The sequence below is a fragment of the Paenibacillus marinisediminis genome, assembly GCF_054343325.1.
The window spans coordinates 1-57,052 of record NZ_JBTGUH010000018.1; the positions used below are offsets into that span (position 1 = coordinate 1).

Below are 57,052 nucleotides of genomic sequence, written 5' to 3' on the forward strand. Positions count from 1 at the left end.
CACGACCGTTAAGCCCTTCATCGCCGATGGTACTTGGACCGCAGGGTCCTGGGAGAGTAGGACGTCGCCAAGCTAACTAAAGCCCGCTGTTGATCTCGAATCGACAGCGGGCTTTTTCTATGCGCAATGCCTCCGCCTCGCGGGCTAAATGCATTTCGTACATCTAATTGCAGGGATGATAACCCTAGAACACAAATTAGATGCATTTCGTGCATTTATTTCAGCCGGAATTGGACAATGAACCTAAAAGTAGCTGAAATAGATGTACATTATGCAGTAAGCATTCAGCCGACGTCCAACTGCAACACACTAGCTGCACGATATGCAGTTAGTTGAGGTACACGTACATAGGAACTGTGTCACACGGGCTAGATGCATTTTGTACATCTAATTGCACGGAGGATAGCCCTAAAACACAAATTAACTGCATTTCGGGCATTTATTTCAGCCAGAATTGAGCATTGAACTTTAAAGTAGCTGAAATAAATGTACATTATGCAGTAAGCACTCAGCCAACATACAGACACTACATACTAGCTGCACGAAATGCAGTTGGTTCAGATATACGGCACATGAAACATGCCTGATGATAACGATAGAGGAGTTCCTCAAAAGGACAGCATCGAGCGAACCCGGGCGGATGTTGGACTCGAATCGACAGGGAGTTTCCATAACTATTCACAAGTTGAGGAAGGATTCGCTATTTTTCGTAAACTTTCCACATGTGTATAACATTCTTAACAGCATATTGCCTCTTATTATTCCATGTAACCATTGAAACTTAGCAACATATCCACTCACATGTCCACTTTTTATCCACCATTTGTGGAAAGGTCTTCGATTGTTCACATTTTCCAAGAGGATATTAAGAAATATTAGAGCAATATCTAAGGCATCTGTGCATAAGTGTGTTCATAATTTGACGTGAATGAACATATGAAAGTTGAAATCCCACACTTGCTGTATGCAGCAAATGACGAATATACTCGAAATTTAAGAATACTCCCATGCATCCTTGTGACATTCCATCAGATCTCGATATCCTAGATATCGCATCGTATACCAAGCAATAACCTGTGTACTCCGACAGCATCATCGCACCCATTGACTCCATAGTGATCGCCTTGTTATTCCCTAAGAGGTAATTTCCCCGTTATTTCAGTAAGCCAGTGGCATGCAGCTCGCTCTAACCGGGATAAACCCAGTTATCACACTCGCTGACCCCATTTCCCACTCGAGATTACTCCTATAAGAGGGTTTTACCCTGTTATCTCTGAATCCTGCAATCCCAGACACACTGTAACAGGGAAATACCGTATTACCAGTATTGGTCAAACTGTGTGCACTAGCTGCATCTTAGCCAAGCTATCCATATATCCGTATATGAGTTAACATGCAGTGGAGTCACGCGTACATCCGCACATTTTACCCTTGTGATGCCCGGATCACGCGCTAGCGCAACAGTGTATAAGTTCGCTGATCCAACCAGATACACTGCATAATTAATATTGTCAAATATAATGAAATGGCATATAATATAATCAAGGTCAAAGAAAGTCAAAGTCAACGAATACTGACCTTTATCGAATAACCAGTCGATAAGATGGTTAAACCTTATATAGGTATATCTCTCTTCAGCAGGTAATGATGTGAGTAACATAGACGGGAAGGAGAGTGAACATGCGAAACATCTCCGATCTCATTGAGCAGCATCTTAAGCTGCTGCTTATGGATAGTCAAGAAGGTGCAGTTGAGATTCAACGAAACGATCTGGCGCTGCAATTCTCATGCGTACCTTCACAGATCAACTACGTGATTAATACGCGATTTACCCTTGAAAAGGGCTACTTGGTTGAGAGTAAGCGAGGCGGCGGCGGTTATGTTCGTATTCAGCGAATATCCCTTCCGGCTCAGCAAACGATTCAGACCCATGTGTGCGATACCATTGGAGACTGTATAAGTCAGGGGGCGGCAGATGGACTCATATATCGTTTGGAAGAGGCTGAGGTCATCACCTATCGAGAGGCCAATCTGCTTCGTGCGGCTATGTCTCGCGATACCCTTGCCTTGAAGCTTCCTTATCGAGATGAGATACGCGCCCGATTGCTGAAAGCGATGCTGCTAACCTTACTAGGTCAATCCAAATTATAGCTGTGTACATGGGTGGCGTCAGGTTGAAGAGTTAGTAACGGACACAGGCGTTCACAAAGCTTGAACAACAAAGCGTTCATAACGCTGGATCAGGAGGAGGAACGATTAGATGTTGTGTCAACAATGCGGTCAGAAGCCGGCTACATTGCATTTTACGAAGATTATTAACGGACAGAAGACAGAGATTCACATCTGTGAAAGCTGCGCACGTGAGAAAGGCGAACTTATCCCAGGCGCGCCTAACGGATTCTCCATTCATAATCTGTTGTCTGGCTTGCTCGATTTTGACTTAACAGGTGGAGCTGCACAGTCGAATACAACTGGACAATCGCCTGCTAAATCGCAAACGGCTCGCTGTGATAACTGCGGGATCTCGTATTCACAATTTAGTAAAATGGGACGCTTCGGGTGCGACCACTGCTATGTATCATTTGGTGAACGCTTGGATCCTTTGCTCAAACGAGTTCACGGGAACACCGTTCATGTTGGGAAGATACCAAGACGCAGCGGTGGGTTGATGAAACGTAAGCGTGAGTTGGAAGAGCTTCGACATGAGCTTCATGAAAGTATCCGGCATGAACAGTTTGAGAAGGCAGCGGAATTGAGAGACCGGATTCGCAATTTGGAGCAAGAGATGTGCTCTAAGGATACACAGGCATCCAATGAATGATCTTATGAATAGTCATTAAAGTACAATCTGCACTTGCTATTCTCATCTCTCTATTTCAGTTGATCATACATGGACTTAATCGTACAAGACGGAACTCCGTTTCATTGAAGGAGGAGGTAGCGAATGACCACATATTCTTTTATGGAACAGCCAGTAAGCGATTGGATGCGCGGAACAGGGCCAGACAGCGACATCGTCATCAGCAGCCGTATCCGCATCGCTCGCAACATACATGGGCTGCCATTTCCACTGTTGGCGACTAATCAGCAGTCTCAGGAATCGCTAATGCTATTATCGAAGGTAGGAGAGACTCCTGAGTTCAAAGAGCTGGGACATTTTCAGATGATGAGGTTGTCTGACTTAAATGATATGGAGAAGCAGGTGCTGGTTGAGAAGCATCTGATTAGCCCGAACCTGGCGAATGAGTCGCGCAACGGCGGACTGATCCTGAAGGATGATGAATCTGTCAGCATCATGATCAATGAAGAGGATCATCTGCGCATTCAATGTCTGTACCCAGGACTGCAAATTGTAGAAGCTTGGGAAGCGGCTAATGTGATTGATGATATATTTGAACAGCAGGTGGAATATGCCTTTGATGAGAAGCATGGCTATCTGACCAGTTGTCCGACAAATGTGGGTACCGGTATTCGCGCTTCGGTTATGATGCATCTGCCTGCGCTTGTGCTTACGAAGCAGATTAATCGAATCCTGCAGGCTGTATCTCAAGTCGGACTCACGGTTCGCGGTTTGTATGGAGAAGGCAGCGAAGCGATCGGCAACCTGTTTCAAATATCAAACCAGATCACACTTGGTCAAACGGAGCAGGAAATTATCGATAATTTATATGGAGTCGTGAAGCAAATTATTGAGCATGAGCGCAATGCCAGGGAACAGCTCCGTCAAGATAATATCACACGAATCACGGATAAGGTGTGCCGTTCATACGGTATTTTGAAGCATGCGGCGATTATGGAGTCTAAGGAAGCCGCGCAGCGCTTGTCCGATATTCGTTTGGGGTCAGATCTTCAGATATTGAAGGAAGTATCCCCTACGATGTTGAATGAATTAATGGTAATGAGCCAGTCTGGCTTCCTGCAGCATATTTATAATAGACAGATGAATGCGGATGAACGCGATATTTATCGTGCTCGACTCGTTCGTGAGATGTTGGGCAAGGAACGACAGAATGGTTGAGATATGATTAGTAACCATAACTAAAGCTTGTTCTTATTGAAAGATAAATTATTCATTATAAATGGAGGTGCAAGTGGATGATGTTTGGTAGATTTACAGAACGAGCACAGAAAGTGCTGGCACTGGCCCAGGAAGAAGCAGTCCGCTTGGGACATAACAATATCGGTACGGAGCATATATTGCTCGGTCTGATTCGTGAAGGTGAAGGAATTGCTGCGAAAGCGCTGGTCGCTCTGGGTTTGAGCCTCGATAAAATACAAGACGAAGTGGAATCGCTCATCGGCCGCGGTCAAGAGCAGCCTACGAATATTGCGTATACGCCGCGTGCGAAGAAAGTCATCGAGCTGTCGATGGATGAAGCGCGCAAGCTCGGTCATACTTATGTCGGTACCGAGCACATCCTGCTTGGCCTAATCCGTGAAGGTGAAGGCGTGGCTGCGCGCGTGCTTAACAATTTAGGCATCAGCTTGAACAAAGCGCGCCAGCAAGTGCTCCAGCTGCTTGGCAGCAGCGAAGCGGTGTCCAGCCATCATGGCACGCCGCAGAACGTAAGCACACCAACGTTGGATGGCTTAGCGCGTGACTTGACGGCGATCGCGAAGGAAGGCAACCTTGATCCGGTTATCGGCCGTAGCAAGGAGATCGAACGCGTGATCCAAGTTCTTAGCCGCCGTACGAAGAACAACCCTGTGTTGATCGGCGAGCCTGGGGTTGGTAAGACTGCGATCGCAGAAGGCCTGGCGCAGAAGATCATTCAGAATGAGATTCCCGAAACGTTGCGCGATAAGCGTGTAATGACGCTCGATATGGGTTCTGTCGTAGCCGGAACGAAATATCGCGGCGAATTCGAAGATCGCTTGAAAAAAATTATGGATGAGATTCGTCAAGCGGGAAATATTATATTGTTCATCGATGAGCTGCATACGTTGATCGGTGCGGGCGGCGCAGAAGGCGCGATTGATGCTTCTAACATCTTGAAGCCATCCCTTGCTCGCGGCGAACTGCAATGTATCGGTGCGACGACATTGGATGAATATCGCAAATACATCGAGAAGGATGCTGCCTTGGAGCGCCGTTTCCAGCCGATCACAGTTGATCAGCCTACTCCGGAAGAAGCGATCCAGATTCTAAAGGGATTGCGTGATCGTTACGAAGCGCATCACCGTGTGAAGATCTCGGATGAAGCGATTGAGCATGCGGTTAAGCTGTCTGATCGATATATCACAGACCGCTTTCTGCCAGATAAAGCGATCGATCTGATCGATGAAGCTGGTTCTAAGGTTCGCTTGAATTCGTATACGGTTCCGCCGAATCTGAAGGAGCTTGAGCAGCGTCTTGAAGATATCCGTAAGGAGAAGGATGCTGCCGTACAGAGCCAGGAATTCGAGAAAGCTGCTGCTCTGCGTGATACAGAGCAGAAGATGCGCGAAGAGCTTGAAACTGTGCGCAACCAATGGAAAGAGAAGCAAGGTCGTATGGACTCCGAGGTAACAACTGAGGACATCGCTCAGATCGTAGCGAACTGGACGGGAATCCCGGTTATTAAGCTGAAGGAAGAAGAAACGGAACGCTTGCTGAAGATGGAAGATATTCTGCATAAGCGCGTGATTGGTCAAGACGAGGCTGTTAAAGCAGTCAGCCGTGCAATCCGCCGCGCACGTGCAGGCCTTAAGGATCCGAAGCGTCCGATGGGCTCCTTCATCTTCCTTGGACCTACTGGTGTCGGTAAGACAGAGCTGGCCAGAGCGCTTGCCGAGTCTCTGTTCGGTGATGAGAACGCCGTAATCCGCATCGATATGTCTGAATATATGGAGAAGCATTCCACTTCACGTCTAGTTGGGGCGCCTCCAGGATATGTAGGCTATGAAGAAGGCGGACAACTGACGGAGAAAGTACGTCGCAAGCCTTATTCCGTCGTACTGTTGGATGAGATTGAGAAAGCTCACCCAGAAGTATTCAACATCCTGCTTCAAGTGCTGGAAGACGGACGCCTGACGGATTCCAAGGGACGAATTGTAGACTTCCGCAACACGTTGATCATTCTGACATCGAATGTTGGCGCTGAAGCGATTAAACGCAATACGACACTTGGCTTCACGGCAACGGAAGATTCCGGTCGTGACTATAACAACATGAAGGATAAAGTCATGGGTGAGCTGAAGAAGAGCTTCCGCCCTGAGTTCTTGAACCGGATCGACGAGATTATCGTATTCCACTCTCTTGATGAGAAGCACATCGGTGAGATTGTCAGCTTGATGGCAGACGATCTGAAGAAGCGTCTGAACGAACAGAACATTAACTTTGCGCTCACGGATAAAGCGAAGCTCTTCTTGGCTAAGGAAGGCTATGATCCAGCTTATGGAGCTCGTCCATTACGTCGCGCGATTCAGAAGCACATCGAGGATCGATTGTCCGAAGAACTCCTGAGAGGCACGATAACTAAGGGAGATTCGGTAACGATTGACGAGCAGGAAGGCCAACTGGTCGTCCTAAACAACGAAGTTAAACCTGAAGTTACAACATAATTGCTCAAATATAGCGATAATTCACGAATAACGGTCAATTCCTCATATTTAGCAGCGAAAAACGGGTCCTCTGGACCCGTTTTTTTGTCACACTTCTTTCCACCACTCTTTAAAAGTGGTAAACTTGAAATTATTGAGCTTTTAGACAGGAGTTGTTGGCTGTCATGGCCAAGGTCAAGACCAAGTTTTATTGTACAGAATGTGGATATGAATCCCCTAAATGGATGGGCAAATGCCCAGGATGCAATGAATGGAATTCGATGGTGGAAGAGCGTGAAACCGTCGTTAAGACCACCGGCGTATCCTCGACCCTCACTCAGACGAAAGAAAAGCCACAACCCATCATACATATAGAAAGTGGTCGTGAACCGCGTGTCAGCACAACGATATCCGAATTGGATCGAGTATTAGGCGGCGGAATCGTCCCAGGCTCGCTGATTCTGGTTGGCGGTGACCCTGGAATCGGAAAGTCCACGCTGCTGCTTCAAACATCGAATGCGGTCGCTGGCAGCGGCTTGAAGGTATTGTATGTATCTGGTGAGGAATCCATGCGTCAAACCAAGCTTCGAGCTGATCGGCTGGGGTCCTTGTCGGAACGATTATTCGTATTAAGTGAAACGAATTTGCAATATATTGAAGAAGCAATTGATTTGATGAAGCCGGATTTCCTTATCATTGATTCCATTCAAACGGTTTACCAGCCCTCAGTAGAATCCGCGCCAGGAAGTGTTGCGCAGGTTCGTGAATGTACGAGTGCATTTATGCGGGTTGCCAAGGGCAGAGGCATTGCCACCGTTCTTGTAGGTCATGTAACCAAAGAAGGCGCGATAGCAGGACCGCGCCTGTTGGAGCATATGGTGGATTGCGTGCTTTACTTTGAGGGTGAAAGACATCATTCGTATCGGATTCTGCGTGCAGTGAAGAACCGTTTTGGGTCTACGAACGAGATGGGGATATTCGACATGACCGAAGGCGGGCTCGTTGAGGTTAAGAATCCTTCCGAGCTGTTTCTGCAAGAACGTCCGCTTGGTGTTTCAGGTTCTATCGTTGTTGCAAGTATGGAGGGTACTCGTCCAGTACTCGTTGAGATGCAAGCCTTGGTAGCAGCGACTAACTTTCCATCGCCACGTCGAATGGCGACTGGAATCGACCATCATCGACTGGCACTCATTATCGCCGTGTTGGAGAAACGGATGGGGATGTTCCTTCAGAATCAAGATGCGTACGTGAACGTAGCGGGCGGTATCCGATTGGATGAACCTGCTGTCGATCTAGCAATAGCTGTCGCGATTGCCTCAAGCTTTCGTGATACGCCGACCCAGCCGTTTGATGTCGTCATTGGCGAAGTCGGGTTAACAGGTGAGGTTCGTGCTGTTTCACGAGCGGAACAACGAGTGAAGGAAGCGGAGAAGCTCGGATTTAAGCGAATTATTATGCCTGAGAATAGCTTGCGTGGTTGGACACAGCCTAAGCATATTGAGATCATCGGGGTGAATACCGTTGCAGAAGCATTAACTGCGGCGTTAAGTTAGGGGGCATATATAGAGAATGAAAGAGACGCAAAATAAAATAGATATCATCAACGACTTACTCAAGCTTGTTGCGCCGGGTACACCGATTCGTGAAGGACTGGAGAACGTATTGCGCGCTAAGACGGGAGCGCTGATCGTTCTGGGGTACAGCCCTGAAGTAATGGAAGTTGTAGACGGAGGCTTCTCCATTAACTGTGATTTTTCACCGAGTTACTTATATGAGCTTGCTAAGATGGACGGTGCCATCATATTGAGTGAGGATATGAAACGTATCTTGTATGCGAACACTCAGCTCATTCCTGACTCCTCCATACCGTCGATTGAAACGGGAATTAGACACCGTACAGCGGAGCGTGTGGCGAAGCAGACAGGCAAGCTCGTCGTGTCGATATCCCAGAGACGGAATGTCATCACGCTATACCAAGGAAGCCTGCGCTACTCGCTTAAAGAAATTGGTGTTATACTAACGAAGGCGAACCAAGCGATTCAGACATTGGAAAAATATAAAGTTGTTCTTGTGCAAGGGTTGACCAATTTAACCGCTTCGGAGTTCGAAGAGTTGGTAACACTGTATGATGTTGTCAATGTTATGCAACGGATTGAGATGGTGTTACGTATTAAGATGGAGATCAAGCGTTTCATCAACGAACTTGGAACCGAAGGCAGATTGATCAGCATGCAGCTAGAAGAGCTTGTGAGCAACACAGAGGACGATGCATGGCTGCTATTGAAAGATTATGCTCGTGAGAATAGCGATGAGAAGATTCGAGATATTCTTGCACAGTTGAAGAAATGTACACAAGATGAACTGCTTGACGCCCACCATCTGGTTCGTATGCTTGGATACCCGGCTACACAGGCTACTCAAGATGAACCTATCTTACCGCGAGGATATCGTGTCTTGAGCAAGATCCCGCGTTTGCCGAACGTCGTCATTCAGAACCTGGTTGACAACTTTGGCTCGCTGCCTCAAGTGATGATGGCGACGATCGAAGAGTTGGACGAAGTTGACGGAATTGGTGAAGTGCGTGCCCGCACCATCAAGGAAGGTCTGAAGCGAATCCAAGAACAGGTATTTATTGACAGACAGATTTAATCTTAGATCTTATTTACCAAATATGAAATTACAGACGTTGGGCATAGTAAATCCAGAGGTGAACCTATGATTACAAAGTCCATTCCGAGCTTGTTTACGATCGGTAACTTGTTTCTCGGAATCATTGCCATTATGCTTGCGTTTCATGATGATTATAACTTGGCAGCACTGATGGTCATTATCGCGATGCTGTTAGACGGTCTTGATGGCCGAGTGGCTCGAGCACTTAATGCGCAGAGCGAATTCGGAAAGGAATTGGATTCATTATCCGATGTTATTTCTTTCGGGGTTGCGCCAGCATTTATCATGTATGTGACAGCGCTTAGCGATGTGAACCCGCCGGCATTGGCGTGGATCGTGACTGCCATATTCCCGATATGCGGCGCATTGCGCCTTGCTCGCTTTAATGTTGTTGATGGTATCCCAGGCTATTTCGTGGGCCTTCCCATCCCGGCAGCAGGCGGTGTCGTATGTACACTAGCACTGTTCAGCGATGATATTGCGGCTCCATATCTCATTGTAGCTATGCTGCTCGTATCGTATCTGATGGTCAGCACGGTTCGTTATCCGAACTTCAAGAAGGTCGGTATCCCGAAGAAGGCGATCTGGATAACTCCATTTGTGATCGCGTTCGCCGTTGCCATCGCGCTGTGGAAGCCGGAACAGACACCTAAATTGATATTTGTGCCGCTCGTATTATACGCGCTGCTCGGCTTAAAAAAAAACGTTAGAATGCTCAACCGACGCCGTCGAAAGTCCCGCAAGGACTCTGAAGAGCTAGTATCTAAGCATTCTTCCTAAAAGTATGAAACAGGGCTGTATCCTCGTTCGAGGATACAGCCCTGTTTGTATATAGACAAGCATGCATTAATTATGACAAGTTGAAGATCCCCAGTGTAGAACACTTGCTGGATTCCTGCTCCACGACTTCATCGAGGTTAATATCCAGCAGATTGCAAAGTGCCGACATGTAGAATATATGCTTTCCCAGCTCAGTTCGAATCACATCTTTACAGTTCTCACAGAGATGTCCTTGAACATGACTCTCCAAGCTATGCTTCGCTTCTTGAAGATCCATCTCCTCTTTATATGGTTGTCGCTTCGCATGGACTTCCAAGCATCCGCATTCCGTTATAGCCTTAGTCACCGCGCGATTCACGGAAGCGTCTGACTGCCCATACTTGGACAATACGTCTAATAGACTCCGATGGCGAAGCAGTAAGTCAGCGACTTGCTCTTGAAACATTTGCAAATTTGGAGTACTCATTTCAATTCCACCTCTATTCATGTAATGGTGCGGCTTAAGGAAAGGCGCACTTAAGTGTCAGGGACATCGTGAAATATGTGCTGCTAACTTCATTATAAAACTAATAATTACCATTTATCAACAAGATTGGTTTGGAATTTATCTACAGAAACGGATTAGGACTCCAAACTGTTGGTCATAATTGTAAGGATGTGACTATGAAAATGAAGGAGGTGGAGGTTCATGTTAAAACGTACGGCAATGGCTATGTCTGGGGTCGTTGGCGCTTGGTTTGGCATGGAAATGCATAAGAATATAATCGCGAGTTCACTTACTTGGTCTGGAGCAGTAGATAGTTGGTCGTCCGGACTCGTATGGTGGGCTATAGGTGGAGGCATTCTCGGCATGATTCTATGTCAGACTTTAATGGTGCCGATGCAAAGGTTGTGGGAAGCATTTCGCAATCAAGTAGCTGAGATGTCTATGAACCAGTTAATGATTTATACGTGCGGACTTTTAATTGGACTCTGCTTTGCGGCACTGCTTGTGCCATTATTGGGCCATTTTGGAGTGGTTGGAAATGTAATTGCGGTACTTATCACGATCGGATGCGGGGTTACCGGATTACAGATGTCTCGATGGAAAGTGGATGATGTTGCCCCATGGGTTCAGTCACTGCGCACTCCATTACCTGAAGAAGTATCCGAATACCGGTTTGAGGAACATAAGATATTGGATACAAGCGTCATCATTGATGGTCGGATTGCGGATATCTGCAAAACCGGCTTTATAGAAGGTACGATTGTTATACCGGAATTCGTATTGGAGGAATTGCAGCATATTGCAGATTCGCCGGATCTTCTGAAGCGCAACCGAGGAAGACGCGGGCTCGACATTCTGAACAAGATCCAGAAGGAGCTTGAGGTCAAAGTATTGATCTACGAAGGCGATTTCGAGGAGATATCGGAAGTGGACAGTAAGCTGGTGAAGCTTGCTAAGGTGCTGAAGGGTAAAGTCGTGACGAATGACTTCAACCTGAACAAGGTATGTGAGCTTCAAGGTGTGTCAGTGCTGAACATCAACGACTTGGCTAATGCGGTTAAGCCTGTTGTGCTTCCAGGTGAAGAGATCGTTGTTCAGGTCATTAAGGACGGTAAGGAACATGGACAAGGTGTTGCTTATCTGGATGACGGGACGATGATTGTCGTTGAAGGCGGCCGTGATTATATCGGCACCACGATGGAAGTGCTCGTGACGAGCGTACTGCAGACTTCTGCGGGCCGAATGATATTTGCGAAGCCGAAACTGTTGGAAAAAGCCCAATAAACAGGTATGATGGTGATATGACCAACAGGGAGCGTTATCAGGTTCTTATACCAGTCACCTTAGGTCACATATTACTAACTGGGGAAACTGGGGGAAAGAGCAATGAATCAACGTTTCGGGGTTGTCGTAGTAGCGGCTGGGAAAGGCACGCGCATGGGCACGCCGGAGAGCAAACAGTTTCTGCTGCTGCAGGACAAGCCTGTACTGGTACATACACTGGAACGATTCGAGCGAATGGAGCAATGTGAGACGATTGTACTCGTGACATCGTCGCACGATGTAGCGCGCTGCGAGTCATGGGCAGAGCAATATGGCCTGGCGAAGGTGCGCGATATTGTCGCTGGCGGCAAGGAACGCCAGGATTCAGTATATGAAGGATTAACGGCGGCACAGAAGCGTGGTGTCGAGGTTGTGCTTATACATGACGGTGTCCGTCCGTTCGTGACGGAGACCGACGTGCTCGCCTGCTGCGATGCAGCCGTACAGCATCGGGCAGCCGTGCTTGCTGTGCCGGTTAAGGATACGATCAAGCAAGTGAATGCAGAGGGCGTCATCGTAGCGACGCCGGATCGAAGCAGTCTGTGGGCGATTCAGACCCCACAGGCTTTTCGTCTTGATGACGTCATGAGAGCGCATGATGCGGCTCGTGAAGCGGGATGGCTTGGTACGGATGATGCGATGCTCGTTGAACGAATCGGAATCGAAGTTCATATCGTCGAAGGAAGCTACACGAATATCAAGCTGACCACGCCAGAGGATCTGCTCTGGGCGGAGTGGTGGCTAACACGTCAGAGTGAAGATGAATAATAGGATATCCTAATATGGGGGAGGACTTATAATATGATTCGAGTGGGGACAGGCTTTGATGTGCATCAACTGGTGGAAGGAAGACCATGTATCATCGGCGGCGTTACGATTCCGTATGAGAAAGGCTTGCTTGGTCACTCCGATGCGGACGTTTTGCTGCATACGGTTAGCGACGCCGTATTAGGAGCGCTTGGATTAGGGGATATCGGCAAGCATTTTCCAGATACAGATCCAGCGTTTAAGGATGCCGACAGCGTAAAGCTGATGGAGCATGTATGGGCGCTTGCGAAGGAACGCGGCTATAAGCTCGGCAATGTGGATTGCACGATCATTGCGCAGCAGCCGAAGATGCTGCCATATATTCCGGCGATGATGGAAGTAATCGCTCGTGTGCTGGAGGCAGACGTCTCGCAGGTGAATGTTAAAGCGACGACGACGGAGAAGCTCGGCTTCACAGGAAGAGGCGAAGGTATTGCGGCACAAGCTGTTGTCTGCTTAATTCGCGATATGATATGATTATGGGATTAAGATAGCTGGCCGAAATGGCTGCTGATGCTGGGATTTAGCATAGTACAGAGGGGATGTAACCATGAGTAAAGAAGTCCGAGTACGGTATGCGCCAAGTCCAACAGGACATTTACATATCGGAAACGCGCGTACTGCGCTGTTCAACTATTTGTTTGCAAGACACCACGGTGGAAAGTTCATCGTTCGCATTGAAGATACAGACGTAAAGCGCAATGTGGCAGGCGGAGAAGAGAGCCAGTTCAAGTATATGAAATGGCTTGGCATAGATTGGGATGAAAGCATCGATGTGGGCGGCGAGTATGGCCCATATCGTCAGACGGAGCGTCTGGATATTTACATGCAGCATGCGCAGGATCTGATGGATCGCGGACTGGCTTACCGCTGCTATTGTACGGAAGATGAGCTTGCGAAAGAACGCGAAGCTCAGGTGGAGCGCGGTGAAACACCTAAGTATTCAGGAACTTGCCGTCATCTGACGCCAGAGCAGCAGGCCGCTAAGGAAGCGGAAGGTCGTCAGTCGAGCATTCGTTTTGTTGTGCCGGAAGGACGCTCGTACACGTTCAATGACATGGTCAAAGGTGATATTACCTTTGAATCCGATACAACTGGAGACTGGGTCATCATCAAGAAGGACGGCATCGCAACGTATAACTTTGCGGTTGTTATTGATGACTACCTGATGAAGATGTCACATGTACTGCGCGGTGAGGACCATATCACAAACACGCTGCGTCAGCTGATGATCTATGAAGCATTCGGCTGGGAGCCGCCGATATTCGGTCATATGACGCTTATCGTGAATGAGACTCGCAAGAAGCTGAGCAAGCGCGATGAATCGATCATTCAATTCATCGAGCAGTATGATCAGCTTGGCTATCTGCCGGAAGCAATGTGCAACTTCATCGCCCTGCTTGGCTGGTCGCCGGAAGGTGAGGAAGAGATGTTCTCGCGCGAAGAACTGATCAAGATCTTCGATGCGAATCGTCTTTCGAAGAGTCCTGCAGTGTTTGACACGAATAAGCTGACTCATCTGAATAACTTATACATGAAGAAGAGTGATCCTGATCGCATCGCTGCTATGGCGATTCCGCATCTGCAGAAGGCTGGCCGCTTGCCAGAGACGATGACGCCAGAGCAAGAGGCTTGGGCTAACTCGCTCGTAAAGCTGTATCAGGAGCAGATGAACTGCGCGTCAGATATTGTTGAGCTGTCAGATCTGTTCTTCCGTGACGAGATGGAACTAGATGAGGAAGCTGCGGCTGTGCTGGCTGAGCCGCAAGTGCCGCAGGTGCTAGCTGCCTTGCATGCGAAGCTGGAAGCGGCATCGGCATGGGATGCCGATACGATGAAGGCGGTATTGAAGGAAGTGCAGAAGGAAACAGGAGCGAAGGGCAAAGGCTTGTTCATGCCGGTTCGCGTGGCTGTATCCGGACAGATGCACGGTCGCGACCTGAATGAAACTATCGTGCTTCTTGGCCGCGAGACTGTTCTGAAGCGCTTGAAAGAGCGCGCATAGACGTATAGCATACGAATGATTGGCTATCTTTGCGATGTATGCGAAGCGCCATTGTCAATCATGGGGAATTTAAAGTATACTGGTCACAGAGTCCATGTGAGTGGTAAGACTGGAATCAATTAGCAAGCAGCGTTGGATATATAGTTAAGCGCGTTGAACGGGAGAGCGTCCCGCAATGGAGGAAGTCCAGAGAGAACGGCGGTGGAGAGCGAGTGGATCGGCTTTCCCTGGCTGAGAGCCGTTTCTTCCTCCGCGGAGCGTACTGCGCCCGGAAGCATCATCCTTGAGCGTTGACCCTGTGCAACAGGGGAAGCGGGTAGGGGATGACGAGTCGTCCCCGTTACAGGACTTTAGAGTGGGATAAGCGAACCATCTATTGCGGACTTAGACGATTGCAGATCGTTGAGCTTGCAATAGAGTGCTTATTCAAGCAGAGTGGGACCGCGCAAGGCGTCTCTGCAGCATAGGCTGCGGGGGCGTCTTTTTTGCGGATTGGGCTTGAAGTGTAGCTGCGAGTTAACGGGGAATAACCCCGTTAGGGAGCTCGAAGCGAGCCTGTGGAAGCGGGATAACGGGGTGAAACCGTGTTACAGAGGCGAAGCGGCATGCGACCATAGCCGCGCGGGTAAGTTAACGGGGAATAACCCCGTTAGGGAATTCGAAGCGAGCCTGCGGAAGCGGGATAACGGGGTGAAACCGTGTTACAGAAGCACAGCAGCGTGCGAACATAGTCCCGCTGGTGAGTTATAGATGGAAACCGAGTTTTCAGGGAGGGACAAATTCATGGGACGTATACTTCAACAGATGCGATCCGATATTCGTACAGTATTTGAAAATGACCCTGCTGCAAGAAGTCGGTTCGAGGTCGTATTTACCTATTCAGGGCTTCATGCGATCTGGTGGCATCGAGTCGCGCATTGGTTCTACAAGCGCAAATGGTATGCTACAGCCCGCACCCTCTCCCAAGTCAGCCGGTTCTTCACCGGCATCGAGATTCACCCTGGCGCTAAGATCGGTCAGAGGTTGTTCATTGACCATGGCATGGGAGTCGTGATTGGTGAAACCTGTGAAATAGGAGACGATGTGGTCATCTATCAAGGTGTAACTCTTGGAGGAACAGGCAAAGAGAAAGGGAAGCGCCATCCGTCGATCGGCAACAATGTCGTCATCGCCTCTGGTGCAAAGATACTGGGATCCTTTAAGGTTGGGGATAACTCCAACATCGGGGCCAATTCAGTCGTGCTGCGCGAAGTGCCGGCCAACTGTACAGTGGTAGGTATTCCAGGGCGTATCGTGAAGCAGGACGGTGTCAGAGTCGATCGCCTTAATCATGCTCAGCTTCCCGACCCAGTCGTTGATATGCTGCGAACGCTTCATGGCGAGCTTGATAGGCTTCGTTCTGAGGTGGATTCGTTGAAGCGGGTTGAACCGAAAGACGAGGCTTCTAAGGACAATTGTCCCGTCGGTTAAGGAGATTTCGCAGCAAGCGATGTTCTAGCCTACTCAAACGATAAATAAACACATTTATAAAATATAAGGAGGTACAATCTGAATGACACTTCATATTTACAACACAATGACTCGTGAGAAAGAGAGCTTTACCCCGCAAAAGCCCGGTGAGGTTAAGATGTATGTTTGCGGTCCGACCGTATATGGATATATGCATATCGGAAATGCGCGTCCAGCGATCTTTTTTGATGTAGTTAGACGTTATCTGGAAGCGATAGGTAATGATGTGCAGTACATTATGAACTTTACCGACGTGGATGACAGATTGATCAATAAGGCGCGCGAAATGAATGTGACAGTGCCGGAAGTTGCAGATATGTTCGTGGATGCTTATTATGCCGACTGCGACGGTCTTGGTGTACGCCGTGCGACGATTAACCCGCGCGTAACGGACAATATGGCTGAAATCATTCAGTTTATCGCTGCACTCGTGGAGCGGGATATTGCCTATGAGTCAGGCGGAGATGTGTTCTTCCGTACAGGTAAATTCGAGGATTACGGCAAGCTGTCCCATCAGAATCTGGAGGAGCTGCAGTTCGGTATTCGTATTGAAGTGGATGCGCGCAAGGAATCCGCAGAAGACTTCGTCCTCTGGAAAGCCGCGAAGCCAGGTGAGATCGCTTGGCCGAGCCCGTGGGGCGAAGGCCGCCCAGGCTGGCATATCGAATGCTCCGCGATGGCGCGCAAATATCTTGGCGATACGCTCGACATTCACGGCGGCGGTCAGGACCTGACCTTCCCGCACCATGAGTGCGAGGTAGCACAGTCTGAATCGGTTACAGGCAAACCATTTACGAACTATTGGATGCATAACGGGTATATTAATATTAACAATGAGAAAATGTCGAAATCACTCGGCAATGGTGTGCTTGTGAAAGACCTGCGCGAACAGTATGATCCGAGTGCGATCCGTTATTTCATGCTTTCTACACATTATCGAAATTCCATGAACTTCAGCGCTGAATCGATGCAGCAGGCGATGAACTCGGTGGAGCGCTTGCGTAACGCGTTGAACAATGTGATGTACGGTTTGTCCTCACTTGGTGTTGATGCGGAACAGGCGCTTGCCCAGCCTGAAGTACATGGAGAACCGTCCGAAGCTCTTCAATCGAAGCTCGCTTCGATCATGGAGCTGTTCGATGCGAAGATGCAGGATGACTTTAATACCGCAGATGCGATTACGGCGATGTTCGAGTGGGCGACAGAAGCTAACGTGTACCTGCAGCAAAATGGCGCATCCAATCAACTGCAGACTGCTGATCTGATCGCGCTGCTGGATGCGTTTGAAGCGATGAACGATATTTTAGGCATCGTCCTTCCGCAAGAAGAAGAACTCCTTGATGAAGAGATCGATCAATTGATTCAGGAGCGAACCGATGCTCGCAAGGCAAAAAATTGGGCTCGCGCCGATGAAATCCGTGAACTCTTGACAGCCAAAGGCATCGTGCTTGAGGATACCGCACAAGGTGTGCGTTGGAAGCGTGGATAATATATTTAGGAATATAAGCAGCGAGGGGAGTGAAAGCAGAGCACACATGGAAGAATCTATGGAACTGTCGTTAGATCATGAGACCAACTGGCTGTTTGACTTCGCCCCTGCCAAAGGGGCGAAGCAATTGAATCCGATCGTACTGGCCTATATCGGAGACGCTGTGTATGAGATGGCGATCCGACAGTATGTCATATCGCACCCCAATCATCGTCCGCATCATATGCATAAGGAATCTATTAAATATGTTTCGGCTAAGGCACAGGCTGCATTTCTATTCAAGCTGACGCCGCTCTTGAGCGAAGAGGAAGCGGACGTTGTGCGGCAAGGCCGGAATGCGAAGTCTACCGTGCCGAAGAGCGCGAATGTGAATGAATATCGTCAAGCCACGGCGCTTGAAGCGCTGTTTGGGTATTTATATTATGAAAAACGTATCGGACGTCTGCGTGAGCTCGTCCATGCGATGTTGGACAAGCCGAGTGAGCCAGGCGAATAGGATGGTTAGTTGGAGTTGGGCCGATAAACATTTGAAGGAGGATATAACTTGAGTACAACAGAAGAAATAATTGCTGGAAAGCACTCCGTCATGGAGGCGCTTCGTTCTGGCCGTACCATCAACAAGATCTGGATCGCCGAGCAGGCGCAGAAGCATCTAACACAACCCATTATCGCTGAAGCGAAGAAAGCGGGAATTATCGTCCAGGCGGCGGACAAGCGCAAGCTGGATCAGATGGCTGAAGGCGTTCAGCATCAAGGAGTTGTAGCGCAAGTTTCCGCTTATGACTATGTGGAAGTGGATGATATTCTGGCGCGCGCGGAAGCGCGAGGAGAGAAGCCGTTTCTGCTTCTGCTCGACGAGATTGAAGATCCGCACAATCTGGGCTCTATACTGCGAACAGCGGACTGCACAGGCGTGCACGGTATTGTCATTCCGAAGCGCCGTTCCGTAGGTCTAACAGCTACGGTATCTAAGATCTCAGCAGGCGCGGTTGAATACGTTCCAGTAGCTCGGGTGACGAATCTGGCACAGACGATTGAAGAATTAAAAGAGCGCGGTATATGGATCGTCGGTACAGATGTGAGTGCGTCTGAAGATATATACGATACGAATGTGTTCGATGCTCCGGTTGCGCTTGTAATTGGAAATGAAGGTAAAGGTATGGGCCGACTTATTCGCGAGTCATGCGATGTCTTGCTGAAGCTGCCTATGGCAGGTCAAATTAACTCATTAAACGCGTCGGTGGCTGCAGGGATATTCATGTATGAGGTCGTTCGCCGGCGTCGCGGCTGACGCCTATGAAGCCGCATACGGACTGGCGGGATGTTCTGCTGGTAGACGGTTACAACATGATAGGGGCCTGGCCCGAACTGAAGCAGTTGTCGGACAAGCAGTTCGAGGCAGCTCGCGATAAGCTGTTGGATATGCTCGCTGATTATCAAGCTTATTCTGGGCGCAGGGTTATCGTCGTATTTGATGCGTACCGAGTCCCCGGTCTTGGCATGACCTATAAGAAGAGTGATGTGACCGTTACTTTTACGAAGGAAAAGGAGACTGCGGATGAATGCATCGAGCGTTTGGCTCGAGAATTGAAGCAGCGGCGAAGGCAAATCTACGTGGCTACATCGGATATGACCGAACAGAACGTAGTATTCGCCCAAGGAGCGCTTCGCATTTCAGCTAGTGAACTGCGGCTCATAATCGTTCAGGCGAAGCACGAAGTGAAGGAAAAGATCAAGGAACAGCAGATCCTTCCTATTAAACGCAATCCAATCGAGGGGAAATTAAGCCTTGATGTCATGCTTCGTCTAGAACGTTTGCGCAGGGGAGAAATAGACGATTCATCGCCCAAATAACTTACGCATATTTCCATAATCATATAGTCTTTCAAGTAACGTTTTCGTTGCCGGAGGGAGCTAATGTGCCATTTTTCCCGTGATATCAAGCATTCCCGCGGTTGACGATGTCAGAATACTTCATATATACTGAATCTATTATTGTGCGTAATTATCGTGTAACGGAAGGATTGCGTTGCAGGCCGGAGGGATTGCTAGTGATTGTGGACCTCGAAGAAATAGGCACGTTCCCATATGAGAGATTTAGCGATGAGCAGCTTGTTGAAGCGGTCCGCGATGGTGATGGCGATGCATTGGAATATTTGATTAATAAGTATCGCAACTTCGTTCGAGCTAAAGCGCGCTCATACTTTCTGATCGGCGCTGATCGAGAGGATATCGTTCAAGAGGGTATGATTGGGTTATACAAGGCCATTCGTGACTTTAAGGGAGACAAGCTCGCATCTTTCAAAGCATTTGCAGAGCTATGCATTACACGCCAGATCATTACTGCGATTAAGACCGCTACTCGCCAGAAGCATATTCCTCTGAACTCCTACGTATCATTGGACAAGCCGATCTATGATGAAGAATCCGACCGCACTTTGCTGGATATTATAGGAGGCTCTCGCGTATCCGATCCCGAAGAACTCATTATCAACCAAGAAGAATTCATAGGTCTCGAAGACAAGATGTCTGAGATTCTGAGTGAACTAGAGCGAAAAGTGCTGATGCTCTACTTGGACGGACGTTCGTATCAGGAAATCGCAGTGGACTTGGATCGCCACGTTAAGTCTATTGATAATGCGTTGCAGCGTGTAAAGCGCAAGCTGGAGAATTATCTGGAAGATCGTGATAGCGGGCATCAGGCATAGTTTTAGAGAATGACTAGTCTAACCGTAATCGGACGCTCGCGCGTGCGGTTGCGGTTTTTTTATGATAATAGGGTGGTAGAAGTAGCGCACAATGTGTTCCTCCTATTACGTTTAACTAAAGAAGGATTGATCTATACTACTATTAGGTGATTTAGCGATCATTTCCTTTGTCAACCGGCTGTCAGATGTGATAGAGTGTATGGCGTGAACCTTCACGGCGTCAATATCTTTTAATTGACATCAAATATCCACTGTGATAAAGTGTATTGGGTAGCCCTAAATATGCGTACGTTTTTAGGAAGTATTCCGACGCTTCTTATCAAATTAAGGTGTCTCCAGGAGGTGTACAACATGCGCGTAATCGTTACGATGGCTTGTACAAATTGCAAGCAACGCAACTATACGACAACGAAGAACAAGCGTAATCATCCGGATCGGATTGAGTTAAAGAAATTCTGCAGATTCTGCAACGAGCATACTTCTCATCGCGAAACGAGATAAGTTTGGTGGAGGTGTAGTCCGTGGCTTTTTTAGCGAATGTGAAACGCAGTTTCGGTTCGATGTTTTCCTTCTTTGCCGACAGCTGGGGCGAATTGAAAAAGGTTCGCTGGCCCAATCGTAAAGAGTTGACAAGCTACACGATCGTCGTATTATCCACGGTCATCTTTGTGACGCTTTATTTCTGGGTGCTGGACATCGGGATATCTACGATCGTCGAAGCGATTATCAAATAAGGTCCCAAGGTGGCTTGAGTATGGAAAAGAGATGGTATGTTGTTCATACCTATTCAGGGTATGAGAACAAGGTTAAAGCCAATTTGGAAAAGCGCGTTGAATCCATGGGTATGGAAGACAAGATATTCCGCGTTCTTGTTCCGATGGAAGAAGAGATTGTAAACAAAGACGGCAAGAAGAAAACCGTCATGAGAAAAGTTTACCCGGGTTATGTACTTGTTGAAATGATCCAAACGGATGAGTCTTGGTATGTCGTCCGCAATACGCCGGGCGTTACAGGATTCGTCGGTTCCACAGGTTCCGGTTCGAAGCCTACTCCGTTGTTGCCAGAAGAAGTAGATCAGATTCTGAAGACAATGGGTATGGAAGAGCCTAAGCCAGTGGTGGAATTCGAACTGAAAGAATCAGTGCGCATCAAGGTAGGGCCTTTCGCGAACTTTGTAGGATCGGTCGAAGAGATCGTTGCGGACAAGTTCAAGCTTAAGGTTCATGTTAACATGTTTGGTCGCGAAACCCCGCTTGAGTTGGATTATGACCAGGTGGAGAAGATTTAATAGATCTTTATAGGTTTCCACTGTGAGACAGGAGACTGGCTCACATATTAGCGCAAGGAGGTGTAACTCATGGCAAAAAAGGTTATTAAAGTTGTCAAATTGCAGATCCCTGCAGGAAAGGCTAATCCGGCACCACCGGTTGGTCCAGCATTGGGTCAAGCAGGCGTTAATATCATGGCGTTCACTAAGGAATTTAACGCGAGAACGGCTGATCAAGTAGGACTTATCATTCCTGTTGAGATTTCCGTATTCGAAGACCGTTCCTTTACGTTCGTTACGAAAACTCCGCCAGCGGCAGTTTTGTTGAAAGTAGCAGCTAAGGTTGAAAAAGGTTCCGGTGAACCGAACAAGAAAAAAGTTGCAACTGTTAAGCGTGACGCAGTTCGTGCTATCGCTGAACAAAAAATGGTTGACCTGAACGCAGCTTCCGTTGAAGCAGCTATGCGTATGGTTGAAGGTACTGCTCGCAGTATGGGTATCAAAGTAGAAGACTAATTCGTCTTCTTTCACAAATGTGGGAGGTTATACCGCTAATACCACAGAGGAGGAAAATTCATGGCAAAACGTGGCAAGAAATACGTTGAAGCTGCGAAGTTGTTCGATCTTGAAGCAACTTACCAACCGCTCGAAGCTATCGAGTTGGTTAAGAAAGCAGCAAGCGCTAAATTTGACGAAACAGTTGAAGTTGCTGTTCGTTTGGGTGTAGACCCTCGTAAACAAGACCAAAACGTTCGTGGCGTTGTTGTCCTGCCTCACGGCACTGGTAAAACAAAGCGCGTTCTGGTATTCGCTAAAGGCGAAAAAGCTAAAGAAGCTGAAGCAGCTGGCGCGGACTTCGTTGGCGATCAAGATATGATCAACAAGATCCAACAAGGCTGGTTCGACTTTGATGTCTGCGTGGCAACACCTGACATGATGAGTGAAGTAGGTAAATTGGGACGTATCCTTGGTGGTAAAGGTCTCATGCCTAACCCTAAAGCTGGTACGGTTACATTCGACGTTGCTAAAGCGATCGGCGAGATCAAAGCTGGTAAGATCGAATACCGTCTAGACAAAGCAGGCCAAATTCATGCGCCAATCGGTAAAGTATCCTTCGATGCTGACAAGTTGAATGACAACATGAAAGCATTGATCGACGCATTGAACCGTGCGAAGCCGGCAGCGGCTAAAGGCGTATACATGAAGAACATCGCGGTTTCTTCCACGATGGGACCTGCGGCGCGCGTTGACGTAGCTGTATATCGCTAAGATTGCAGCGCTCCTGAATGGTAATTAACGGTTAGTGTTGACATCGTTCGACGTAACATGTTATTCTATCAGGGTTGTAGTTAACACCGTCATTAACATTGAATAAACGTACCGTAGACAGTAGGTGCCGAAAGGCTTAATCTCCTACCGAGGTGATCGAATAGAATGAGTGCGATGGCTGGCTTCATGGAAACATGAGCAGCCCGCCATTCACATCGTGATGCCTCTGCGGAATACTGCAGAGGCTTTTCATATTCTCGAGTAGGGTCTAAACATCGGACGGATGCGGTTTATTACGAATCTAGTAGGAGGTGGATCGAGTGGCAAACGCAAAAATCATGGAAGCGAAACAGCAAGCAGTTACAGATATCGCTGAGAAATTTCGTGGCAGTGTAACAACGGTTGTTGCCGACTACCGCGGACTGAACGTTACCCAAGTGACTGAACTTCGTAAGCAACTTCGTGAAGCTGGCGTTGAATTCCAAGTATTGAAAAATACATTGGTTCGCCGTGCTACGAATGAAGCTGAGTTGTCTGAACTCAACGAAGTATTGACAGGACCTACGGCAATCGCGTTCAGCCGTGAAGATGTAGTTGCTCCTGCGAAAATCCTTAGTGATTTCGCAAAGAAAAACGAAGCCCTTGAAATCAAAGGCGGAGTTGTAGAAGGCCGCGTCGTTGACGTAGACCAAATCAAAGCTCTTGCAGCATTGCCAAACCGCGAAGGTTTGCTGTCCATGTTGCTCAGCGTGCTCCAAGCACCTGTTCGCAACTTTGCATTGGCAGTCAAAGCAGTTGCAGACAAGCAAGAAGCAGAAGCGTAAGAAACGAATTCCGTCGGAGTTTGTTAGCAGTATAAACTTATTAAGTATATGGAGGGTATCCTAAATGAGCAAAGAGCAAATCTTGGAAGCCATCAAAGGCATGTCCGTATTGGAACTGAACGACCTTGTTAAAGCAATCGAAGAAGAATTCGGCGTAACAGCAGCTGCTCCAGTAGCAGTAGTAGCTGGCGGCGCAGCAGAAGCTGCAGCTGAGCAAACTGAATTCGACGTAATCTTGACTAGCGCTGGCGCTGGCAAAATCAACGTTATCAAAGTAGTTCGCGAAATCACTGGTCTTGGCTTGAAAGAAGCTAAAGAAGTAGTTGACAACGCTCCTAAAGCAATCAAAGAAAAAGTAAGCAAAGACGAAGCAGAAGCTATCAAAGCTAAGCTTGAAGAAGCTGGCGCATCTGTAGAAGTTAAGTAATTTTTGCTTAGCATAATACGAACCCCTTGAAGCTTCTTCAAGGGGTTCGTTGTCTAGGATACGACGTGTACAAATGTTGTGTGGGACTAATGTGACGCATCCTAGACAACGAAATAGGATATGCAGATAGAAGGGGATGGCCATGGCCCACTACTACAGTAAACATCAAGAGACTGCTCACCAACGCAAAGAATTTCAGTTCACACTGCGTCAATTCCGTTTGCGCTTCATATCGGATGCTGGTGTATTCTCAAAAGACGGGATTGACTATGGAAGCCGTGTGTTGATAGATGCGATGGTAATACCGGAGGATGCAGCCATATTGGATGTAGGCTGTGGGTACGGCCCGATCGGACTAACTGCTGCAAAGCTTGCGGTAACTGGCCACGTCACCATGGTGGATGTCAATGAACGCGCGCTTGCGTTAGCAGCGGAAAATGCAGCTCTGAACTCGATTTCCAATGTTACGATTGAAGAGAGCGATGGCTTGTCTTCGATCGGAGAGCGGACTTTCGACGTTATCCTAACGAATCCTCCGATCCGTGCAGGTAAAGAAGTAGTACACCGGATATTCGAGCAATCGTATCATCATCTGAATCCAGGCGGCAGCCTGTGGATCGTGATCCAGAAGAAGCAGGGAGCGCCATCAGCACTTGCGAAGCTGCAGCAGCTATTTGGAGAGGATGCGGTTGAAGAAGTTACGAAAGACAAGGGGTACCGCATTTACAGAGCTATGAAAGCAGAGTAAATGGTAATTAATACATTTTAGCAAGCGTATGAAAATATGGAATTAAAAGTTGACTGCGTGCGCTAAATATGTTATTATTATAAAATGTCAGTATTAGGATGGACTTCATGTCTCAATTTCGCAAATTGTCAAGCCTTTTTTTGAAAAGGATGCATACAATTTACCGAAATAACGTATAATGCTTACATTTTGGGTAAGTCTATCGGATATGAGGATTGCGTGACAACACGAACACGGTGGCTCGTTTAAACGGCGTTTCTAGCCAATGGCGTTATAGTCGTGAGCGTGCGTTTTCTTTTTGTCTCGCTTTTTCCATTTTATTACATTCATGAGTCTCTTTCGTGGACTTTATTATAAAGGATATCGAAAAGGATTCGCAATCCATTTTTTTAGTAGACATGAGGGGTGAGTTAAAGTTGGCAGGACATCTTGTTCAATATGGACGACGCACTCGGCGCAGTTATGCGCGCATCAAAGAGGTTCTCGAAGTTCCGAACTTGATTGAAATCCAACAGAAATCGTACCAATGGTTTTTGGATGAAGGATTGCGAGAGATGTTTCAAGACATATCTCCGATTCAGGATTTCACAGGCAATCTAGTTCTGGAGTTTATCGATTATAGCTTAGGTGAGCCGAAGTATTCGGTCGATGAATCTAAAGAACGCGATGTAACATATGCAGCACCACTCCGTGTGAAGGTGCGCCTTCTCAATAAAGAAACCGGTGAGGTGAAAGAGCAGGAAGTATTCATGGGTGATTTCCCACTTATGACGGAAACAGGCACTTTCATTATCAACGGCGCAGAACGTGTCATTGTCAGCCAGTTAGTTCGCTCTCCTAGTGTCTATTTCAGCACTAAAGTGGATAAGAACGGGAAGAAGACTTTCACGGCTACAGTGATTCCGAATCGTGGTGCATGGCTCGAGTTGGAGACTGATGCGAAAGACATAATCTATGTCCGCATTGATCGTACTCGTAAGATTCCGGTAACGGTATTGCTTCGTGCGCTTGGATTTGGCACAGACGAACAGATTCTCGACCTGCTGGGGCAGGACGAATATATCCGCAATACGCTGGACAAGGACAACACGGATTCCACGGAGAAAGCGCTCATCGAGATTTATGAGCGACTTCGTCCAGGCGAGCCGCCTACCTTGGACAATGCGAAGAGCTTGCTAGTTGCGCGCTTCTTTGATCCGAAGCGTTACGACTTAGCGAATGTTGGTCGTTATAAGATCAACAAGAAGCTTCACATCAAGAACCGTCTCTTCAATCAACGCTTGGCAGAGACACTCGTTGATCCGGATACTGGAGAAATTATCGCAGAGAGCGGTCAGATGATCGACCGTCGCCTTCTGGATGAAATTCTTCCGCGCCTTGAGAGCAATGTTGGTTTCAAGACGTACCAAGTAGCTGGCGGCGTGTTGGAGTCGGAAGATATTCCGCTTCAATGTATTAGTGTATTCTCTCCACTTGAAGACGGTAAAGTCGTGAAAGTTATTGCTAACGGCTTAATTGATAAGTCCGTTAAACATATCACGCCGGCTGATATTATCTCGTCGATCAACTACTTCATGGATCTGCTCCATGGCATCGGCAGCACGGACGACATTGACCATCTCGGTAACCGTCGTCTACGCTCTGTAGGTGAATTGCTGCAGAACCAGTTCCGTATTGGTTTATCCCGTATGGAGCGTGTTGTTCGTGAGTGTATGTCCATTCAAGATGCGAATGTGATCACACCGCAAGCGCTTATCAATATTCGCCCGGTTATTGCGAGCATCAAGGAGTTCTTCGGAAGCTCCCAGTTGTCGCAGTTTATGGACCAAACGAACCCGCTTGCTGAATTGACGCACAAGCGTCGTCTATCGGCACTCGGTCCTGGCGGTTTGACGCGTGAGCGCGCGGGCTTTGAAGTCCGTGACGTCCATCCGTCCCACTATGGCCGTATGTGTCCAATTGAGACGCCTGAAGGACCGAACATCGGTTTGATCAACTCCTTGTCGACATTTGCTCGTGTGAACGAGTATGGCTTCATTGAGGCGCCTTATCGCTGGGTAGATCCTAAGACAGGTAAGGTTACGGATCATATTGACTATATGACAGCTGATGAAGAAGATAACTACGTTGTAGCTCAAGCGAACGCTCCGCTTAATGAAGACGGAACGTTCCGTGATGACTCAGCGATCGTTCGTTACAATAAGCAGTCTGACAACATCTTAACGATGCCGACAGACCGCGTTGACTACATGGACGTTTCACCGAAGCAGGTTGTTTCCGTAGCGACGGCGCTCATTCCGTTCCTTGAGAACGATGACTCCAACCGTGCGCTCATGGGATCAAACATGCAACGGCAGGCGGTGCCGCTCTTGATTCCACAGGCTCCGTTTGTTGGTACAGGTATGGAACACAAGTCCGCTAAAGACTCAGGCGTATGTATCGTTTCGAAGATCAATGGTATCGTCGAACGTGTCAGCGCCAATGAAGTTCAAGTTCGTCGAATCGAAGTGATCGATGGCAAAGAGGTAAGAGGCGACTTGGTTAAGCATAAGCTGCAGAAGTTTATGCGTTCTAACCAAGGTACTTGCATCAACCAGCGTCCACTCGCTCGCAAGGGCGATATCGTCAAGGTTGGCGATATTCTGGCAGACGGCCCATCCACTGAAGTTGGCGAAATCGCTCTTGGACGCAACGTTGTCGTAGCGTTCATGACGTGGGAAGGTTATAACTACGAGGATGCGATTCTTCTCTCCGAGAAGCTTGTGAAGGAAGATGTGTACACGTCCATTCACATCGAGGAGTATGAATCCGAAGCTCGTGATACGAAGCTCGGTCCAGAAGAGATTACACGCGATATTCCTAACGTAGGTGAAGAAGCGCTGAAGAATCTCGACGAGCGCGGTATCATTCGTGTCGGTGCTGAGATCAAAGCAGGCGACATTCTGGTAGGTAAAGTAACGCCTAAGGGTGTTACAGAGTTGACTGCGGAAGAGCGTCTCTTGCATGCGATCTTCGGTGAGAAAGCACGCGAAGTGCGCGACACTTCTCTGCGTGTGCCTCACGGTACTGACGGTATCGTCGTCGACGTTAAAGTGTTCACTCGCGAGAATGGCGATGAATTGCCGCCGGGTGTTAACCAACTCGTGCGAGCATACATTGCTCAGAAGCGTAAAATATCCGAAGGCGATAAGATGGCGGGACGCCATGGTAACAAGGGTGTCATCGCACGTATCTTGCCGGAAGAAGATATGCCGTTCCTGCCGGACGGCACGCCGGTTCAAGTTGTATTGAACCCGCTGGGTGTACCATCTCGTATGAATATCGGTCAGGTGCTCGAGGTTCACTTGGGTATGGCCGCTCGTTACCTCGGTATGCATATGGCAACTCCGGTATTTGACGGAGCAACCGAGTATGATGTGTTCGATACAATGGAAGAAGCAGGGATGCAGCGTAACGGTAAGACCAAGCTTTATGACGGTCGTACCGGTGAATCCTTCGAACGTGAAGTAACAGTTGGCGTCATGTACATGATCAAACTCGCACACATGGTCGATGATAAGATTCATGCTCGTTCCACTGGTCCTTACTCTCTCGTTACGCAACAGCCTCTCGGCGGTAAAGCGCAGTTCGGTGGACAGCGTTTCGGTGAGATGGAGGTTTGGGCGCTTGAAGCTTACGGTGCTGCCTACACCTTGCAAGAGATTCTTACAGTCAAGTCCGATGATGTTGTCGGCCGCGTGAAGACTTACGAATCGATTGTTAAAGGTGAGAATGTACCAGAACCGGGTGTTCCAGAATCGTTCAAAGTATTGATTAAAGAGCTGCAAAGCTTAGGTATGGATGTCAAGATCTTGAACGAGAATGAAAATGAAATTGAAATGCGCGAATCTGATGAGGATGATGATGCGTCTCAAGACAAGCCGATGTTCGGCTTGAACGACGATTTCGCGATGGAGTAACCATAAGATTTGGATGAGATCGGCAGACAGCTTCGGCGGTCTGCCTAATCTCTTACTTTGTGACCTAAGTTCACTAGGCCGTTCGCTGCCTCTCCAGGCAGTTAGGATGGTGATCTCAAGTACAGATTAAGGAGGGTCGCTCCTAGATGGACGTCAACAATTTTGAATTTATGAAGATCGGACTCGCTTCTCCTGAGAAGATTCGATCATGGTCCCGTGGCGAAGTCAAGAAACCAGAAACGATTAACTATCGTACGCTCAAGCCAGAGAAAGAGGGCTTGTTCTGCGAGAAGATCTTCGGACCGACAAAAGACTGGGAATGTCATTGCGGTAAGTATAAACGTGTTCGCTATAAAGGCGTAGTTTGTGACCGATGCGGTGTCGAAGTAACACGTCAAAAGGTTCGTCGTGAGCGTATGGGACATATTGAGCTCGCAGCTCCAGTATCCCACATCTGGTATTTCAAAGGTATTCCAAGCCGTATGGGTCTGGCACTCGACATGTCACCGCGTTCGCTTGAAGAGATCATTTATTTTGCTTCTTATGTTGTTACTGATCCAGAGGATACACCTCTTGAGAAGAAGCAACTGCTCTCCGAGAAGGAGTACCGCAGCTACCGTGAGAAGTACGGTCCTGCGTTCCAAGCCGGTATGGGCGCTGAAGCAGTGAAGAAACTTCTTCAAGATCTCGATGTTGATAAAGAACTCGAGATGCTGAAGGAAGAACTTCGCACGGCTCAAGGCCAACGCCGCAACCGTGCAATTAAGCGTCTGGAAGTTATCGAAGCATTCCGCAACTCTGGCAACTCGCCGGATTGGATGATTCTTGATGTTCTTCCGGTTATCCCGCCAGAACTTCGTCCGATGGTACAATTGGACGGCGGTCGCTTTGCAACATCCGACTTGAACGACTTGTATCGCCGCGTTATTAACCGGAACAATCGACTGAAGCGTTTGCTTGATCTCGGAGCTCCGGATATTATCGTGCAGAACGAGAAGCGTATGCTTCAAGAAGCTGTTGACGCGTTGATCGACAACGGTCGTCGCGGTCGTCCAGTTACAGGTCCAGGTAACCGTCCGTTGAAATCTTTGAGCCATATGCTCAAAGGTAAACAAGGTCGTTTCCGTCAGAACTTGCTCGGTAAACGTGTTGACTATTCTGGTCGTTCCGTTATCGTAGTAGGTCCAAGTCTCAAGATGTATCAATGCGGTCTGCCAAAAGAAATGGCGCTTGAACTGTTTAAGCCTTTTGTTATGAAGGAACTCGTTAACAAAGGTCTTGCTCACAACATCAAGAGTGCGAAACGCAAGGTTGAACGTGTCAGCCCTGAAGTATGGGACGTTCTGGAGCAAGTAATCCGTGAACACCCAGTTCTGCTGAACCGTGCGCCTACGCTTCACCGCCTTGGTATTCAGGCGTTTGAACCGATCCTTGTAGAAGGACGCGCAATCAAACTTCATCCGCTCGTATGTACAGCGTACAACGCTGACTTCGACGGTGACCAGATGGCGGTTCACGTTCCTTTGTCTGCTGAAGCTCAATCAGAAGCGCGCTTGCTTATGCTGGCTGCCGGCAACATCTTGAACCCTAAAGATGGTAAGCCTGTTGTAACGCCATCTCAGGATATGGTTCTCGGATCATACTTCTTGACAATGGACAACAAGGAAGCAAAAGGCTCAGGCATGATGCTTTCTTGTGTCAACGAGGCTGTGTCTGCTTATCAACGTGAAGTTGCATCGCTGCATGCTCGCGTCGTCATTCCTGTTAAAGCCCTCGGCAAGACTTCGTTTACCGAGAAGCAGCAGGATGCGTTGCTTGTAACGACAATTGGACGAATCATCTTTAACGAGATATTCCCTAAAGATTTCCCTTACATCAATGAGCCAACTAAGCGCAATTTGTTCGAGGGAACTCCTGAAATATACTTTATCTATGATAAAGGCGCCAATATCCGTGAGATTATGGACAGCATTCCGGAAACTGGAGCTGTCGGCAAGGATTATTTGGGTCAAATTATTGCTAGATGCTTTGAAGTATTCCATACAACAAAGACGTCTGTTATCTTGGACGATATCAAGCAGCTTGGCTTCACGTATTCGACTCGTGCAGGTATCTCTATCGCGGTATCAGACGTTATCGTACCGCAAGAGAAGGTTGATTTGCTGAAGCAATCCGAAGAGAAGGTTCGCGTGATCACGAACCAATATCGTCGTGGTCTGATTACGAACGATGAACGTTATGACCGTGTTATCGAGGTGTGGTCTGAAACGAAAGACGACATCACGAAGGTCCTCATGAAATCGATGGATCGCTACAATTCCATCATGCTTATGGTGGATTCCAAGGCACGGGGTAACAAATCACAGATTACTCAGCTGGGCGGTATGCGCGGTCTCATGGCGAACCCGTCTGGTCGAATCATCGAATTGCCAATTAAATCGAACTTCCGTGAAGGCCTGACGGTCTTGGAGTACTTTATCTCCACTCACGGTGCTCGTAAAGGTTTGGCGGATACAGCGCTTCGTACGGCAGACTCGGGTTACTTGACTCGTCGTCTCGTTGACGTTGCACAAGACGTAATCGTCCGTGAAGATGATTGCGGAACGGACAAAGGCTTTACAGTCAGCAACATTTCCGACGGTAAAGAAGTTATCGAGGGCTTGTATGACCGTATCGAAGGACGATATTCCTTCCAGACGATTAAACATCCTGAGACTGGCGAGATTATCGTTAATCGTAATGAGCTGATTGATTCAGATAAAGCTTCAGCTATCGTGGAAGCTGGCGTTAAAACGCTCCAGATCCGCTCTGTTCTTAGCTGCCGTGCGCGTCATGGCGTATGTAAGATCTGTTACGGACGCAACTTGGCAACTGGTAAGCATGTTGAGATCGGTGAAGCTGTCGGCATTATCGCTGCGCAATCGATCGGTGAACCAGGAACGCAGCTCACGATGCGTACGTTCCACACCGGCGGTGTTGCGGGCGACGATATTACCCAAGGTTTGCCGCGTATCCAAGAGCTCTTCGAGGCGCGCAATCCGAAAGGTCAAGCGATCATCTCCGAGCTTGACGGCGTAATCAAGGAAATCCGTGAGACGAAAGACCGTCGCGAAGTTGAAGTTCAAGGTGAGGCAGAGTCGAAAGTCTATGCTGTAACTTATGGATCACGTATTCGCGTACATGAAGGTCAACAGATCGAGGCGGGCGACGAGATTACAGAAGGTTCGATTGACCCTAAAGAAATGCTGCGCATTAAAGGTATTCGCGGCGTTCAGAACTATATCTTGCAAGAAGTGCAGCGCGTATATCGTAACCAGGGCGTTGAGATCAACGATAAGCACGTTGAGGTTATGATTAAGCAGATGCTGCGTAAGATCCGCATCATCGATGCAGGGGACACTAATCTTCTTCCAGGATCGTTCGTTGACATGCACGAATACGAAACAGCTAACAAAGAAGCCATCAGAAATGATCAAGAGCCAGCGGTTGCAAAACCGATCCTGCTCGGTATCACCAAAGCGTCGCTTGAGACAGATTCCTTCTTGTCGGCAGCATCCTTCCAGGAGACTACTCGTGTCCTGACAGATGCCGCTATCAAGGGTAAAGTCGATCAGCTGCTTGGTCTGAAGGAAAATGTTATTATCGGTAAGCTGATCCCTGCTGGTACAGGTATGAACCGCTACCGCAGTGTTAAAGTAGTCAATCCATTGAACGAACAGATGGAAGAGGCTCTTGAACATGCAGGTGTAGGCGCAGCCGAATAATCATGGCATATAGAGGCCGTGCAGTCCCGTCTATAGCAGGACTGTACGGCTTCACACATGCATTTTATAAAATGTTGCAACAATTGGTTGACATCTTATTGTTGAAGTGATAATATATCGGAGTGTGCCCGAGACAACTGCCTGTGCTTTTGGAGGATGAGCAACAATGTCTAATGAAAAGAGTCTACAGGACTTAAAGGTTAAGATTGGGACAAGACAGACGATCAAGCTGGTTGAATCCAACCAAGCCGTCGAAGTATATATCGCCTTGGATGCTGAAGAGAAACTAGTATCCAAGATAACTACTCTTTGTCATAAACACGGTGTTAGATTGACAGAAGTCAAAACTATGCTGGATCTGGGCAAAGCGTGCGGTATAGATGTTGGTGCTGCCATGGCAGCAGTAATTATTGAAGAGCAGTGAACCTATGTTTTTGTTAAGGATGACGGAACAGATTCCGAGGCAAAAACTTTTCATTTGTTCATTTATGAACCACCTGGATCTGTGGGCTTGAATGAACGAATTGTAAAGGTGTTTATTTCATGGGAAGGGGGTGGCAACATGCCAACTATTAACCAACTAGTTCGTAAAGGCCGTCAAGCTAAAGTAACGAAGTCCAAATCCCCAGCTTTGCAAAAAGGTTTCAATGCCTTGAAGCGTGAGGAAACGGATATCAGCGCTCCTCAGAAGCGTGGTGTTTGTACTCGTGTAGGTACTATGACTCCGAAGAAGCCAAACTCCGCACTTCGTAAATACGCTCGTGTTCGTTTGACGAACCGCGTAGAGGTTACTGCATATATCGGTGGTATCGGACACAACTTGCAAGAGCACAGTGTCGTTCTTGTTCGTGGTGGCCGTGTTAAGGACCTTCCGGGTGTCCGTTATCACATCGTTCGCGGTGCATTGGATACTGCAGGTGTTAACAACCGTATGCAAGCTCGTTCTAAATACGGTACTAAGCGTCCTAAAGCAAAAAAATAAGTTAATTAGTTCATGAGAATATCATGACTTTACGAGAAAGGGGGATACACATGCCACGCAAAGGTCCTGTTACTAAGCGCGACGTGTTGCCAGATCCGGTATACAACAGCAAGTTGGTTACTCGTTTGATCAACCGCATCATGATCGATGGTAAACGTGGTGTTGCTCAAACAATCTTGTATGATGCATTCACTATCATTCAAGAGCGCACAGGCAATGAGCCTATGGAAGTGTTTGAAGCAGCATTGAAAAATATTATGCCGGTTCTTGAGGTTAAAGCTCGCCGTGTAGGTGGTTCTAACTATCAAGTACCTATCGAAGTTAAACCAGAACGCCGTACATCCTTGGGATTACGTTGGTTGGTTAACTACTCCCGCAACCGCGGTGAGAAAACAATGGAAGAGCGTCTGGCGGCAGAGATTATCGATGCTTCCAATAACACTGGTGCAGCTGTTAAGAAACGCGAAGACACTCACAAAATGGCTGAAGCGAACAAAGCATTTGCTCACTACCGCTGGTAGGATCAAAAGTTTATTGTTCCTAAATCAACAACCCATATTTGAAGGGAGACCATATTATGGCAAGACAGTTCTCTCTGGCAAATACGCGTAATATCGGGATCATGGCTCACATTGATGCTGGTAAGACAACTACAACGGAGCGTATCTTGTTCTACACAGGCCGTACTCACAAGATTGGTGAGGTGCACGAAGGTGCAGCAACTATGGACTGGATGGAGCAAGAACAAGAACGTGGTATTACGATCACATCCGCTGCGACAACTGCGCAGTGGAAAGGTCATCGCGTAAATATCATCGATACTCCGGGCCACGTTGACTTCACAGTTGAGGTTGAGCGTTCCCTGCGCGTATTGGATGGAGCCGTAGGTGTATTCTCTGCGAAGGAAGGCGTTGAGCCGCAATCAGAGACTGTATGGCGTCAAGCTGACAAGTACTCTGTTCCTCGTATTGCATACGTAAACAAGATGGATATCATCGGTGCCGATTACATTCGTGTAATTGGAACGATGAAAGATCGTCTGCAAGCGAACGCAGTTGCAATTCAATTGCCTATCGGTGCAGAAGATACCTTCACAGGTATCATTGACCTCTTTGAGATGAAAGCTCATATGTTCGTCGATGACCTTGGATTGAAGGATGAAGTAACAGACATTCCTGCTGAGCTTCAAGCGCAAGCTGAAGAGCTTCGTATGGAAATGGTTGAGAAGATTGCTGAACTCGACGAAGAATTGATGATGAAATACCTTGAGGGTGAAGAGATTTCAGTTGAAGAACTGAAGGCTGCTCTCCGTAAAGGTGTATGTAACGTTCAAATCTTCCCAGTAGTTTGCGGTTCTTCTTACCGTAACAAAGGTGTTCAGCGTATGATCGACGCTGTTGTTGAGTACCTTCCATCCCCACTCGATGTACCTGCTATCAAAGGTCATGTCGAAGGCGATGAAGAAACAGAAGTTGTTCGTCATTCTTCTGACGAAGAGCCGTTCTCAGCACTTGCGTTCAAGATCATGACTGATCCTTATGTTGGTAAGCTTACGTTCTTCCGCGTGTATTCCGGTGTATTGAGCTCCGGCTCTTACGTTCTGAATGCAACGAAAGGCAAGCGCGAGCGTATCGGCCGTATCCTTCAGATGCATGCTAACAGCCGTGAAGAAATCGACACAGTTTACTCTGGCGATATCGCAGCTGCAGTAGGTTTGAAAGATACAGGTACAGGTGATACACTGTGTGATGAGAAGTCTCCGGTTATCCTGGAGTCCATGAACTTCCCTGATCCAGTTATCCAAATCGCTGTTGAGCCTAAGACCAAAGCTGACCAAGATAAAATGGCTACAGCTCTTGGCAAACTTACAGAAGAAGATCCAACTCTTCGTGCATATACGGACGAAGAAACTGGTCAAACGATCCTTGCTGGTATGGGTGAGCTTCACTTGGAGATCATCATCGACCGTATGCGCCGCGAGTTCAAAGTTGAAACGAATGTAGGTAACCCACAAGTTGCTTACCGTGAAACTTTCAAAACGGCTGCTAAGGTTGAAGGTAAGTTCGTTCGTCAGTCCGGTGGTCGTGGTCAATACGGTCACGTTTGGATCAACTTCGAACCGCAAGAACCAGGCGCTGGCTTCTCCTTCGAGAACAAAGTTGTCGGTGGTGTCGTTCCTCGTGAATACATCGCTCCGGTTCAAGCTGGTATCGAAGAGTCGATGAAGAACGGCGTACTCGCTGGCTTCCCGCTCGTTGATATCAAAGCAACAATCTTTGACGGATCCTACCATGATGTTGACTCCAGTGAAATGGCGTTTAAGATCGCTGGTTCTATGGCGCTTAAAGCGGCTAAGGACAAGTGTAACCCAGTATTGCTCGAGCCAATCATGAAGGTTGAAGTTACAGTCCCTGAAGAGTACATGGGCGACGTTATGGGTATGCTGAACTCCCGTCGTGGTCGTATCGAAGGCATGGATACTCGCGCTGGTGCGCAAATCATCAATGCTAAGGTACCTCTCTCCGAGATGTTTGGTTATTCCACAACACTTCGTTCCGGTACACAAGGACGCGGCGTGTTCTCGATGGAACTCTCTCACTATGAAGAAGTTCCACGCAACATTTCCGAACAAATCATTGCGAAGAACAAAGGCGAGTAATATCGTTCAAGCTTCGTGATTTAGTTAACTTTGGTCGGCATACTCGATTCAATCTTGGATGTCGACCTTACATTCCAATATATTATTCCACTTATTAAGGAGGAATTGTTCAAATGGCAAAGGCAAAATTTGAACGTACTAAACCGCATGTTAACATCGGTACTATCGGTCACGTTGACCATGGTAAAACAACTTTGACTGCTGCAATCACAACTGTACTTTCCAAGCGTTATGGTGGTGCTGCTATCGCATTCGACCAAATCGACAAAGCTCCAGAAGAGCGTGAGCGCGGTATCACAATCTCAACTTCCCACGTTGAGTATGAAACACCTAACCGTCACTATGCACACGTTGACTGCCCAGGACACGCTGACTATGTTAAAAACATGATCACTGGTGCTGCTCAAATGGACGGTGCGATCTTGGTTGTTTCCGCAGCTGACGGTCCAATGCCACAAACTCGTGAGCACATCCTTCTGTCCCGCCAAGTAGGCGTACCTTACATCGTCGTATTCATGAACAAATGCGACATGGTTGAAGACGAAGAATTGCTTGAACTCGTTGAAATGGAAATTCGTGACCTTCTTTCCGAGTACGAATTCCCAGGCGATGACACTCCAATCATCCGTGGTTCTGCTCGTGAAGCGTTGCAAAACCCTGATGGCGAATGGGCTGACAAAGTTGTTGAATTGTTCGAACAAATCGACACTTACATCCCTGAGCCAGAGCGTCAAACTGACAAGCCTTTCTTGATGCCTGTTGAGGACGTATTCTCCATCACTGGTCGCGGTACAGTTGCTACAGGTCGTGTAGAGCGCGGTACTGTTAAAGTCGGCGAAGAAATCGAAATCGTTGGTATCCACGAAGAAACTCGCAAGTCTGTTGTTACAGGCGTTGAGATGTTCCGCAAACTTCTTGATTCCGCTCAAGCTGGTGACAACATCGGCGCATTGCTTCGCGGTGTAGACCGTAAAGACATCGAGCGCGGTCAAGTATTGGTTAAGCCAGGTACAGTTAAACCTCACACTGAGTTCACTGCATCTGTTTACGTACTGACTAAAGAAGAGGGTGGCCGTCATAAGCCATTCTTCACAGGCTACCGTCCACAGTTCTACTTCCGTACAACTGACGTGACTGGCGTTATCGACCTTCCAGAAGGTACTGAAATGGTTATGCCTGGCGACAACATCACAGTAACTGTTAAATTGATCGCTCCAATCGCGATCGAAGAAGGTACACGCTTCGCTATCCGCGAAGGTGGCCGTACAGTTGGTGCTGGTGCAGTAGCAAGCATCCAAAAATAATTGAAGCTTAACGCTTCTTAAAGAGGAGTTACCCTACAGGTAGGTCACCTACTTACAGGGTAACTCCCTTTTTATATATTCATTACTTAGATCCAAACATTTTATTGATAAATTAATCACAGCAGGTGTCTTGTAAATACTGTAACATCCTATAATCATGCCTATTCTGTAAATATTCAAAGTAGTTGATTAATATTGCTGAATGCATAATGCAATGTGCTCTGTGGCTGTAAGGTGTAAATGGAGCATCAGAATATGAATTCCTTCTGTAAAAAAAGGAGAGTATCTTATGAGTAAATTTGCACGTTGGATGCCAGTTAAGCGGAACAAGCTACTTGCTTCCCCTAAGTCTGCATCAACTCAAGGTTCTGTGAGGTATTGGAAGTTAGATCTGAATAATCAGGCACGTGAAGGAAAAATTGTACTTGATCAAGATCATCCGCTAAGGTTGCAAATTGAAATGATTCAGCTGACGGAAGAGGATCTGTCCATTTTACGATGGATTAAGCCCTACATACTCGAATATATGGATGAGATGACTGAAAGCTTTTATAAAACGATACTCGGTGTAGATGAATTGAAGCTCATTATCGAGAAGTACAGCTCTATTGACCGTTTGAAGAAGACTTTGCGCCAACACATAGAAGAGATGTTCAACGGAATCATTGATGAGGAATACGTACAGAAGAGATTAATGATAGCTACGAAACATCTAAAGATTGGTTTAGATACAAAATGGTATATTGGAGCTTTTCATAATCTCCAAAGTGAATTGACAACAAATATCATTTTGCACATGCCCGATGCTGAGGCTGCGAACGAGGTAATCCGTGCAGTGAACAAAGTGCTCAACCTTGAACAACGACTTGTATTGGAAATCTATGAAGAACGGTTCAGAAAAGAACGTGAGCAGCAATACAATCAAGTCAAGAATGAACTGAAGAACAATATCTCGCATCTTAGCGAACAGCTCGCGCTGCTTACTCAAGAAACTAGCAATACGATAGAAGCACTCATCAAGAGAGGCGTAGAAATCAACGAGACAGTGAAAGAATCCTCTATATCTGCTCACGAGGCGGAAGATAAGGCAAGCGAAGGCGAACATTTGATGATACAGTTCAATGCGGGAATTCAAATCATTGAATCCAAGGCTAACGAAATGCATGAGAATGTTTCTACGCTTAAGGATACATCTAATCGGATTCGCACTATCGTCTCAGCAGTTAAAGAGATTGCAGATCAAACAAACCTATTGTCATTGAACGCTTCAATAGAAGCAGCCAGAGCCGGTGAACATGGGGCAGGCTTCGCGGTAGTCGCGAAGGAAGTGAACAAGCTGGCTACTCACACGAAACAAACAGTCGCGGATATTGAGAAATTGATAGGCAATTCAGCAAATGTAACGAATACGGTCATTCACATGATCACAGAAGTGAAAAATAATGTGGATGGTGTTCGTGAATGGACGGCAGTGACCAATGATGCATTTCGTGATATTGTTGAAAAATCGAGTATAAGCGCTTCTTCAATGAAGATGATGATGCACGAGATGAAAGAACTGATGGAGCTCATTCAGGGAATCGACGTATCTACGCAGGAAGTAGCTAAATCCGCTGAGGAACTTAACCAAACCACCTTATCATTATAATAGAAGAAACTGATATTACACTGATTGAATAGGGTGCGGTTGAATCCCAACCATTACCGTAGCTATTAGGTGATGCTTCATTATATAATGGCATAGTTCGATCACGAAATAAGCATCCCCGTTGTGCAAGCTTTCTAATCTCTGTTGTTTATGGACTAAATCATATAACAGCCTGAAAAATTAGAACAAAAGCTTGCATTTATGAGGGTGATTATATATAATAGTGAATGTTGTTCGTCGACGTTGCGATGAAGCGAGAGGTTACCGACACACCCGGCCCCTTTGCCATGGGTGGTGCGTAGGAAAATTTTCGCTGAGTATGTCCGATGCAAAATTGGGCGATTAAAGGAGGGAATATAATGGCAAAGCAAAAAATTCGTATCCGCTTGAAAGCATACGATCACAGAATTCTTGATCAATCCGCTGAGAAAATCGTTGAGACAGCGAAACGTTCCGGAGCTGGTGTTTCTGGTCCGATCCCGTTGCCAACGGAGAAGCAAATTATCACGATTCTTCGTGCGGTGCACAAGTACAAGGATTCTCGCGAGCAGTTCGAGATGCGCACTCATAAGCGTTTGATCGACATCGTGAATCCAACACCGCAAACGGTAGACGCGTTGATGCGACTGGACTTGCCGTCTGGTGTAGATATCGAAATCAAGCTGTAAGCTTGAAAAAATCGTAAGTACGGATTATGGAAAGGAAAAGAGGTGTCAACATGAAAGGTATCTTAGGAAAAAAACTCGGCATGACTCAAGTATTTACCGCTGAAGGTAATGTATTGCCGGTAACAGTAATCGAAGCTGGTCCTTGCGTCGTTTTGCAGAAAAAAGACGTTGAGAACGATGGTTACGAAGCTATCCAAATCGGCTTTGCTGATAAGAAGGAAAAGCGCGCAACTAAGCCGGAAATCGGCCATGCGAAGAAAGCAAACACAGCACCTAAGCGCTACGTTAAAGAACTTCGTGGTGTAGAACTTTCACAGTACGAAGTTGGCCAGGAGCTTAAGGCTGACATGTTCGCTGCAGGTGAATTCGTAGACGTAACAGGTATTTCGAGAGGTAAAGGATTCGCTGGCGTTATCAAACGTTGGGGACAAAGCACTGGTCCAATGGCACACGGCTCCCGTTACCATCGTGGTCCTGGTTCCATGGGTTCCATTCAAGCGAACCGCGTACCTAAAGGCAAGCGCCTTCCAGGTCACATGGGTGCAGAAACAATCACAGTTCAAAACCTTGAAGTTGTTAAAGTGGATACAGAACGTAACGTTATCCTCGTTAAAGGCTCCATCCCAGGTGCTAAAAACAGCTTCATTAACATTAGATCCGCAGTTAAAAAGTAATTGGTGAGGAAAGGAGGAGCTCAGAATGCCTAAAGTAGCAGTATACAACATCTCCGGTGCACAAGTTGGCGAGATTGAATTGGCTGATAGTGTATTCGGTATTGAACCAAACAAAAGCGTGCTTCACGAAGCAGTAGTTATGCAGCTTGCATCTCTGCGTCAAGGTACGCACAAGGTTAAAGGTCGTTCCGAAGTAAGAGGCGGTGGCCGTAAGCCTTGGAAACAAAAAGGAACTGGTCGTGCCCGTCAAGGTTCGATCCGTGCACCGCAATGGGTAGGCGGCGGTACTGTATTCGGACCAACGCCACGCAGCTATGCATATAAGCTTCCTAAGAAAGTTCGCCGTCTGGCGATCAAATCCGCACTTTCTTCCAAAGTGTTGGAAAATCAAATTATCGTACTTGATGAGTTGACAATGAACGCTCCGAAGACGAAAGAATTCCAAGCGATTCTGAACAACTTGAAAGTGGATCGCAAAGCGCTTGTAGTAGTACCTGAGTACAACGACAACGTGGCGCTCTCCGCTCGCAACATCCCATCCGTGAAATTGCTTGCGGCTGACGGAGTTAACGTATATGACGTACTTCGCCACCAGAAGCTCATCATCACAAAGGATGCGGTTTCGAAGGTAGAGGAGGTGTTTGCGTAATGAAAGACCCTCGTGATATCATTAAGCGTCCGATTATTACTGAGCGTACTGCAGATATGATGGATGATCTTAAATACGTATTTGAGGTTGAGATCCGTGCGAACAAGACGGAAATCAAGAATGCCATCGAGCAAATCTTCAAAGTAAAAGTTGCTAGCGTGAACACATTGCGCGTTCCAGCTAAGCCAAAGCGCTATGGTCGTTACAACGGTTACACAACAGAATGGAAAAAAGCATTCGTAACGTTGGCTAAAGACAGCAAGCCGCTTGAATTCTTTGAAACGGTATAAATAAACAAGTTCTGAAGTAAGGAGGGAAAATAAGTGCCTATCAAAAAGTACAAACCGACTTCCCCGGCTCGTCGTGGTATGAGCGTTTCTACGTTCGAAGAGATCACAACAAGCACACCGGAGAAATCGTTGTTGGCTCCACTTAGCAAGAAGGCGGGCCGCAATAACCAAGGTAAGATTACGATCCGTCACCAAGGCGGCGGTCACAAGCGTAAATACCGCGTGATCGACTTCAAACGTACAAAAGACGGCATTCCAGGCCGCGTTGCTACAATCGAGTATGATCCAAACCGTACATCGAACATCGCGTTGATCAACTACGCTGACGGTGAAAAGGCTTATATCATCGCTCCTAAAGGTCTTAAAGTAGACGATGTTATCATGTCAGGTGCTGGCGCAGATATCAAGATCGGTAACGCATTGCCGCTCGAAAATATCCCAGTAGGTACAGTTATCCACAACATCGAATTGCAACCAGGTAAAGGCGGTCAGCTCGTTCGCGCAGCTGGTACGGAAGCTCAATTGCTTGGTAAAGAAGATCGCTATGTAACAGTTCGCTTGTCTTCCGGCGAAGTTCGTAAAGTGTTGAAAGTTTGCCGCGCTACTATTGGAGCTGTAGGTAACGGAGACCACGAACTTATTAAGATCGGTAAAGCTGGACGCAGCCGTTGGTTGGGCAAACGCCCAGTTGTCCGCGGGGTTGTTATGAACCCGGTTGATCACCCACACGGTGGTGGTGAAGGTCGCGCGCCAATCGGCCGCAAATCGCCAATGTCTCCATGGGGCAAACCGACTCTCGGTTACAAGACGCGTAAAAAAGGTAAACAATCCGATAAATATATTGTTCGTAATCGCACGAAGTAATATTTGTCCGGTTAAATACTTGAGCAACGCAACAAGCGTTGCAAACAAGTCTCGCGAAGGGAGGATTTACACATGGGTCGCAGTTTGAAAAAAGGACCATTTATCGATGGTCACCTGATGAAGAAGGTAGAAGCGTTGAACGAAGGCGGCAAGAAAGTCGTTGTTAAGACTTGGTCCCGTCGCTCCACAATTTTCCCTCAATTCATCGGACATACGTTTGGGGTATATGATGGCCGCAAACACGTGCCTGTGTACGTAACTGAAGATATGGTAGGTCACAAACTCGGTGAGTTCGCTCCTACTCGTACGTACAAAGGTCATGATGATGATAAGAAAACGGGTAAACGATAAATCGAACTTAGCATTCGAGGGGAGGTACTACTATGCAAGCTAAAGCACATGCGAATAATGTTCGCATCGCTCCTCGCAAAGTCAAGCTCGTTATCGACTTGATCCGCGGAAAGCAAGTGGGCGAGGCAATCGCAATTTTGCGCCATACGCCAAAGTCGGCGTCCCCAGTGGTAGAAAAATTGCTTAATTCTGCGATTGCAAATGCAGAGCATAACTATCAAATGGACGTAAACAAGCTTGTTGTTGAGCAAGTTTACGCTAACGAAGGTCCGACAATGAAACGCTTCCGTCCACGTGCTATGGGACGTGCAAGCCGTATCAATAAGAGAACAAGCCACATCACGATCGTGGTATCCGAGAAATAAGGAGGGAAAACGTGTGGGTCAAAAGGTAAATCCCGTCGGATTACGTGTAGGTATTATCCGAGATTGGGAATCCAAATGGTACGCTGAAAAAGATTTCGGCACCTTGCTTATCGAAGACGTTAAGATTCGTGAGTTTCTGAAGAATAAACTGAAAGAAGCTGCGGTATCTAAAATCGAGATCGAACGTGCCGCTAATCGCGTGAACGTAACGATCCATACCGCTAAACCGGGCATGGTAATCGGTAAAGGCGGTTCCGAGGTTGAAGCACTTCGTCGTGAAGTAACTAAGATTGCTGGCGACAAGAAAGTACACATCAACATTTCGGAAATCAAAACTCCAGATCTGGACGCTATCCTGGTTGCTGAGAGCATTGCACAGCAATTGGAACGCCGCGTTTCTTTCCGCCGCGCGTTGAAACAAGCTATTCAACGTACAATTCGCTCTGGTGCGAAAGGTATTAAGACAGCGGTTAGTGGTCGTCTTGGTGGAGCTGAAATTGCTCGTTCGGAAGGTTACAGCGAAGGAACTGTACCACTTCATACGCTTCGCGCTGACATTGATTATGGAACGGCAGAAGCTCATACAACTTATGGCCGTATCGGCGTAAAAGTATGGATCTATCGTGGAGAGGTACTTCCTACGGCTAAGAAAAAGGCTGTTGAGGAAGGAGGCAACTAATCATGTTGGTACCTAAACGTGTCAAACACCGTAAACAACAACGCGGCAGCTTGAAAGGTCAAGCAAAGGGCGGTACAACAGTTCACTTCGGTGAATACGGTTTGCAAGCTCTTGAGCCAACTTGGATTACGAACCGCCAAATCGAGGCTGCGCGTATTGCAATGACTCGTTATATCAAACGTGGCGGTCAAGTATGGATTAAAATTTTCCCTGATAAACCAATCACGCAAAAGCCGCTTGAGGTTCGGATGGGTTCCGGTAAAGGTAACGTTGAGAAATGGGTTGCTGTAGTTAAGCCAGGCAAGATCATGTTCGAACTTTCCGGAGTATCTGAGGAAATCGCTCGCGAAGCTATGCGTCTTGCAGCGCACAAGTTGCCTATTAAGACGAAGTTCGTGAAGCGCGAAGAAATGGGTGGTGAAGCAAATGAAAGCTAATGAATTTCGTAACTTGACCACTGCTGAACTCGAACAAAAAGTTGTAGGATTCAAGGAAGAACTCTTCAACCTCCGTTTCCAATTGGCTACTGGACAGCTTGACAACCCAACACGCATCCGTGACGTACGTAAAGCAATTGCTCGTGCTAAAACGGTATTGCGCGAAAGAGAACTTGGGATTATCGGTTAAATAAAGTCGTGTCATGACTGACTATATTCATCCTGTTACCAGGAAGGAGGCATTACACTCATGAGTGAACAACGTAATGCACGTAAAGTGCAAATCGGCAAAGTTGTCAGCGATAAAATGGATAAAACAATCGTTGTAGCGGTTGAAACATACAAGAAGCATGATTTGTATCACAAACGCATCAAGTACACGAAGAAATTCAAATCGCATGACGAAAACAATGAAGCAAAAATTGGCGATACGGTTAAAATCATGGAGACTCGCCCGCTGTCCAAAGACAAGCGCTGGAGACTCGTTGAGATCGTTGAGAAAGCTGTTATCGTTTAATGGATCGGTAGTTTAACCGAAAGGAGGAAACCACAATGATTCAACCATTTTCACGTTTAGCTGTAGCAGATAACTCTGGTGCTAAAGAATTGATGTGCATTCGTGTCTTGGGTGGTACTGGACGTCGCGTAGGCCACATCGGAGACATCATCGTATGTTCTGTCAAGCAAGCAACACCAGGCGGCGTTGTCAAAAAGGGTGACGTTGTAAAAGCTGTTATCGTTCGTACGAAGCGTTCGGTTCGTCGTAAAGACGGTTCCTACATCGCTTTCGATGAGAATGCAGCGGTTATCGTAAAAGAGGACAAAGGACCACGCGGAACACGTATTTTCGGACCTGTTGCTCGCGAACTTCGCGACAAAGACTTCATGAAAATCGTTTCCCTGGCTCCGGAAGTTATCTAATTAGCTTGCCCGCTAGGCAAGACTCAGGAGGTGTAACACATGCCACGAACTAAAAAAGTTCTCGAGTCGCATAACAATAAATTGCACGTTAAGAAAGACGACACGGTTATCGTTATTACCGGTAAAGACAAAGGTAAAAAAGGCCGCGTCATCGCAGCGTATCCTCGTATGAACCGCGTTCTTGTAGAAGGCGTAAACATGGTTAAGAAGCATCAGAAGCCTAACCAAAGCAATCCACAAGGCGGAATCATCGAGCAAGAAGCTCCAATCCACGTATCGAACGTTATGCACGTGGATCCGAAGTCGGGCAAAGTAACACGTATCGGTTACAAAGTGTTGGAGAACGGCAAAAAAGTACGTGTTGCGAAACGCTCCGGCGAAATCATCGACTAATCGCTAAGAAAGGAGGTCCATTCTAAATGGCAACTCGTTTGAAAGAACGTTATTTGAACGAAATTACTCCTGCTTTGATGCAGAAGTTTAATTATACGACTGTAATGCAAGTTCCTAAAGTTGAGAAAGTCGTTATCAACATGGGTATGGGTGAAGCGGTATCTAACTCTAAGGTCTTGGACGTTGCAGTTGCTGAAATGCAGCTGATCGCTGGTCAAAAGCCAGTAATCACGCGTGCTAAGAAATCCATCGCTGGCTTTAAGCTTCGTGAAGGAATGCCGATCGGTGTTAAAGTGACTTTGCGCGGTGAGCGCATGTATCACTTCTTGGACAAATTGTTCAACGTTACACTTCCACGTGTACGTGACTTCCACGGTATCTCGAACAAGGCATTTGACGGTCGCGGTAACTACACACTCGGTTTGAAAGAGCAGATCATCTTCCCTGAGATCGAGTATGATAAAGTCGATAAAGTACGCGGTATGGACATCGTCATCGTAACGACAGCTAAGTCGGATGAAGAGTCCCGTGAACTATTGACGCAGCTCGGCATGCCTTTCGCGAAGTAATTCGTGAAACTCAGATAAGGTCATCGTTAATCGATGAATAGGATAAATGGACAATGAATTTGTCCGAGGACTATTCGTCCCGACAAATATCATAGGAGGTGTCAACACGTGGCAAAAACTTCGATGCTCGTCAAACAGCAACGTAAACCGAAGTTCAAAGTGCAAGCATACACTCGTTGCGAGCGCTGTGGTCGTCCGCATTCTGTGTTGCGTAAGTTTAAAATTTGCAGAATTTGTTTCCGCGAATTGGCATACAAAGGCCAGATTCCTGGCGTTAAAAAAGCAAGCTGGTAATATACCCTTTTTCGGGAAGGAGGTTCACACTAATGGTTATGTCTGATCCAATTGCAGATATGCTTACTCGCATTCGCAATGCAAATACAGTACGTCATGAAACAGTGGAAATGCCGGCTTCTACAATGAAGAAGCAAATCGCAGAGATCTTGAAGCGTGAAGGCTTTATCCGCGATGCTGAATACATCGATGACAACAAACAAGGGATCATCCGCATTTTCTTGAAATACGGAGCGAACAATGAGCGTGTTATCACTGGTTTGAAACGTATTTCTAAGCCAGGCCTTCGCGTGTACACGAAATCCAACGAGGTACCTCGCGTACTTGGTGGACTCGGAATCGCGATCATTTCTACGTCTAAGGGCGTAGTAACAGACAAAGAAGCTCGCCAAAGCAAATCCGGCGGCGAAGTTGTTTGTTACGTTTGGTAATAAACAGTAGAAGATAGGAGGTGCAGCCATGTCCCGTATTGGTCGCAAACCAATAAACGTGCCAGCTGGCGTAACCGTTACTTTGGATAACACAGTTATTACGGTTAAAGGACCTAAAGGATCCTTGACTCGTGAACTGCACAAAGATATGAAAGTATCGATCGCAGAGAACGAGATCTTGATCGAACGTCCTTCAGATAATAAAGTACACCGTTCACTTCATGGTACTACACGTACTGTAGTTAACAACATGGTAGTTGGTGTAACGGAAGGCTATGCTAAGACTCTTGAGCTCGTAGGCGTAGGTTACCGTGCAAACAAAACTGGCGATAAGCTCGTATTGAACGTTGGTTACTCTCACCCAGTTGAGTTCACACCAGAAGCAGGCATCGAGTTCGAAGTACCTGCACAAACGAAGATTATCGTTAAAGGTATCGACAAAGAGCGCGTTGGTGCTTATGCAGCTAACATTCGCGCCGTTCGTGAGCCAGAGCCGTATAAAGGTAAAGGTATCAAGTACGAAGGCGAACGCATCCTGCGTAAAGAAGGTAAAGCAGGCAAGAAGAAGTAAGATCTTGCCTAGCTCGCTTACCCGTGTAGCTTAATGGCTAAACTGAAGGGAGTGAAACAATCGTGATTACAAAAGGCGATAAAAACAAAGCTCGTTTGAAGCGTCACCTTCGTGTGCGTAAGAAAATTGAAGGAACGACTGCACGTCCTCGTTTGAACGTATTCCGTTCCTCTAAACACATCTACGCTCAATTGATCGATGATGTTAAGGGCGTAACAATCGCACAAGCTTCGACAATGGATAAAGAGCTTCGTGACCAAATTACGAACGGCGGTAATACTGAATCCGCTCGTAAAGTTGGGGAACTCGTAGCTAAACGTGCCAAAGAAGCTGGCGTTGAAGCTGTTGTATTCGACCGTGGTGGCTATCTGTATCATGGACGTATTCAAGCATTGGCAGACGCAGCTCGTGAAGCTGGTCTTGAGTTTTAAGAATTTAACAAAAGGAGGTTAACAACTTGCGAGTTGATCCAAATACGTTAGATCTGACTGAAAAAGTAGTTCAAATTAACCGCGTAGCTAAAGTTGTAAAGGGCGGACGCCGTTTTAGCTTTAGTGCTCTCGTTGTTGTCGGTGATGGCAAAGGTCATGTTGGCGCTGGCATCGGCAAAGCATCCGAAGTACCTGATGCAATCCGCAAAGGTATGGAAGACGCAAAGAAAAATCTCATTCACGTTCCTTTCGTTCGCACAACGATCCCTCACCAAGTAACTGGTAAATTCGGTGCAGGCTCAGTTCTTCTGAAGCCAGCAAGCGAAGGTACAGGGGTTATTGCCGGCGGTCCGGTTCGTGCCGTGTTGGAATTGGCTGGTGTAGGCGATATCTTGACGAAATCGCTTGGTTCCTCCAATGCAATCAACATGGTTAATGCTACGCTCGAAGGTCTGTCCCGCCTGAAAACGGCAGAACAGGTAGCTAAGTTGCGTGGTAAATCCGTTCAGGAACTGTTAGGATAAGGAGGGGACTACGATGGCAAAATTGCAGATTACCCTCGTTCGCAGTCTGATCGGTCGTCCAGAAACTCATCGTAAGACGGTGAATACACTGGGTCTGCGTAAAGTGAATCAAACGGTTGTTCATAATGACAACCCTGCGATTCGTGGTATGGTTAATCAAGTAAATCACTTGGTTAAAGTAGAAGAAATCGAAGGCTAAGATTTACTCTTAGCTTCAACATAAACAGAATGTTTGAAAAAGCATGTAAACAATGCAAAAATAATAAGGAGGTGCGATGAACGATGAAGTTACACGAACTTTCTCCAGCACCTGGTTCACGTCAAGAAAGCTTCCGCCGCGGTCGCGGTATTGCTTCCGGAAACGGGAAAACAGCAGGACGTGGTCACAAAGGTCAAAATGCTCGTTCCGGCGGTGGTGTTCGTCCAGGCTTTGAAGGCGGTCAAAATCCATTGTACCGTCGTTTGCCAAAGCGTGGTTTCTTGAACCCAACACGTAAAGAGTACTGCGTTGTGAACGTTTCTGATTTGAACCGTTTTGCTGCAGGTACAGAAGTAACTCCGGAATTGCTGATGGAACAAGGCATCGTTAAGGACCCAATGTTCGGAATCAAGATCTTGGGTAACGGAGACCTTTCTGTTAGCCTTGTAATCAAAGCTAACAAGTTCTCTCAATCTGCCGTAGAGAAGATCGAGGCTGCCGGCGGCAAATCCGAGGTGATCTAATGTTCAAGACTGTATCGAATATATGGCGAGTCGATGATCTACGACGTAAAATTATTTTTACGTTGTTGGTGTTGATCGTTTATCGCATCGGTGCCTTCATTCCGGTACCTGGTGTAGATACTTCGGTTTTTCAGACAGCCAATGACCAAGGGAATTTGTTCACATTGCTGAACACATTCTCTGGTGGCGCGTTATTTAAGTTCTCGATCTTCGCTCTTGGTATTATGCCGTACATCACGGCATCGATCATTGTGCAGCTTTTGACGATGGATGTCATCCCGAAATTTGCACAATGGGCGAAAGAAGGAGAAGTCGGTAAACGCAAGTTAGCTCAGATTACTCGTTACGGTACGGTAGTCTTGGGTCTGATTCAAGCATTCGGTACTGCTATTGGCTTTAACCGTATGTACGGCTTGGCAATGGTTCCGAATGCAACTTTTTCGAGTTACGTCGTGATCGCTATTGTCCTTACAGCTGGTACAGCTTTCCTCATGTGGCTTGGTGAGCAGATCACCGAGAAGGGGATTGGTAACGGCATCTCGATTCTCATCTTTGCTGGTATCGTGGCGGCATTCCCGCAACATATCATGGATATCTACCGTGATCAATTCGTTAACAACGAGGGACCACTGCTCCTTAGCATCACTAAAGTGATTGTTCTGGCGCTAGTAGTATTCCTTTTGATCGTTGCGGTTATCTTCGTTCAAGAAGGAAAACGCAAGATTCCTGTGCAATATGCGAAACGAGTTGTCGGCAACAAGATGTATGGCGGACAAAACACGCACATTCCACTTAAAGTGAATGGCGCGGGTGTAATCCCTGTCATCTTTGCATCGTCGTTATTGCTGTTCCCGGCTACGATCGCTCAGTTCTGGGCGGATCAAGCTTGGGCAAAATGGGTAAGTGCAAATCTAATGTATGATAAGCCGTTAGGCGCAGTACTATATGTCCTGCTGATCGTTGGATTCACTTTCTTCTATACATTCGTTCAAATGAACCCTCAGCAAATGGCGGATCAAATGAAAAAGAATGGTGGATACATTCCGGGAATTCGTCCTGGCAAAGCAACGGCGACTTACTTGACTCGCGTTATGACTCGTCTGACGCTGTCAGGCGCACTCTTCTTGTCGGCCATCGCAATACTTCCAGTTATCTTCGCGAAACTGGCTGGCTTGCCAAAGGGAGTACAGATCGGTGGTACCTCACTCCTCATCGTAATCGGCGTAGCGCTGGATACAATGAAGCAGATCGAGAGCCAGTTGATTAAGCGTCATTACAAAGGTTTTATCAATAAATAGGCATATAGGTTCTGATGGGGCCATCAAGGCACCTCGGCACCTATTGTGCTGTTTCTTGTAGAGCAGAGGCTTAACGAATGCCATCGAAAGCAATCCACTTCCGACGTAAGTTAAGCCTATGCTTATCATAAGGGGAGTGACATTCGATGAACATTCTATTCATGGGGCCTCCTGGGGCAGGTAAAGGAACGCAGGCTGAACGTATTGTTACGGAGTTCGGTATTCCTCATATCTCCACAGGCGATGCGTTCCGCGCAGCAATGCGTGAGGGTACGCCAATCGGCCTAAAGGCTAAGGAATACATTGATCAAGGTCTGCTCGTTCCGGATGACGTCACAGTCGGTGTCGTACGTGAACGTCTTGCGCAACCTGACTGTAATACTGGCTTCTTGTTGGATGGCTTTCCACGCACATTAGCGCAAGCGGAAGCTCTGGACGAAATGCTGGTATCGATGGGACGCAAGCTTGACCATGTCATCAACCTGAGCGTTGACCGTGAATTATTGCTGGCGCGTCTGACTGGTAGACGCATTTGCAAGTCTTGCGGCGCGACGTACCACGTCATATTTAACCCGCCACAGCAAGAAGGCGTATGCGATAAATGCCAAGGCGATCTGTACCAACGTTCGGATGATTCCGAAGAGAAGGTCGGCACGCGTCTTGACGAATATATCAATAAGACGGCTCCTTTACTTGATTATTACGAAGCTAAAGGCTTATTGCGTCAAGTTGACGGGGAGAAGGAAATCGATACGGTGACGTCTGAAGTCGTATCTTTACTGCGAGGTTAAACGAATGATCATTTGTAAGTCCGAAGTGGAACTAGGCTTTATGCGGGAAGCTGGGCGAATTGTTGCGGAAACGCACCGTCTTATGGCTCAACACATCGAACCAGGGATCACGACACGTGAACTAGACGCCATCGCGGAAAAGTTCATTCTAAGCCAAGGCGCAACTCCTTCATTCAAAGGATACAACGGTTTTTCCGGTAGCATTTGCGCATCAGTCAATGAAGAGCTGGTGCACGGTATACCTGGCAAACGCAAACTTAACGAAGGCGACATCATCAGCATTGATATCGGCGCGCAATATCGCGGATATCACGGTGATTCCGCCTGGACATATGGCGTCGGCACCATATCGGAAGCTGCTCAGCAGCTGCTCGATGTGACAGAGCGCTCGCTCTTTGCCGGACTTGAACTGGTCAAATCGGATGTACGTCTTTATACGGTATCCCACGCGATTCAGCGTGTAATCGAAGATGCGGGGATGTCAGTCGTGCGTGAGTACGTAGGTCACGGAGTCGGTACGGATCTTCATGAAGAACCTCAGATTCCGAATTACGGAGTTCCTAACCGCGGTCCTCGGTTGAAGCCGGGCATGACGCTCGCGATTGAACCGATGGTTATCATCGGGGAACGTCACACGAAGACATTGGCGGACAACTGGACGGTCGTTACGTTGGACGGATCGCTGTGTGCTCACTTCGAACATACAGTAGCCGTAACACAAGACGGTTGTGAGATTTTGACGAAGTTGCAAGAGTAGGTGAATGGGATGAGCAGCATTCCGGCACCACAGATTGGTCAATTCGTCAGAGTACGCCAAGGTCGCGATCACGGTAAGATCGCCGTCATCGTCGGTATAGCGGATGCAAAATCCGTCCACATTGCGGACGGGGACAAGCGAAAGTTTGACCAGCCAAAACGCAAAAATGTACTCCATCTGGAGCTGCAGGAAGCGATAAGCCATGAGGTCGTTCAAAGTTTAAGTGAAAGCGGACGGGTAACAAACAGTAAACTCCGTTACATCATAGCGAAGTACGCGGATAAACTGGCCGCTGCAAATGGGAATGAGAAAGGAGAATGACGTTGGCTAAAGAAGACGTGATTGAAGTTGAAGGAACGGTCATAGAGCCGTTGCCGAATGCTACGTTTCGTGTAGAGCTTGAGAATGGACATCAGATTCTTGCCCATGTTTCTGGAAAGCTGCGGATGCATTTCATCCGTATCCTGACTGGGGACAAAGTGGTCGTACAGTTGTCACCATACGATTTAAGTAAAGGTCGCATCACATATCGAAAGTAGTACTCGAGATTTTAAATAGCGCACTGCATGCACTTGCAGACCGTTCAGGATAATACTTGATGGTTTGACGCGTGCAACTTAAGGACTGGGAGGTTATCATCATGAAGGTAAGACCTTCTGTAAAGCCAATGTGCGAAAAATGCAAAGTCATTCGTCGCAAGGGTAATGTTATGGTAATATGTGAAAATCCGAAACACAAACAAAAACAAGGTTAAGAAGGGGGTGTAGCGTTAATGGCTCGTATAGCTGGTGTAGACTTGCCACGTGATAAACGCGTTGAGATCGCCTTGACATACATTTTTGGAATCGGGAAAACGACTTCCCAAAAAGTCATTGCTATGGCTGGTGTAAACAAGGATACTCGTGTTCGTGATCTGACTGAAGACGAGGTAAACGCAATTCGTGAAGCAATCGATAAGAATGTAAAGGTAGAGGGTGACCTCCGCCGTGAAATTTCCCTGAACATCAAGCGTTTGGTTGAGATTGGATGCTATCGTGGTATCCGTCACCGCCGCGGCTTGCCTGTTCGTGGTCAACGTACTAAAACTAATGCTCGTACACGTAAAGGCCCTCGTCGTACGGTAGCTAATAAGAAGAAGTAAGGAGGGATAAGTAGCAATGGCTAAACCGAAAAAAGTTGTACGTACAAAACGTCGTGACCGTAAAAATATTGAGTCTGGTGTGGCACACATTCGTTCCACATTCAACAATACGATCGTAACGATCACGGATCCACACGGTAACGCAATTTCCTGGGCAAGCTCCGGTAACTTAGGATACCGCGGTTCCCGTAAATCAACACCGTTTGCTGCGCAAATGGCTGCTGAATCTGCTGCTAAAGCAGCAATGGAACATGGAATGAAGACGGTAGAAGTTAGTGTTAAAGGTCCAGGTGCTGGTCGTGAAGCTGCCATCCGTTCCTTGCAAGCTGCAGGATTGGAAGTTAGCGCGATTAAAGACGTTACTCCAGTTCCGCACAATGGCTGCCGTCCACCAAAACGTCGTCGCGTATAATTGAACGCGTGGCACTTGTCGTATACAACTAACGCCTACTGGTAATAATGGTTGTTTAGGCAAACTACTGCACGATTCGACCGACCAAGGTGTTTTCACAGTTACGCCAGCGACGTTTTGAAGGAGGGTTATTAGTGATTGAGATCGAAAAGCCGAAAATTGAGACCGTAGAAGTCAGTGAAGATGGAACATATGGCAAGTTTGTTGTCGAGCCGCTTGAACGCGGTTATGGCACGACGCTGGGGAACTCCCTCCGCCGTATCTTGCTTTCATCTTTGCCCGGCGCGGCAGTAACATCCGTCCAAATCGATGGAGTATTGCATGAGTTCTCGACTATTCCAGGTGTCTATGAAGACGTTACGGAAATTATCTTGAACTTGAAAGCACTCTCCCTTAAGATTCACTCCGATGAAGAGAAGATTCTTGAAATCGATGCGGATGGCGAAGGTATTGTCACTGCCGGTGATATTCGTGCGGACAGTGATGTGGAAATTTTGAACCCGGATCTCCGCATTGCGACATTAGCTCAAGGTTCCAGACTCCATATGCGCATTTATGCGAATCGTGGACGTGGCTTCGTGCTCGCCGATCGCAACAAGAATGAAGACCAACCAATTGGTGTCATTCCTGTTGATTCGATCTATACGCCAATCTCACGCGTGAACTATGCAATTGAGAATACGCGTGTAGGGCAAGTAACGAACTACGACAAGCTTACGCTTGAGATATGGACCGATGGCAGTGTTCGTCCAGAAGAAGCAGTCAGCCTTGGTGCGAAGATTCTTACAGAGCATCTGATGCTCTTCGTAGGTCTTACGGACGAAGCGAAAGACGCGGAAATCATGGTCGAAAAAGAGGAAGACAAGAAAGAGAAAGTGCTCGAGATGACTATCGAAGAGCTCGATCTCTCTGTTCGTTCCTATAACTGCTTGAAGCGTGCAGGCATCAATACCGTGCAAGAGCTGATCACGAAGACGGAAGAAGACATGATGAAGGTCCGCAACTTGGGCCGCAAGTCTTTGGAAGAAGTTCAAGAGAAGCTTGAAGAGCTCGGTTTGGGTCTGCGAATGGAAGAATAATCGGGATCTGTTGACGAAGGAGGGGAAACTACATGGCATACCAAAAGTTGGGTCGTGATGCTAGTGCGCGTAAAGCTTTGTTCCGCGACATGGTAACCGACTTGTTCCTATACGAGCGCATTCAAACAACTGAAGCGAAAGCGAAAGAAGTTCGCTCTATTGCTGAAAAGCTCATCACTAAGGCGAAGCAAGGTGACTTGCACGCTCGCCGTCAAGTGGCTGCATACGTACGTCGCGAAACGGTTGATGGTGAAAAAGACGCTATCCAAAAGCTGTTCACGGAGATTGCACCTCGTTATGCAGAACGTCCGGGCGGTTATACACGCATCTTGAAACTTGGACCACGCCGTGGCGACGCTGCGCCTATGGTGTACTTGGAACTCGTTGACCGTGCGTAAGTGCGGTTTGATGCATTAACATCCGCACATAGCGGCTTGAAAGAGAGCTCCCCTTGAGGAGCTTTTCTTTTTATCGCATCGTGTGCACATCAAGAAATCCCATGTCTTACATGGCGTATGTATGATGGAGGCAAGCATGAGAAATGTGGCTATGACCGTTGCTTACGAGGGGACCGCATACTGCGGATTTCAGATCCAACCGGATCTGAATACCGTTCAGGGTCAGATCGAAGCAGCTATTGCGAAGTTAACACGAGAACAAATCACCATATCGGCATCAGGTCGCACTGATGCAGGTGTGCATGCGCAGGGACAAGTGTTTAACTTTCACACGTCATCCACTATTCCAATTAAGCGATGGGCGCTTGCACTGAATACGTGGCTACCGGATGATATCGTCATCACGAATGCGTGGGAAGTGCCGCTCGACTTTGATTCTCGTTACTCGGCGAAGCGCAAGACGTATCGTTACACGATATGGGCAGAGCGGCAGCCGGATCTGTTCCGGAGGCATCTAGAGTATCATCATCATCAGCCGCTTCGGATATATGCTATGCGTGAGGCGTTAAAGTATCTCTTAGGTGAGCATGACTTTACGTCTTTCGCTTCGCCGAAATCAACTAAGCGAAACCATGTACGTACGCTGTATGATGCAAGGCTGGAAGTTGAACCAAGCCCGACCGGTGAGGCTGGGCGGGGGAGAATCCACCTGTATGTGACAGGGAGCGGTTTTCTGTATCAGATGGTCCGGATCATTGTTGGGACCCTGCTCCGTATTGGAGAAGGAAAGCTGAAACCAGAGGACATGGAAGGTATACTTGCAGCACGCGATCGCAGTGCTGCAGGTCCTACCGCCATGCCTCATGGGTTGATGCTATGGCATGTGAGTTATGATGAAGAGAATCCGCATTCGATTGCAGATTCCAATGAATCTCTATAAAAAACACATTGCTTATTGGACATTGTTATTGTATAATAATATTTGTGTTTCTTTATGGCTTCCCACGGCCCCCAATAAAGAAACCGCTAAGATTGATTTGATACAGAGCATATGATTGAACGACATATAAAGCTACTAAGATTGAACGTTAGTAATGAGGAGGATATTTCATGCGTACTACTTACATGGCGAAACCAGCTGAAATTGAGCGCAAATGGTTCGTTATCGACGCTGAAGGCAAGACGCTTGGTCGTCTCGCTTCCGAAGCTGCTGCACTTGTTCGCGGCAAGCACAAACCAACTTTCACACCAAATGTTGACGGCGGAGATTTCGTAGTCATCATCAACGCTGATAAAGTTGTATTGACTGGCAATAAATTGCAAGGTAAGAAATACTATCGTCACTCCATGTATCCAGGCGGTTTGAAAGTGACAACTGCTGGTGAGATGCTGGCTAACAAGCCTGAGCGTATGGTAGAACTTGCTGTACACGGCATGCTTCCTAAAACTCGCATGGGTAACAAGATGAAGCTTCGCGTTAAAGCATACGCAGGCTCCGCGCATCCGCATCAAGCACAAAATCCTGAAGTTTACGAACTTCGCGGATAATAAAAGGGAGGACAGTTTCATGGCACAAGTACAATACTATGGGACAGGTCGTCGTAAGCATTCCGTAGCGCGTGTTCGCCTTGTACCAGGTGAAGGCCGCATCGTTATCAATAAACGTGACCTTAATGAATATTTCGGTTTGGAAACTTTGAAGCTTATCGTTAAGCAACCATTGAACCTTACAGAAACAGTCGGCAAATACGACGTTCTGGTAATCGCTCATGGCGGCGGTATCTCTGGTCAAGCTGGCGCAATCCGTCACGGTATCTCCCGTGCGTTGCTGAAGGCTGATCCAGAACTTCGTCCTGCATTGAAGAAAGCTGGCTTCTTGACTCGTGACCCTCGTATGAAGGAACGTAAGAAGTACGGTCTCAAAGCAGCTCGTCGTGCACCTCAGTTCTCCAAACGTTAATTTGGAACTTACACACAAGCCTCTTTCGCTTCGGCGAAGGAGGCTTTTTTGCTGTTTTCCGATAAACATCTCACCGGATTAACCATAGGCTGCACCCCATACTGTCGACATGAATATGGTGTGTAGGTACAGACGAAAACACATTGACAAATGATGGTAATTAGGAATAAGCTATAAAGGTATTAAATCATAGCGAAATACTAGGTATTATGAATGTGGAGGGTGAGATCC

The 57,052-nt window shown here is 47.3% G+C and carries 68 protein-coding genes and 1 other annotated feature; of the genes, 67 read left to right on the top strand and 1 reads right to left on the bottom strand.

Annotation, left to right across the window (positions count from 1 at the left end; translation table 11 throughout):
* The first annotated feature begins 1,680 nt into the window (after positions 1–1,680).
* The 7 genes from ACXX53_RS21950 to pssA all read left to right on the top strand — a co-directional run bounded on the left by ACXX53_RS21950 (position 1,681) and on the right by pssA (position 9,972).
* A complete protein-coding gene (locus tag ACXX53_RS21950) occupies positions 1,681–2,151 on the top strand; it encodes a CtsR family transcriptional regulator (RefSeq protein ID WP_458570832.1) in 471 nt (156 codons plus the stop codon).
* Positions 2,152–2,260: 109 nt separating this feature from the next.
* Complete coding sequence (locus ACXX53_RS21955; protein ID WP_458570833.1) at positions 2,261–2,821, top strand: UvrB/UvrC motif-containing protein; 561 nt, start codon at positions 2,261–2,263, stop codon at positions 2,819–2,821.
* A gap of 123 nt (positions 2,822–2,944) precedes the next feature.
* Positions 2,945–4,018 (top strand): protein arginine kinase, encoded by a 1,074-nt coding sequence (locus tag ACXX53_RS21960; RefSeq protein ID WP_458570834.1) that lies wholly within the window; start codon positions 2,945–2,947, stop codon positions 4,016–4,018.
* A gap of 77 nt (positions 4,019–4,095) precedes the next feature.
* Positions 4,096–6,543: an ATP-dependent protease ATP-binding subunit ClpC gene (gene clpC / locus ACXX53_RS21965; protein WP_458570835.1), complete on the top strand. Its 2,448-nt coding sequence runs from the start codon at positions 4,096–4,098 to the stop codon at positions 6,541–6,543.
* A 164-nt stretch (positions 6,544–6,707) separates the two neighbouring features.
* The gene (gene radA, locus ACXX53_RS21970) at positions 6,708–8,075 is read left to right on the top strand and encodes a DNA repair protein RadA (protein WP_458570836.1); all 1,368 of its coding nucleotides are present in this window, start codon (positions 6,708–6,710) and stop codon (positions 8,073–8,075) included.
* A 16-nt stretch (positions 8,076–8,091) separates the two neighbouring features.
* Positions 8,092–9,171, top strand: coding sequence for a DNA integrity scanning diadenylate cyclase DisA (gene disA, locus ACXX53_RS21975; RefSeq protein WP_458570837.1), 1,080 nt, complete (start codon positions 8,092–8,094; stop codon positions 9,169–9,171).
* Positions 9,172–9,237: 66 nt separating this feature from the next.
* Positions 9,238–9,972, top strand: coding sequence for a CDP-diacylglycerol--serine O-phosphatidyltransferase (gene pssA, locus ACXX53_RS21980; protein WP_458570838.1), 735 nt, complete (start codon positions 9,238–9,240; stop codon positions 9,970–9,972).
* A gap of 70 nt (positions 9,973–10,042) precedes the next feature.
* On the opposite strand, the gene ACXX53_RS21985 is transcribed toward pssA, so the two are convergent.
* On the bottom strand, positions 10,043–10,438 hold the full coding sequence (locus tag ACXX53_RS21985) for a DUF1573 domain-containing protein (protein ID WP_458570839.1): 396 nt from the start codon (positions 10,436–10,438) through the stop codon (positions 10,043–10,045).
* A 222-nt stretch (positions 10,439–10,660) separates the two neighbouring features.
* Here ACXX53_RS21985 and ACXX53_RS21990 point away from each other — a divergent pair, with 222 nt between their 5' ends.
* The 60 genes from ACXX53_RS21990 to rpsI all read left to right on the top strand — a co-directional run bounded on the left by ACXX53_RS21990 (position 10,661) and on the right by rpsI (position 56,821).
* A complete protein-coding gene (locus ACXX53_RS21990) occupies positions 10,661–11,743 on the top strand; it encodes a PIN domain-containing protein (protein ID WP_458570840.1) in 1,083 nt (360 codons plus the stop codon).
* 102 nt (positions 11,744–11,845) lie between these two features.
* A complete protein-coding gene (gene ispD / locus ACXX53_RS21995) occupies positions 11,846–12,550 on the top strand; it encodes a 2-C-methyl-D-erythritol 4-phosphate cytidylyltransferase (RefSeq protein ID WP_458570841.1) in 705 nt (234 codons plus the stop codon).
* A gap of 33 nt (positions 12,551–12,583) precedes the next feature.
* Entirely contained in the window at positions 12,584–13,066 is a 483-nt protein-coding gene (gene ispF, locus ACXX53_RS22000) for a 2-C-methyl-D-erythritol 2,4-cyclodiphosphate synthase (protein ID WP_458570842.1), read from the top strand.
* A gap of 73 nt (positions 13,067–13,139) precedes the next feature.
* Entirely contained in the window at positions 13,140–14,594 is a 1,455-nt protein-coding gene (gltX, locus tag ACXX53_RS22005; RefSeq protein WP_458570843.1) for a glutamate--tRNA ligase, read from the top strand.
* Positions 14,595–15,377: 783 nt separating this feature from the next.
* The gene (gene cysE, locus ACXX53_RS22010) at positions 15,378–16,064 is read left to right on the top strand and encodes a serine O-acetyltransferase (protein WP_458570844.1); all 687 of its coding nucleotides are present in this window, start codon (positions 15,378–15,380) and stop codon (positions 16,062–16,064) included.
* An 82-nt stretch (positions 16,065–16,146) separates the two neighbouring features.
* Entirely contained in the window at positions 16,147–17,592 is a 1,446-nt protein-coding gene (cysS, locus tag ACXX53_RS22015) for a cysteine--tRNA ligase (protein ID WP_458570845.1), read from the top strand.
* Positions 17,593–17,650: 58 nt separating this feature from the next.
* Positions 17,651–18,088 (top strand): Mini-ribonuclease 3, encoded by a 438-nt coding sequence (locus tag ACXX53_RS22020; protein WP_458570846.1) that lies wholly within the window; start codon positions 17,651–17,653, stop codon positions 18,086–18,088.
* 48 nt (positions 18,089–18,136) lie between these two features.
* On the top strand, positions 18,137–18,883 hold the full coding sequence (gene rlmB / locus ACXX53_RS22025; RefSeq protein ID WP_458570847.1) for a 23S rRNA (guanosine(2251)-2'-O)-methyltransferase RlmB: 747 nt from the start codon (positions 18,137–18,139) through the stop codon (positions 18,881–18,883).
* A 5-nt stretch (positions 18,884–18,888) separates the two neighbouring features.
* On the top strand, positions 18,889–19,446 hold the full coding sequence (locus ACXX53_RS22030; RefSeq protein WP_458570848.1) for an NYN domain-containing protein: 558 nt from the start codon (positions 18,889–18,891) through the stop codon (positions 19,444–19,446).
* 197 nt (positions 19,447–19,643) lie between these two features.
* Positions 19,644–20,300 (top strand): RNA polymerase sporulation sigma factor SigH, encoded by a 657-nt coding sequence (gene sigH / locus ACXX53_RS22035; protein ID WP_458570849.1) that lies wholly within the window; start codon positions 19,644–19,646, stop codon positions 20,298–20,300.
* Positions 20,301–20,651: 351 nt separating this feature from the next.
* Positions 20,652–20,801, top strand: a complete 150-nt coding sequence (rpmG, locus tag ACXX53_RS22040; RefSeq protein WP_458570850.1) for a 50S ribosomal protein L33 — start codon at positions 20,652–20,654, stop codon at positions 20,799–20,801.
* Between the two features lie 38 nt (positions 20,802–20,839).
* Entirely contained in the window at positions 20,840–21,034 is a 195-nt protein-coding gene (secE, locus tag ACXX53_RS22045) for a preprotein translocase subunit SecE (RefSeq protein WP_458570902.1), read from the top strand.
* Positions 21,035–21,054: 20 nt separating this feature from the next.
* Entirely contained in the window at positions 21,055–21,588 is a 534-nt protein-coding gene (gene nusG, locus ACXX53_RS22050) for a transcription termination/antitermination protein NusG (protein WP_458570851.1), read from the top strand.
* 69 nt (positions 21,589–21,657) lie between these two features.
* Positions 21,658–22,083 (top strand): 50S ribosomal protein L11, encoded by a 426-nt coding sequence (gene rplK, locus ACXX53_RS22055; protein WP_458570852.1) that lies wholly within the window; start codon positions 21,658–21,660, stop codon positions 22,081–22,083.
* A 60-nt stretch (positions 22,084–22,143) separates the two neighbouring features.
* On the top strand, positions 22,144–22,836 hold the full coding sequence (gene rplA, locus ACXX53_RS22060) for a 50S ribosomal protein L1 (protein WP_458570853.1): 693 nt from the start codon (positions 22,144–22,146) through the stop codon (positions 22,834–22,836).
* 93 nt (positions 22,837–22,929) lie between these two features.
* Positions 22,930–23,097 (top strand) — a sequence feature (ribosomal protein L10 leader region).
* Positions 23,098–23,156: 59 nt separating this feature from the next.
* Positions 23,157–23,660: a 50S ribosomal protein L10 gene (gene rplJ / locus ACXX53_RS22065; protein ID WP_458570854.1), complete on the top strand. Its 504-nt coding sequence runs from the start codon at positions 23,157–23,159 to the stop codon at positions 23,658–23,660.
* Between the two features lie 64 nt (positions 23,661–23,724).
* Positions 23,725–24,087, top strand: coding sequence for a 50S ribosomal protein L7/L12 (gene rplL, locus ACXX53_RS22070; protein ID WP_458570855.1), 363 nt, complete (start codon positions 23,725–23,727; stop codon positions 24,085–24,087).
* A 136-nt stretch (positions 24,088–24,223) separates the two neighbouring features.
* Positions 24,224–24,835: a class I SAM-dependent methyltransferase gene (locus ACXX53_RS22075; protein ID WP_458570856.1), complete on the top strand. Its 612-nt coding sequence runs from the start codon at positions 24,224–24,226 to the stop codon at positions 24,833–24,835.
* A gap of 398 nt (positions 24,836–25,233) precedes the next feature.
* Positions 25,234–28,794: a DNA-directed RNA polymerase subunit beta gene (gene rpoB / locus ACXX53_RS22080; protein ID WP_458570903.1), complete on the top strand. Its 3,561-nt coding sequence runs from the start codon at positions 25,234–25,236 to the stop codon at positions 28,792–28,794.
* A 146-nt stretch (positions 28,795–28,940) separates the two neighbouring features.
* Positions 28,941–32,558 carry a DNA-directed RNA polymerase subunit beta' gene (gene rpoC, locus ACXX53_RS22085; RefSeq protein ID WP_458570857.1) on the top strand — a complete coding sequence of 1,206 codons (3,618 nt, stop codon included), beginning with the start codon at positions 28,941–28,943 and terminating at the stop codon, positions 32,556–32,558.
* A 166-nt stretch (positions 32,559–32,724) separates the two neighbouring features.
* Positions 32,725–32,982: a ribosomal L7Ae/L30e/S12e/Gadd45 family protein gene (locus ACXX53_RS22090; protein ID WP_458570858.1), complete on the top strand. Its 258-nt coding sequence runs from the start codon at positions 32,725–32,727 to the stop codon at positions 32,980–32,982.
* A gap of 138 nt (positions 32,983–33,120) precedes the next feature.
* Positions 33,121–33,540 carry a 30S ribosomal protein S12 gene (gene rpsL, locus ACXX53_RS22095; RefSeq protein WP_458570859.1) on the top strand — a complete coding sequence of 140 codons (420 nt, stop codon included), beginning with the start codon at positions 33,121–33,123 and terminating at the stop codon, positions 33,538–33,540.
* Positions 33,541–33,590: 50 nt separating this feature from the next.
* Positions 33,591–34,061: a 30S ribosomal protein S7 gene (rpsG, locus tag ACXX53_RS22100; RefSeq protein WP_458570860.1), complete on the top strand. Its 471-nt coding sequence runs from the start codon at positions 33,591–33,593 to the stop codon at positions 34,059–34,061.
* Between the two features lie 56 nt (positions 34,062–34,117).
* Positions 34,118–36,199 carry an elongation factor G gene (fusA, locus tag ACXX53_RS22105; RefSeq protein ID WP_458570861.1) on the top strand — a complete coding sequence of 694 codons (2,082 nt, stop codon included), beginning with the start codon at positions 34,118–34,120 and terminating at the stop codon, positions 36,197–36,199.
* 113 nt (positions 36,200–36,312) lie between these two features.
* Positions 36,313–37,503: an elongation factor Tu gene (gene tuf / locus ACXX53_RS22110; RefSeq protein ID WP_458570862.1), complete on the top strand. Its 1,191-nt coding sequence runs from the start codon at positions 36,313–36,315 to the stop codon at positions 37,501–37,503.
* Between the two features lie 289 nt (positions 37,504–37,792).
* A complete protein-coding gene (locus ACXX53_RS22115; protein WP_458570863.1) occupies positions 37,793–39,151 on the top strand; it encodes a protoglobin domain-containing protein in 1,359 nt (452 codons plus the stop codon).
* A gap of 359 nt (positions 39,152–39,510) precedes the next feature.
* Positions 39,511–39,819: a 30S ribosomal protein S10 gene (gene rpsJ / locus ACXX53_RS22120; protein ID WP_005544556.1), complete on the top strand. Its 309-nt coding sequence runs from the start codon at positions 39,511–39,513 to the stop codon at positions 39,817–39,819.
* Positions 39,820–39,869: 50 nt separating this feature from the next.
* Positions 39,870–40,493, top strand: a complete 624-nt coding sequence (gene rplC / locus ACXX53_RS22125; RefSeq protein ID WP_458570864.1) for a 50S ribosomal protein L3 — start codon at positions 39,870–39,872, stop codon at positions 40,491–40,493.
* Between the two features lie 25 nt (positions 40,494–40,518).
* Complete coding sequence (gene rplD / locus ACXX53_RS22130) at positions 40,519–41,142, top strand: 50S ribosomal protein L4 (protein ID WP_458570865.1); 624 nt, start codon at positions 40,519–40,521, stop codon at positions 41,140–41,142.
* Positions 41,142–41,432 (top strand): 50S ribosomal protein L23, encoded by a 291-nt coding sequence (gene rplW, locus ACXX53_RS22135; protein WP_458570866.1) that lies wholly within the window; start codon positions 41,142–41,144, stop codon positions 41,430–41,432. Before rplD ends, rplW begins: the two co-directional genes overlap by 1 nt.
* A gap of 33 nt (positions 41,433–41,465) precedes the next feature.
* Positions 41,466–42,296, top strand: coding sequence for a 50S ribosomal protein L2 (gene rplB, locus ACXX53_RS22140; RefSeq protein ID WP_458570867.1), 831 nt, complete (start codon positions 41,466–41,468; stop codon positions 42,294–42,296).
* Positions 42,297–42,368: 72 nt separating this feature from the next.
* Positions 42,369–42,647: a 30S ribosomal protein S19 gene (gene rpsS, locus ACXX53_RS22145; RefSeq protein ID WP_458570868.1), complete on the top strand. Its 279-nt coding sequence runs from the start codon at positions 42,369–42,371 to the stop codon at positions 42,645–42,647.
* Positions 42,648–42,679: 32 nt separating this feature from the next.
* Positions 42,680–43,012: a 50S ribosomal protein L22 gene (gene rplV, locus ACXX53_RS22150; RefSeq protein ID WP_458570869.1), complete on the top strand. Its 333-nt coding sequence runs from the start codon at positions 42,680–42,682 to the stop codon at positions 43,010–43,012.
* A gap of 13 nt (positions 43,013–43,025) precedes the next feature.
* Positions 43,026–43,691: a 30S ribosomal protein S3 gene (gene rpsC / locus ACXX53_RS22155; protein ID WP_458570870.1), complete on the top strand. Its 666-nt coding sequence runs from the start codon at positions 43,026–43,028 to the stop codon at positions 43,689–43,691.
* Between the two features lie 2 nt (positions 43,692–43,693).
* Complete coding sequence (gene rplP / locus ACXX53_RS22160; protein WP_458570871.1) at positions 43,694–44,128, top strand: 50S ribosomal protein L16; 435 nt, start codon at positions 43,694–43,696, stop codon at positions 44,126–44,128.
* Positions 44,118–44,318 (top strand): 50S ribosomal protein L29, encoded by a 201-nt coding sequence (rpmC, locus tag ACXX53_RS22165; RefSeq protein WP_458570872.1) that lies wholly within the window; start codon positions 44,118–44,120, stop codon positions 44,316–44,318. The genes rplP and rpmC overlap by 11 nt, the downstream gene beginning before the upstream one ends.
* Positions 44,319–44,378: 60 nt before the next feature.
* The gene (gene rpsQ, locus ACXX53_RS22170) at positions 44,379–44,645 is read left to right on the top strand and encodes a 30S ribosomal protein S17 (protein WP_458570873.1); all 267 of its coding nucleotides are present in this window, start codon (positions 44,379–44,381) and stop codon (positions 44,643–44,645) included.
* 35 nt (positions 44,646–44,680) lie between these two features.
* A complete protein-coding gene (gene rplN, locus ACXX53_RS22175; protein ID WP_458570874.1) occupies positions 44,681–45,049 on the top strand; it encodes a 50S ribosomal protein L14 in 369 nt (122 codons plus the stop codon).
* A gap of 39 nt (positions 45,050–45,088) precedes the next feature.
* On the top strand, positions 45,089–45,442 hold the full coding sequence (gene rplX, locus ACXX53_RS22180) for a 50S ribosomal protein L24 (protein WP_458570875.1): 354 nt from the start codon (positions 45,089–45,091) through the stop codon (positions 45,440–45,442).
* 26 nt (positions 45,443–45,468) lie between these two features.
* The gene (gene rplE / locus ACXX53_RS22185) at positions 45,469–46,011 is read left to right on the top strand and encodes a 50S ribosomal protein L5 (RefSeq protein WP_458570876.1); all 543 of its coding nucleotides are present in this window, start codon (positions 45,469–45,471) and stop codon (positions 46,009–46,011) included.
* Between the two features lie 108 nt (positions 46,012–46,119).
* Complete coding sequence (locus ACXX53_RS22190) at positions 46,120–46,305, top strand: type Z 30S ribosomal protein S14 (protein ID WP_458570877.1); 186 nt, start codon at positions 46,120–46,122, stop codon at positions 46,303–46,305.
* A 32-nt stretch (positions 46,306–46,337) separates the two neighbouring features.
* Complete coding sequence (rpsH, locus tag ACXX53_RS22195; protein ID WP_458570878.1) at positions 46,338–46,736, top strand: 30S ribosomal protein S8; 399 nt, start codon at positions 46,338–46,340, stop codon at positions 46,734–46,736.
* Between the two features lie 28 nt (positions 46,737–46,764).
* A complete protein-coding gene (rplF, locus tag ACXX53_RS22200) occupies positions 46,765–47,307 on the top strand; it encodes a 50S ribosomal protein L6 (protein WP_458570879.1) in 543 nt (180 codons plus the stop codon).
* Between the two features lie 62 nt (positions 47,308–47,369).
* Positions 47,370–47,738, top strand: coding sequence for a 50S ribosomal protein L18 (rplR, locus tag ACXX53_RS22205; RefSeq protein ID WP_458570880.1), 369 nt, complete (start codon positions 47,370–47,372; stop codon positions 47,736–47,738).
* A gap of 26 nt (positions 47,739–47,764) precedes the next feature.
* Positions 47,765–48,262, top strand: a complete 498-nt coding sequence (rpsE, locus tag ACXX53_RS22210; protein ID WP_458570881.1) for a 30S ribosomal protein S5 — start codon at positions 47,765–47,767, stop codon at positions 48,260–48,262.
* Positions 48,263–48,275: 13 nt separating this feature from the next.
* Positions 48,276–48,461, top strand: a complete 186-nt coding sequence (rpmD, locus tag ACXX53_RS22215) for a 50S ribosomal protein L30 (RefSeq protein WP_458570882.1) — start codon at positions 48,276–48,278, stop codon at positions 48,459–48,461.
* Between the two features lie 83 nt (positions 48,462–48,544).
* The gene (rplO, locus tag ACXX53_RS22220) at positions 48,545–48,985 is read left to right on the top strand and encodes a 50S ribosomal protein L15 (protein ID WP_458570883.1); all 441 of its coding nucleotides are present in this window, start codon (positions 48,545–48,547) and stop codon (positions 48,983–48,985) included.
* Entirely contained in the window at positions 48,985–50,283 is a 1,299-nt protein-coding gene (secY, locus tag ACXX53_RS22225; protein ID WP_458570884.1) for a preprotein translocase subunit SecY, read from the top strand. Before rplO ends, secY begins: the two co-directional genes overlap by 1 nt.
* Before the next feature lie 146 nt (positions 50,284–50,429).
* Positions 50,430–51,074, top strand: coding sequence for an adenylate kinase (locus ACXX53_RS22230; protein ID WP_458570885.1), 645 nt, complete (start codon positions 50,430–50,432; stop codon positions 51,072–51,074).
* A gap of 4 nt (positions 51,075–51,078) precedes the next feature.
* Complete coding sequence (gene map, locus ACXX53_RS22235) at positions 51,079–51,831, top strand: type I methionyl aminopeptidase (protein ID WP_458570886.1); 753 nt, start codon at positions 51,079–51,081, stop codon at positions 51,829–51,831.
* A 9-nt stretch (positions 51,832–51,840) separates the two neighbouring features.
* Positions 51,841–52,152: a hypothetical protein gene (locus ACXX53_RS22240; protein WP_458570887.1), complete on the top strand. Its 312-nt coding sequence runs from the start codon at positions 51,841–51,843 to the stop codon at positions 52,150–52,152.
* Positions 52,153–52,154: 2 nt separating this feature from the next.
* Complete coding sequence (infA, locus tag ACXX53_RS22245; RefSeq protein ID WP_006676514.1) at positions 52,155–52,370, top strand: translation initiation factor IF-1; 216 nt, start codon at positions 52,155–52,157, stop codon at positions 52,368–52,370.
* Between the two features lie 101 nt (positions 52,371–52,471).
* Positions 52,472–52,585, top strand: coding sequence for a 50S ribosomal protein L36 (rpmJ, locus tag ACXX53_RS22250; protein WP_037291536.1), 114 nt, complete (start codon positions 52,472–52,474; stop codon positions 52,583–52,585).
* 18 nt (positions 52,586–52,603) lie between these two features.
* Positions 52,604–52,972, top strand: coding sequence for a 30S ribosomal protein S13 (rpsM, locus tag ACXX53_RS22255; protein WP_458570888.1), 369 nt, complete (start codon positions 52,604–52,606; stop codon positions 52,970–52,972).
* Positions 52,973–52,988: 16 nt separating this feature from the next.
* Complete coding sequence (gene rpsK, locus ACXX53_RS22260) at positions 52,989–53,384, top strand: 30S ribosomal protein S11 (protein WP_458570889.1); 396 nt, start codon at positions 52,989–52,991, stop codon at positions 53,382–53,384.
* A gap of 134 nt (positions 53,385–53,518) precedes the next feature.
* Positions 53,519–54,463, top strand: a complete 945-nt coding sequence (locus tag ACXX53_RS22265) for a DNA-directed RNA polymerase subunit alpha (RefSeq protein WP_458570890.1) — start codon at positions 53,519–53,521, stop codon at positions 54,461–54,463.
* A gap of 32 nt (positions 54,464–54,495) precedes the next feature.
* A complete protein-coding gene (rplQ, locus tag ACXX53_RS22270) occupies positions 54,496–54,861 on the top strand; it encodes a 50S ribosomal protein L17 (RefSeq protein ID WP_458570891.1) in 366 nt (121 codons plus the stop codon).
* Positions 54,862–54,997: 136 nt separating this feature from the next.
* A complete protein-coding gene (truA, locus tag ACXX53_RS22275; RefSeq protein WP_458570892.1) occupies positions 54,998–55,801 on the top strand; it encodes a tRNA pseudouridine(38-40) synthase TruA in 804 nt (267 codons plus the stop codon).
* A gap of 170 nt (positions 55,802–55,971) precedes the next feature.
* On the top strand, positions 55,972–56,409 hold the full coding sequence (gene rplM, locus ACXX53_RS22280; RefSeq protein ID WP_458570893.1) for a 50S ribosomal protein L13: 438 nt from the start codon (positions 55,972–55,974) through the stop codon (positions 56,407–56,409).
* A gap of 19 nt (positions 56,410–56,428) precedes the next feature.
* Positions 56,429–56,821 (top strand): 30S ribosomal protein S9, encoded by a 393-nt coding sequence (gene rpsI / locus ACXX53_RS22285; protein WP_085499048.1) that lies wholly within the window; start codon positions 56,429–56,431, stop codon positions 56,819–56,821.
* The last annotated feature ends 231 nt before the right edge of the window (positions 56,822–57,052 follow it).

Coding starts and splice junctions, on each gene's coding strand:
- ACXX53_RS21950 (WP_458570832.1), top strand. CDS start 1,681: ATGCGAAACATCTCCGATCTCATTGAGCAGCATCTTAAGCTGCTGCTT.
- ACXX53_RS21955 (WP_458570833.1), top strand. CDS start 2,261: ATGTTGTGTCAACAATGCGGTCAGAAGCCGGCTACATTGCATTTTACG.
- ACXX53_RS21960 (WP_458570834.1), top strand. CDS start 2,945: ATGACCACATATTCTTTTATGGAACAGCCAGTAAGCGATTGGATGCGC.
- clpC (WP_458570835.1), top strand. CDS start 4,096: ATGATGTTTGGTAGATTTACAGAACGAGCACAGAAAGTGCTGGCACTG.
- radA (WP_458570836.1), top strand. CDS start 6,708: ATGGCCAAGGTCAAGACCAAGTTTTATTGTACAGAATGTGGATATGAA.
- disA (WP_458570837.1), top strand. CDS start 8,092: ATGAAAGAGACGCAAAATAAAATAGATATCATCAACGACTTACTCAAG.
- pssA (WP_458570838.1), top strand. CDS start 9,238: ATGATTACAAAGTCCATTCCGAGCTTGTTTACGATCGGTAACTTGTTT.
- ACXX53_RS21985 (WP_458570839.1), bottom strand. CDS start 10,438: ATGAGTACTCCAAATTTGCAAATGTTTCAAGAGCAAGTCGCTGACTTA.
- ACXX53_RS21990 (WP_458570840.1), top strand. CDS start 10,661: ATGTTAAAACGTACGGCAATGGCTATGTCTGGGGTCGTTGGCGCTTGG.
- ispD (WP_458570841.1), top strand. CDS start 11,846: ATGAATCAACGTTTCGGGGTTGTCGTAGTAGCGGCTGGGAAAGGCACG.
- ispF (WP_458570842.1), top strand. CDS start 12,584: ATGATTCGAGTGGGGACAGGCTTTGATGTGCATCAACTGGTGGAAGGA.
- gltX (WP_458570843.1), top strand. CDS start 13,140: ATGAGTAAAGAAGTCCGAGTACGGTATGCGCCAAGTCCAACAGGACAT.
- cysE (WP_458570844.1), top strand. CDS start 15,378: ATGGGACGTATACTTCAACAGATGCGATCCGATATTCGTACAGTATTT.
- cysS (WP_458570845.1), top strand. CDS start 16,147: ATGACACTTCATATTTACAACACAATGACTCGTGAGAAAGAGAGCTTT.
- ACXX53_RS22020 (WP_458570846.1), top strand. CDS start 17,651: ATGGAACTGTCGTTAGATCATGAGACCAACTGGCTGTTTGACTTCGCC.
- ACXX53_RS22030 (WP_458570848.1), top strand. CDS start 18,889: ATGAAGCCGCATACGGACTGGCGGGATGTTCTGCTGGTAGACGGTTAC.
- rpmG (WP_458570850.1), top strand. CDS start 20,652: ATGCGCGTAATCGTTACGATGGCTTGTACAAATTGCAAGCAACGCAAC.
- nusG (WP_458570851.1), top strand. CDS start 21,055: ATGGAAAAGAGATGGTATGTTGTTCATACCTATTCAGGGTATGAGAAC.
- rplK (WP_458570852.1), top strand. CDS start 21,658: ATGGCAAAAAAGGTTATTAAAGTTGTCAAATTGCAGATCCCTGCAGGA.
- rplA (WP_458570853.1), top strand. CDS start 22,144: ATGGCAAAACGTGGCAAGAAATACGTTGAAGCTGCGAAGTTGTTCGAT.
- rplL (WP_458570855.1), top strand. CDS start 23,725: ATGAGCAAAGAGCAAATCTTGGAAGCCATCAAAGGCATGTCCGTATTG.
- ACXX53_RS22075 (WP_458570856.1), top strand. CDS start 24,224: ATGGCCATGGCCCACTACTACAGTAAACATCAAGAGACTGCTCACCAA.
- rpoB (WP_458570903.1), top strand. CDS start 25,234: ATGAGGGGTGAGTTAAAGTTGGCAGGACATCTTGTTCAATATGGACGA.
- rpoC (WP_458570857.1), top strand. CDS start 28,941: ATGGACGTCAACAATTTTGAATTTATGAAGATCGGACTCGCTTCTCCT.
- ACXX53_RS22090 (WP_458570858.1), top strand. CDS start 32,725: ATGTCTAATGAAAAGAGTCTACAGGACTTAAAGGTTAAGATTGGGACA.
- rpsL (WP_458570859.1), top strand. CDS start 33,121: ATGCCAACTATTAACCAACTAGTTCGTAAAGGCCGTCAAGCTAAAGTA.
- rpsG (WP_458570860.1), top strand. CDS start 33,591: ATGCCACGCAAAGGTCCTGTTACTAAGCGCGACGTGTTGCCAGATCCG.
- fusA (WP_458570861.1), top strand. CDS start 34,118: ATGGCAAGACAGTTCTCTCTGGCAAATACGCGTAATATCGGGATCATG.
- tuf (WP_458570862.1), top strand. CDS start 36,313: ATGGCAAAGGCAAAATTTGAACGTACTAAACCGCATGTTAACATCGGT.
- ACXX53_RS22115 (WP_458570863.1), top strand. CDS start 37,793: ATGAGTAAATTTGCACGTTGGATGCCAGTTAAGCGGAACAAGCTACTT.
- rpsJ (WP_005544556.1), top strand. CDS start 39,511: ATGGCAAAGCAAAAAATTCGTATCCGCTTGAAAGCATACGATCACAGA.
- rplC (WP_458570864.1), top strand. CDS start 39,870: ATGAAAGGTATCTTAGGAAAAAAACTCGGCATGACTCAAGTATTTACC.
- rplD (WP_458570865.1), top strand. CDS start 40,519: ATGCCTAAAGTAGCAGTATACAACATCTCCGGTGCACAAGTTGGCGAG.
- rplW (WP_458570866.1), top strand. CDS start 41,142: ATGAAAGACCCTCGTGATATCATTAAGCGTCCGATTATTACTGAGCGT.
- rpsS (WP_458570868.1), top strand. CDS start 42,369: ATGGGTCGCAGTTTGAAAAAAGGACCATTTATCGATGGTCACCTGATG.
- rplV (WP_458570869.1), top strand. CDS start 42,680: ATGCAAGCTAAAGCACATGCGAATAATGTTCGCATCGCTCCTCGCAAA.
- rplP (WP_458570871.1), top strand. CDS start 43,694: ATGTTGGTACCTAAACGTGTCAAACACCGTAAACAACAACGCGGCAGC.
- rpmC (WP_458570872.1), top strand. CDS start 44,118: ATGAAAGCTAATGAATTTCGTAACTTGACCACTGCTGAACTCGAACAA.
- rpsQ (WP_458570873.1), top strand. CDS start 44,379: ATGAGTGAACAACGTAATGCACGTAAAGTGCAAATCGGCAAAGTTGTC.
- rplN (WP_458570874.1), top strand. CDS start 44,681: ATGATTCAACCATTTTCACGTTTAGCTGTAGCAGATAACTCTGGTGCT.
- rplX (WP_458570875.1), top strand. CDS start 45,089: ATGCCACGAACTAAAAAAGTTCTCGAGTCGCATAACAATAAATTGCAC.
- rplE (WP_458570876.1), top strand. CDS start 45,469: ATGGCAACTCGTTTGAAAGAACGTTATTTGAACGAAATTACTCCTGCT.
- rpsH (WP_458570878.1), top strand. CDS start 46,338: ATGGTTATGTCTGATCCAATTGCAGATATGCTTACTCGCATTCGCAAT.
- rplF (WP_458570879.1), top strand. CDS start 46,765: ATGTCCCGTATTGGTCGCAAACCAATAAACGTGCCAGCTGGCGTAACC.
- rpmD (WP_458570882.1), top strand. CDS start 48,276: ATGGCAAAATTGCAGATTACCCTCGTTCGCAGTCTGATCGGTCGTCCA.
- rplO (WP_458570883.1), top strand. CDS start 48,545: ATGAAGTTACACGAACTTTCTCCAGCACCTGGTTCACGTCAAGAAAGC.
- secY (WP_458570884.1), top strand. CDS start 48,985: ATGTTCAAGACTGTATCGAATATATGGCGAGTCGATGATCTACGACGT.
- ACXX53_RS22230 (WP_458570885.1), top strand. CDS start 50,430: ATGAACATTCTATTCATGGGGCCTCCTGGGGCAGGTAAAGGAACGCAG.
- map (WP_458570886.1), top strand. CDS start 51,079: ATGATCATTTGTAAGTCCGAAGTGGAACTAGGCTTTATGCGGGAAGCT.
- ACXX53_RS22240 (WP_458570887.1), top strand. CDS start 51,841: ATGAGCAGCATTCCGGCACCACAGATTGGTCAATTCGTCAGAGTACGC.
- rpmJ (WP_037291536.1), top strand. CDS start 52,472: ATGAAGGTAAGACCTTCTGTAAAGCCAATGTGCGAAAAATGCAAAGTC.
- rpsM (WP_458570888.1), top strand. CDS start 52,604: ATGGCTCGTATAGCTGGTGTAGACTTGCCACGTGATAAACGCGTTGAG.
- rpsK (WP_458570889.1), top strand. CDS start 52,989: ATGGCTAAACCGAAAAAAGTTGTACGTACAAAACGTCGTGACCGTAAA.
- rplQ (WP_458570891.1), top strand. CDS start 54,496: ATGGCATACCAAAAGTTGGGTCGTGATGCTAGTGCGCGTAAAGCTTTG.
- truA (WP_458570892.1), top strand. CDS start 54,998: ATGAGAAATGTGGCTATGACCGTTGCTTACGAGGGGACCGCATACTGC.
- rplM (WP_458570893.1), top strand. CDS start 55,972: ATGCGTACTACTTACATGGCGAAACCAGCTGAAATTGAGCGCAAATGG.
- rpsI (WP_085499048.1), top strand. CDS start 56,429: ATGGCACAAGTACAATACTATGGGACAGGTCGTCGTAAGCATTCCGTA.